General features: G+C 44.8%; 56 protein-coding genes and 1 tRNA gene (2 of these 57 only partly in view). 32 read left to right on the top strand and 25 right to left on the bottom strand.

Translation table 11 applies throughout. The features are described from left to right. On the top strand, nt 1-674 hold the final stretch of the coding sequence (glnS, locus tag R7035_RS13875) for a glutamine--tRNA ligase (RefSeq protein ID WP_005382124.1). 997 nt of this gene lie to the left of the window's left edge; only the last 674 of its 1,671 coding nucleotides appear in the window; the start codon falls outside the window, past its left edge; the stop codon is at nt 672-674. 222 nt (nt 675-896) lie between these two features. Here the strand turns inward: glnS and fcrX are convergent, their stop codons facing one another. Beyond that, nucleotides 897-1,346 (bottom strand): ferric iron uptake transcriptional regulator FcrX, encoded by a 450-nt coding sequence (gene fcrX / locus R7035_RS13870; RefSeq protein WP_005382141.1) that lies wholly within the window; start codon nt 1,344-1,346, stop codon nt 897-899. Nucleotides 1,347-1,546: 200 nt separating this feature from the next. On the opposite strand from fcrX, the gene R7035_RS13865 reads away from it, so the two are divergent. Continuing rightward, on the top strand, nt 1,547-2,050 hold the full coding sequence (locus tag R7035_RS13865; RefSeq protein ID WP_005382144.1) for a DUF4442 domain-containing protein: 504 nt from the start codon (nt 1,547-1,549) through the stop codon (nt 2,048-2,050). Nucleotides 2,051-2,102: 52 nt separating this feature from the next. Here the strand turns inward: R7035_RS13865 and fldA are convergent, their stop codons facing one another. The 3 genes from fldA to R7035_RS13850 form a co-directional block, all read right to left on the bottom strand. Further along, entirely contained in the window at nt 2,103-2,636 is a 534-nt protein-coding gene (gene fldA / locus R7035_RS13860; protein ID WP_005382146.1) for a flavodoxin FldA, read from the bottom strand. A gap of 48 nt (nt 2,637-2,684) precedes the next feature. Continuing rightward, a complete protein-coding gene (locus tag R7035_RS13855) occupies nt 2,685-2,906 on the bottom strand; it encodes a DUF2788 domain-containing protein (RefSeq protein WP_005393038.1) in 222 nt (73 codons plus the stop codon). 112 nt (nt 2,907-3,018) lie between these two features. Next, complete coding sequence (locus R7035_RS13850) at nt 3,019-3,786, bottom strand: alpha/beta fold hydrolase (protein WP_017819953.1); 768 nt, start codon at nt 3,784-3,786, stop codon at nt 3,019-3,021. Nucleotides 3,787-3,878: 92 nt separating this feature from the next. On the opposite strand from R7035_RS13850, the gene seqA reads away from it, so the two are divergent. Beyond that, complete coding sequence (seqA, locus tag R7035_RS13845) at nt 3,879-4,421, top strand: replication initiation negative regulator SeqA (RefSeq protein WP_005382149.1); 543 nt, start codon at nt 3,879-3,881, stop codon at nt 4,419-4,421. 92 nt (nt 4,422-4,513) lie between these two features. Then, nucleotides 4,514-6,160, top strand: coding sequence for a phosphoglucomutase (alpha-D-glucose-1,6-bisphosphate-dependent) (gene pgm, locus R7035_RS13840; RefSeq protein WP_025766986.1), 1,647 nt, complete (start codon nt 4,514-4,516; stop codon nt 6,158-6,160). Nucleotides 6,161-6,221: 61 nt separating this feature from the next. Here the strand turns inward: pgm and R7035_RS13835 are convergent, their stop codons facing one another. Then, the gene (locus R7035_RS13835) at nt 6,222-6,995 is read right to left on the bottom strand and encodes a DUF1853 family protein (protein WP_186584424.1); all 774 of its coding nucleotides are present in this window, start codon (nt 6,993-6,995) and stop codon (nt 6,222-6,224) included. 232 nt (nt 6,996-7,227) lie between these two features. Here R7035_RS13835 and R7035_RS13830 point away from each other — a divergent pair, with 232 nt between their 5' ends. After that, entirely contained in the window at nt 7,228-7,986 is a 759-nt protein-coding gene (locus R7035_RS13830; protein ID WP_005382162.1) for a Nif3-like dinuclear metal center hexameric protein, read from the top strand. 92 nt (nt 7,987-8,078) lie between these two features. Here the strand turns inward: R7035_RS13830 and R7035_RS13825 are convergent, their stop codons facing one another. Next, nucleotides 8,079-9,368 carry a citrate synthase gene (locus R7035_RS13825; protein WP_005382163.1) on the bottom strand — a complete coding sequence of 430 codons (1,290 nt, stop codon included), beginning with the start codon at nt 9,366-9,368 and terminating at the stop codon, nt 8,079-8,081. A 396-nt stretch (nt 9,369-9,764) separates the two neighbouring features. On the opposite strand from R7035_RS13825, the gene sdhC reads away from it, so the two are divergent. The 8 genes from sdhC (at nt 9,765) to sucD (ending at nt 19,474) form a co-directional block, all read left to right on the top strand. Continuing rightward, the gene (gene sdhC / locus R7035_RS13820; RefSeq protein ID WP_017634811.1) at nt 9,765-10,157 is read left to right on the top strand and encodes a succinate dehydrogenase cytochrome b556 subunit; all 393 of its coding nucleotides are present in this window, start codon (nt 9,765-9,767) and stop codon (nt 10,155-10,157) included. Beyond that, complete coding sequence (gene sdhD, locus R7035_RS13815; protein ID WP_005382169.1) at nt 10,151-10,495, top strand: succinate dehydrogenase, hydrophobic membrane anchor protein; 345 nt, start codon at nt 10,151-10,153, stop codon at nt 10,493-10,495. The genes sdhC and sdhD overlap by 7 nt, the downstream gene beginning before the upstream one ends. After that, entirely contained in the window at nt 10,496-12,262 is a 1,767-nt protein-coding gene (sdhA, locus tag R7035_RS13810; protein WP_005382172.1) for a succinate dehydrogenase flavoprotein subunit, read from the top strand. It begins immediately after the preceding gene. A gap of 15 nt (nt 12,263-12,277) precedes the next feature. Beyond that, the gene (locus R7035_RS13805) at nt 12,278-12,988 is read left to right on the top strand and encodes a succinate dehydrogenase iron-sulfur subunit (RefSeq protein WP_005382174.1); all 711 of its coding nucleotides are present in this window, start codon (nt 12,278-12,280) and stop codon (nt 12,986-12,988) included. A 171-nt stretch (nt 12,989-13,159) separates the two neighbouring features. Further along, the gene (sucA, locus tag R7035_RS13800; protein WP_262651959.1) at nt 13,160-15,985 is read left to right on the top strand and encodes a 2-oxoglutarate dehydrogenase E1 component; all 2,826 of its coding nucleotides are present in this window, start codon (nt 13,160-13,162) and stop codon (nt 15,983-15,985) included. Nucleotides 15,986-16,013: 28 nt separating this feature from the next. Beyond that, complete coding sequence (gene odhB / locus R7035_RS13795; protein ID WP_186584422.1) at nt 16,014-17,222, top strand: 2-oxoglutarate dehydrogenase complex dihydrolipoyllysine-residue succinyltransferase; 1,209 nt, start codon at nt 16,014-16,016, stop codon at nt 17,220-17,222. A 213-nt stretch (nt 17,223-17,435) separates the two neighbouring features. After that, nucleotides 17,436-18,602, top strand: coding sequence for an ADP-forming succinate--CoA ligase subunit beta (gene sucC / locus R7035_RS13790; RefSeq protein ID WP_005382179.1), 1,167 nt, complete (start codon nt 17,436-17,438; stop codon nt 18,600-18,602). Beyond that, entirely contained in the window at nt 18,602-19,474 is an 873-nt protein-coding gene (gene sucD, locus R7035_RS13785) for a succinate--CoA ligase subunit alpha (RefSeq protein ID WP_005382181.1), read from the top strand. The genes sucC and sucD overlap by 1 nt, the downstream gene beginning before the upstream one ends. A gap of 119 nt (nt 19,475-19,593) precedes the next feature. Here sucD and znuB read toward each other — a convergent pair whose 3' ends face one another. Together znuB and znuC are read right to left on the bottom strand one after the other, a co-directional pair. Further along, nucleotides 19,594-20,379, bottom strand: a complete 786-nt coding sequence (gene znuB / locus R7035_RS13780) for a zinc ABC transporter permease subunit ZnuB (RefSeq protein WP_005382183.1) — start codon at nt 20,377-20,379, stop codon at nt 19,594-19,596. After that, entirely contained in the window at nt 20,372-21,160 is a 789-nt protein-coding gene (gene znuC, locus R7035_RS13775) for a zinc ABC transporter ATP-binding protein ZnuC (RefSeq protein ID WP_017634809.1), read from the bottom strand. The genes znuB and znuC overlap by 8 nt, the downstream gene beginning before the upstream one ends. A 78-nt stretch (nt 21,161-21,238) precedes the next feature. Here znuC and znuA point away from each other — a divergent pair, with 78 nt between their 5' ends. The 5 genes from znuA (at nt 21,239) to R7035_RS13750 (ending at nt 29,270) form a co-directional block, all read left to right on the top strand. Continuing rightward, entirely contained in the window at nt 21,239-22,126 is an 888-nt protein-coding gene (gene znuA / locus R7035_RS13770) for a zinc ABC transporter substrate-binding protein ZnuA (RefSeq protein ID WP_262651958.1), read from the top strand. A gap of 202 nt (nt 22,127-22,328) precedes the next feature. After that, on the top strand, nt 22,329-25,706 hold the full coding sequence (locus tag R7035_RS13765; RefSeq protein ID WP_318146165.1) for a helix-turn-helix domain-containing protein: 3,378 nt from the start codon (nt 22,329-22,331) through the stop codon (nt 25,704-25,706). 833 nt (nt 25,707-26,539) lie between these two features. Then, nucleotides 26,540-26,767 (top strand): ferrous iron transport protein A, encoded by a 228-nt coding sequence (locus R7035_RS13760; protein ID WP_005382190.1) that lies wholly within the window; start codon nt 26,540-26,542, stop codon nt 26,765-26,767. Next, nucleotides 26,767-29,043, top strand: coding sequence for a Fe(2+) transporter permease subunit FeoB (gene feoB / locus R7035_RS13755; RefSeq protein ID WP_262651956.1), 2,277 nt, complete (start codon nt 26,767-26,769; stop codon nt 29,041-29,043). Before R7035_RS13760 ends, feoB begins: the two co-directional genes overlap by 1 nt. Continuing rightward, nucleotides 29,040-29,270, top strand: a complete 231-nt coding sequence (locus tag R7035_RS13750; protein ID WP_005426709.1) for a FeoC-like transcriptional regulator — start codon at nt 29,040-29,042, stop codon at nt 29,268-29,270. Before feoB ends, R7035_RS13750 begins: the two co-directional genes overlap by 4 nt. Before the next feature lie 108 nt (nt 29,271-29,378). Here the strand turns inward: R7035_RS13750 and R7035_RS13745 are convergent, their stop codons facing one another. The 3 genes from R7035_RS13745 to argS all read right to left on the bottom strand — a co-directional run bounded on the left by R7035_RS13745 (nt 29,379) and on the right by argS (nt 32,317). After that, nucleotides 29,379-29,900, bottom strand: a complete 522-nt coding sequence (locus tag R7035_RS13745; RefSeq protein ID WP_042523163.1) for a YqhA family protein — start codon at nt 29,898-29,900, stop codon at nt 29,379-29,381. Between the two features lie 150 nt (nt 29,901-30,050). After that, nucleotides 30,051-30,479 carry an HIT family protein gene (locus tag R7035_RS13740; RefSeq protein ID WP_005382194.1) on the bottom strand — a complete coding sequence of 143 codons (429 nt, stop codon included), beginning with the start codon at nt 30,477-30,479 and terminating at the stop codon, nt 30,051-30,053. Nucleotides 30,480-30,583: 104 nt separating this feature from the next. Then, entirely contained in the window at nt 30,584-32,317 is a 1,734-nt protein-coding gene (gene argS, locus R7035_RS13735) for an arginine--tRNA ligase (RefSeq protein ID WP_005388349.1), read from the bottom strand. A gap of 220 nt (nt 32,318-32,537) precedes the next feature. On the opposite strand from argS, the gene R7035_RS13730 reads away from it, so the two are divergent. Next, nucleotides 32,538-33,134 carry a VOC family protein gene (locus tag R7035_RS13730; RefSeq protein WP_250654264.1) on the top strand — a complete coding sequence of 199 codons (597 nt, stop codon included), beginning with the start codon at nt 32,538-32,540 and terminating at the stop codon, nt 33,132-33,134. Between the two features lie 72 nt (nt 33,135-33,206). Here the strand turns inward: R7035_RS13730 and R7035_RS13725 are convergent, their stop codons facing one another. The 4 genes from R7035_RS13725 to purU form a co-directional block, all read right to left on the bottom strand. Next, nucleotides 33,207-33,575, bottom strand: coding sequence for a hypothetical protein (locus R7035_RS13725; protein ID WP_017819944.1), 369 nt, complete (start codon nt 33,573-33,575; stop codon nt 33,207-33,209). 4 nt (nt 33,576-33,579) lie between these two features. After that, nucleotides 33,580-33,714 carry a GlyGly-CTERM sorting domain-containing protein gene (locus R7035_RS13720; RefSeq protein WP_262651954.1) on the bottom strand — a complete coding sequence of 45 codons (135 nt, stop codon included), beginning with the start codon at nt 33,712-33,714 and terminating at the stop codon, nt 33,580-33,582. Beyond that, the gene (locus tag R7035_RS13715) at nt 33,695-35,218 is read right to left on the bottom strand and encodes a S1 family peptidase (RefSeq protein ID WP_262651953.1); all 1,524 of its coding nucleotides are present in this window, start codon (nt 35,216-35,218) and stop codon (nt 33,695-33,697) included. The genes R7035_RS13720 and R7035_RS13715 overlap by 20 nt, the downstream gene beginning before the upstream one ends. Nucleotides 35,219-35,424: 206 nt before the next feature. After that, nucleotides 35,425-36,258: a formyltetrahydrofolate deformylase gene (gene purU / locus R7035_RS13710; protein ID WP_005382206.1), complete on the bottom strand. Its 834-nt coding sequence runs from the start codon at nt 36,256-36,258 to the stop codon at nt 35,425-35,427. 218 nt (nt 36,259-36,476) lie between these two features. Between purU and R7035_RS13705 the strand changes: the two genes are divergently transcribed. From R7035_RS13705 to rnd, 7 genes are all read left to right on the top strand, one after another. Then, nucleotides 36,477-38,417: an ATP-dependent DNA helicase gene (locus tag R7035_RS13705; RefSeq protein ID WP_005382210.1), complete on the top strand. Its 1,941-nt coding sequence runs from the start codon at nt 36,477-36,479 to the stop codon at nt 38,415-38,417. A 29-nt stretch (nt 38,418-38,446) separates the two neighbouring features. Then, nucleotides 38,447-39,148, top strand: a complete 702-nt coding sequence (tsaB, locus tag R7035_RS13700) for a tRNA (adenosine(37)-N6)-threonylcarbamoyltransferase complex dimerization subunit type 1 TsaB (protein WP_033906910.1) — start codon at nt 38,447-38,449, stop codon at nt 39,146-39,148. Nucleotides 39,149-39,208: 60 nt separating this feature from the next. Next, entirely contained in the window at nt 39,209-39,514 is a 306-nt protein-coding gene (locus R7035_RS13695) for a hypothetical protein (protein ID WP_047102883.1), read from the top strand. Between the two features lie 41 nt (nt 39,515-39,555). After that, a complete protein-coding gene (locus tag R7035_RS13690; RefSeq protein ID WP_262651952.1) occupies nt 39,556-40,113 on the top strand; it encodes a Slp family lipoprotein in 558 nt (185 codons plus the stop codon). A gap of 6 nt (nt 40,114-40,119) precedes the next feature. Continuing rightward, nucleotides 40,120-40,974 carry an alpha/beta fold hydrolase gene (locus tag R7035_RS13685; protein ID WP_005382215.1) on the top strand — a complete coding sequence of 285 codons (855 nt, stop codon included), beginning with the start codon at nt 40,120-40,122 and terminating at the stop codon, nt 40,972-40,974. A gap of 106 nt (nt 40,975-41,080) precedes the next feature. Next, nucleotides 41,081-42,772, top strand: a complete 1,692-nt coding sequence (fadD, locus tag R7035_RS13680) for a long-chain-fatty-acid--CoA ligase FadD (protein ID WP_005382216.1) — start codon at nt 41,081-41,083, stop codon at nt 42,770-42,772. A gap of 78 nt (nt 42,773-42,850) precedes the next feature. Next, nucleotides 42,851-43,969: a ribonuclease D gene (gene rnd, locus R7035_RS13675; RefSeq protein ID WP_318146164.1), complete on the top strand. Its 1,119-nt coding sequence runs from the start codon at nt 42,851-42,853 to the stop codon at nt 43,967-43,969. Between the two features lie 77 nt (nt 43,970-44,046). On the opposite strand, the gene minE is transcribed toward rnd, so the two are convergent. Genes minE through minC form a run of 3 tightly spaced genes read right to left on the bottom strand, consistent with a single transcriptional unit; the run spans nt 44,047 to nt 45,805 of the window. Further along, on the bottom strand, nt 44,047-44,310 hold the full coding sequence (minE, locus tag R7035_RS13670) for a cell division topological specificity factor MinE (protein WP_005388332.1): 264 nt from the start codon (nt 44,308-44,310) through the stop codon (nt 44,047-44,049). 2 nt (nt 44,311-44,312) lie between these two features. Continuing rightward, entirely contained in the window at nt 44,313-45,125 is an 813-nt protein-coding gene (gene minD / locus R7035_RS13665; RefSeq protein ID WP_005388331.1) for a septum site-determining protein MinD, read from the bottom strand. A 17-nt stretch (nt 45,126-45,142) separates the two neighbouring features. Continuing rightward, nucleotides 45,143-45,805 carry a septum site-determining protein MinC gene (minC, locus tag R7035_RS13660; RefSeq protein WP_005382304.1) on the bottom strand — a complete coding sequence of 221 codons (663 nt, stop codon included), beginning with the start codon at nt 45,803-45,805 and terminating at the stop codon, nt 45,143-45,145. Nucleotides 45,806-46,002: 197 nt separating this feature from the next. Between minC and R7035_RS13655 the strand changes: the two genes are divergently transcribed. The 4 genes from R7035_RS13655 (at nt 46,003) to R7035_RS13640 (ending at nt 49,794) form a co-directional block, all read left to right on the top strand. Continuing rightward, a complete protein-coding gene (locus R7035_RS13655) occupies nt 46,003-46,284 on the top strand; it encodes a YcgL domain-containing protein (protein ID WP_005382303.1) in 282 nt (93 codons plus the stop codon). A 48-nt stretch (nt 46,285-46,332) separates the two neighbouring features. Further along, nucleotides 46,333-47,304, top strand: coding sequence for a lytic transglycosylase domain-containing protein (locus tag R7035_RS13650; RefSeq protein WP_005388330.1), 972 nt, complete (start codon nt 46,333-46,335; stop codon nt 47,302-47,304). A gap of 88 nt (nt 47,305-47,392) precedes the next feature. Beyond that, nucleotides 47,393-48,337 carry a LysR family transcriptional regulator gene (locus tag R7035_RS13645; RefSeq protein ID WP_017634801.1) on the top strand — a complete coding sequence of 315 codons (945 nt, stop codon included), beginning with the start codon at nt 47,393-47,395 and terminating at the stop codon, nt 48,335-48,337. Nucleotides 48,338-48,594: 257 nt separating this feature from the next. Beyond that, nucleotides 48,595-49,794 (top strand): NupC/NupG family nucleoside CNT transporter, encoded by a 1,200-nt coding sequence (locus R7035_RS13640; RefSeq protein ID WP_005382298.1) that lies wholly within the window; start codon nt 48,595-48,597, stop codon nt 49,792-49,794. A 67-nt stretch (nt 49,795-49,861) separates the two neighbouring features. On the opposite strand, the gene folD is transcribed toward R7035_RS13640, so the two are convergent. Then, the gene (folD, locus tag R7035_RS13635) at nt 49,862-50,722 is read right to left on the bottom strand and encodes a bifunctional methylenetetrahydrofolate dehydrogenase/methenyltetrahydrofolate cyclohydrolase FolD (RefSeq protein WP_005382297.1); all 861 of its coding nucleotides are present in this window, start codon (nt 50,720-50,722) and stop codon (nt 49,862-49,864) included. A 203-nt stretch (nt 50,723-50,925) separates the two neighbouring features. Here folD and R7035_RS13630 point away from each other — a divergent pair. Both R7035_RS13630 and R7035_RS13625 read left to right on the top strand, forming a co-directional pair. Continuing rightward, nucleotides 50,926-51,002: transfer RNA gene (locus R7035_RS13630), tRNA-Arg, on the top strand. A gap of 163 nt (nt 51,003-51,165) precedes the next feature. Beyond that, nucleotides 51,166-52,857, top strand: a complete 1,692-nt coding sequence (locus R7035_RS13625; protein ID WP_132936501.1) for a class I SAM-dependent methyltransferase — start codon at nt 51,166-51,168, stop codon at nt 52,855-52,857. A 94-nt stretch (nt 52,858-52,951) separates the two neighbouring features. Here the strand turns inward: R7035_RS13625 and R7035_RS13620 are convergent, their stop codons facing one another. The 6 genes in view from R7035_RS13620 to R7035_RS13595 are tightly spaced (at most 20 nt apart) and all read right to left on the bottom strand, a layout consistent with a single transcriptional unit that may run on beyond the window. Next, nucleotides 52,952-54,175, bottom strand: coding sequence for a beta-ketoacyl-ACP synthase (locus R7035_RS13620; protein WP_042523982.1), 1,224 nt, complete (start codon nt 54,173-54,175; stop codon nt 52,952-52,954). Continuing rightward, nucleotides 54,172-54,897, bottom strand: a complete 726-nt coding sequence (fabG, locus tag R7035_RS13615; RefSeq protein WP_005388326.1) for a 3-oxoacyl-ACP reductase FabG — start codon at nt 54,895-54,897, stop codon at nt 54,172-54,174. The genes R7035_RS13620 and fabG overlap by 4 nt, the downstream gene beginning before the upstream one ends. Then, nucleotides 54,894-55,358: a hotdog family protein gene (locus R7035_RS13610; RefSeq protein WP_017634799.1), complete on the bottom strand. Its 465-nt coding sequence runs from the start codon at nt 55,356-55,358 to the stop codon at nt 54,894-54,896. Before R7035_RS13610 ends, fabG begins: the two co-directional genes overlap by 4 nt. Continuing rightward, on the bottom strand, nt 55,351-56,538 hold the full coding sequence (locus R7035_RS13605) for a beta-ketoacyl-[acyl-carrier-protein] synthase family protein (protein ID WP_054578011.1): 1,188 nt from the start codon (nt 56,536-56,538) through the stop codon (nt 55,351-55,353). The genes R7035_RS13610 and R7035_RS13605 overlap by 8 nt, the downstream gene beginning before the upstream one ends. A gap of 20 nt (nt 56,539-56,558) precedes the next feature. After that, nucleotides 56,559-57,170: a DUF3261 domain-containing protein gene (locus R7035_RS13600; protein WP_054578010.1), complete on the bottom strand. Its 612-nt coding sequence runs from the start codon at nt 57,168-57,170 to the stop codon at nt 56,559-56,561. Further along, nucleotides 57,167-57,671, bottom strand: the end of a protein-coding gene (locus R7035_RS13595; RefSeq protein ID WP_064376296.1) for an MMPL family transporter. 1,838 nt of this gene lie beyond the right edge of the window; 505 of the gene's 2,343 nt are visible here — the last part of the coding sequence; its start codon lies off the right edge, out of view; its stop codon occupies nt 57,167-57,169. Before R7035_RS13595 ends, R7035_RS13600 begins: the two co-directional genes overlap by 4 nt.

Raw genomic sequence — 57,671 nt, 5'->3', positions numbered from 1 at the left:
GTGATGACCTAAACGAGAACGCTCCGCGTGCAATGGCTGTACTGGATCCTGTTAAAGTTGTTATCGAAAACTTTGAAGCAGGCGCAGTAGAAAACTTGACAGTTGCCAACCACCCAAATAAACCTGAAATGGGCGTGCGTGAAGTGCCATTCACGCGTGAATTGTGGATTGAGCGTGAAGACTTCCGTGAAGAAGCGAACAAAAAGTACAAGCGTTTAGTGCTAGGTAAAGAAGTTCGTTTACGTGGTGCTTACGTGATCAAAGCTGAGCGCGTTGAAAAAGATGCCGAAGGCAACATCACAACGATCTTCTGTTCTTACGATGCAGATACGCTAGGTAAAAACCCAGCAGATGGTCGTAAAGTGAAAGGCGTTATTCATTGGGTGTCAGCTGATAAAGCTCTTCCTGCGGAAATTCGTCTGTACGATCGTTTATTTACGGTGCCAAACCCAGGCGCAGCGGAAGATTTTGCTTCTACTATCAACCCTGAATCATTAGTTGTGATCAATGGCTTCGTCGAGCCTAGCCTAGCTTCTGCAGAAGCAGAAAAAGGTTACCAGTTTGAACGTATGGGTTACTTCTGTGCAGACTCGAAAGACTCTTCAGCAGATAATCTAGTATTCAACCGCACGGTTGGTCTACGTGATACCTGGGCAAAAATTGAGAATCAATAATCTCAATTAATGCTGAGAACGATGAAAAAATGCCAGCAAACGCTGGCATTTTTTATACCTAATCCCACAGAGTGCTATATAGATGTGCAAAACTGTGGAGAAAAAAGATGGGTGTTTAGTAGCTTTTGTTCTGTAACCAAAGTACTGACGTCTAAGGTTCTGACTTCTAGAAACAAAAAACGCCAGCATGTGCTGACGTTTACTTTTTAAATTAACAAACCCTTATTTTTTCGGTTTGTGTGCATCTGGATTGTCTTTACAACCACCATCGCTACACTTGCCGTACAAGTATAAGCTGTGGTTTGTTAGTGTGACATTGTACTTAGCTGCAATCTCTTTTTGACGTTCTTCAATAAGATCGTCAGAAAATTCAATTACCTCACCACAGTCTAGGCACACTAGGTGGTCGTGGTGATGTTGAGTCGATAATTCGAAGACTGACTTTCCACCTTCAAAGTGGTGGCGAGTTACAATACCAGCATCGTCGAACTGGTTTAGAACTCGGTAAACAGTTGCTAGGCCAATTTCTTCACCTAGATCAATCAACTTTTTGTACAAATCTTCAGCACTGATGTGCTGGCAGTCTGGCTGCTGAAGTACTTCTAGAATTTTTAGCCTCGGAAGGGTTACTTTTAAACCCGCATCCTTCAGCGCCTGATTATTATCTGACATATACTTTCCCGTTGGATCATCTGCAGCGATTTAACAGAATTCAATCTTCCTACCATTATAGGATAAGCGTTCGGAACATTAAACCACGAACTTCAAAGGGTTAATAGAATCTTTTTGTAAATTAGAAACAGGTCCATTATATTACAGCTCTGACCAGTTACAATTGTGTAACATTAAGCTTGGAGAGGGCAGGGATAGCGATGAATAGGCGACTAGCGAAGATATACAAACCAGGAATTGTAAAGTTCGCACTCAATATTTGGCCTCCTTTTTGGGGGGCGGGTATTAAAATCTTACATATTTCTCAAGACTTCCGTACTGTAAAGGTACGTTTAAAGCTTCGCTGGTGGAATAAAAATGCCAATCGCACCCAATATGGCGGCAGTATTTTCTCTTTAACTGATCCTATTTACTCGTTGATGCTGATGGGGATTCTACGAGAGGAATATTATGTGTGGGATAAAGAGGCAAGCATTAACTTTATTAAGCCGGGGCAAAGTGATTTGTTTGCAGAATTTGAGGTCACTGAAGGGATGCTGGAAAACATTTATCAAATGACACGGAATGGAGAAAAGTGTTTTCCTGAGTTTATTACTCATGTAAAAGATAAACAGGGGAATGTGGTTTCAGAGGTTCAACGCAAGCTTTATGTAAGAAAGAAACCTCAGTATCGCGAAGAGGAAGTACTTACCGATGCTGTGTGACAATACATACAAAAAGACCTCCAAGTGGAGGTCTTTGCATCATTCAATTTGATTAGCCTTCTAGCTCAGCTAAACACATCTCTTCATAGATCTGTTTAACCCAGCTTTCAACACGCTCGTCAGTCAATTCTGGTTGGCGGTCTTCATCAATACATAGACCTACGAATTGGCTTTCGTCACCTTCAACAAGTGCTTTAGACGCTTCAAATTCGTAGCCTTCTGTCGAGGTATGGCCAAGAATTGTGCCGCCTTTAGACTCAACGATATCACGGACTGTGCCCATCGCGTCACAGAAGTATTCTGCGTAGTCTTCTTGGTCGCCACAGCCAAAGATAGCCACTAGCTTAGTAGAGAAGTCGATTTGCTCAAGTTCAGGGAAGAAGTCATCCCAATCACATTGTGCTTCGCCGTAGTACCAAGTTGGGATACCTAGAAGAAGAAGATCGAAGTTATCAATGTCTTCTTTGCTGCTTTTCGCGATGTCTTGAACGTGAACTAGATGTTTACCTAGTTGCTTTTGAATCATCTTTGCAACGGCTTCAGTATTACCTGTGTCGCTACCGAAGAAGATACCTACACTTGCCATAGAGTCTATACCTTTACATTGTTTGTTATTGGCGATGCTACTAAGGGTTTAACCTAACCCTGAGCCTTCCCAAGTTAGCTGAATTACACCTTTTGCAATAAAGCCAGCACAGCCTAGGAAAAGGACTAACCACACAATACGACGACCAAAAACAGGTACATTGCCTTGCTTTAGCACATCTTTTATCGCCATCCCGATGAAAAAAAAGATAGCAGCAAAAAGAAGATCGAGCCCAATAGACTCGAGCATATCCATATAGTCGTAAAGCATTTTAGCCCTTCATGCCGAAAAATCTTGGGCGCACTATACCACTGTTAAACGGTAAAGTTAATGCACTACAAGAAGGGTTATTTCAATAATCTAGTGTTGCTTTTCGAATTTGTTAACTCGAAATGTATTTTCGAATGACTCTCATTACTTCTGTCGGTTTCTCGGCGTGTAACCAGTGACCAGTGCCAGCGATAATGTGTGCTTTAGCATGGTTAAATTGTCGCTTCACTGCCGGCTGATGTTCTGGCATTAAGTAGTCAGAGTCGCCGCCTTTGATAAATAAAGTTGGGATATCTGTTGGTGTGATTTCTTGCCAGCCAATAATTTGGTCATAATTCTCAAAAAGGCTCGGTACGTTAAACCGCCAATCCATCTTATCGCCATTTTTGTACAGTGATTTAGAGAGAAATTGTCTTACACCATCGAGTTCAATATGTTGAGCTAGGATATCCATGGCTTGCTGTCGATTTGCTGGTTTTTCATTAATAACAGCATGTAAGCCGTTAAAAACATTATCGTGACGGTTCGTAGTGTAGGCTACAGGCGCCATGTCGAGAACGACTAACTGCTTGACTACATTTGGAGCAATGTCCACAAGAGCCATCGCGACTTTTCCGCCCATGGAGTGACCAATAACAATAGATGGCTCAACGTTTAAGTGCTGAAGGAGCTGAGCCACATCTTTTGCCATATCGGTATAGTTATGGACTTCGGAGTGGAAAGAGAGGCCGTGATTTCTCAGATCAATACTGATCACCGTGTGATCTTTAATAAGATCGCGGGCGAGTAGACCCAGATTACTTAAACTACCAAACAATCCGTGAATCAAAACAACTGTTTGGCCTTGGCCTTCCTGCTTATAGTTGAGTAATGCTGACATTTTATCTTATTCGTGATGGGTTTAACGTGGAGTATCCGCGTGGATCTCGTTATAATCCCCCAGAGTTTAAACATTGAGAATGTGAAAAGCGAATGAAAACAATTGAGGTTGATGAGGATCTATACCGTTATATAGCTAGTCAAACTAAGCATATCGGTGAAAGCGCCTCGGATATTTTGCGACGCCTTTTAAACCTTGATGGTCAGTTGCAGGAAGCTAAAGCCGCGCCTGTAGTAGAGAAGCCACAAGGGATTGTAGTAAGTAAAGATGCGGGTAAAACGGAATCTGTTGATGTAGTGAAAGAAATGCGTTCGCTGCTTATTTCTGATGAGTTTGCCGGTCTAAAAAAAGCGATTGATCGCTTTATGTTGGTATTATCGACCTTACATAAATTGAATCCAGAAGGTTTCGCCCAGGCTACGAATGTAAAAGGACGCAAACGCGTGTACTTTGCAGATAATGAAGAAACCTTGCTAGCAAACGGTAATACGACCAAGCCAAAAGCCATTCCTGGCACACCGTTTTGGGTTATCACGAATAACAATACAAGTCGTAAAAGACAGATGGTTGAACAAGTGATGGCACACATGGGGTTCCAACCTGACTTAATAGAAAAAGTAACAGGTTCAATCTAAGAAACCTGATAGAAGCCTCATAATGCGTCGCAGTGAGCGGATATTATGAGGCTTTTTTAATTTTATTTGTATTTAAAGAAAGGATGTCAAACATGGCTATGCACCCTCGTGCTGGGCAAAAAGCGCAGCAGGAAGATCTTCACAATATCCCAGCACTCGTTGCTAACTACTTCTTACTTCAACCAGACGCGGCAAACGCAGAACACAAAGTTCAATTTGGTACTTCTGGCCACCGCGGTACTGCAGACAAGCACACTTTTAACGAAAACCACATTTTAGCGATCGCTCAAGCGGTAGCAGAAGTTCGTGCTGAGCAAGGCACAACTGGCCCGTTGTTTGTGGGTAAAGACACGCATGCGCTATCTGAGCCTGCTTTTTCAAGTGTGATTGAAGTATTGATTGCAAATGGTGTGAAAGTGATTGTCCAGCAAGACAACGGTTACACGCCAACACCGGGTATTTCACACGCGATTCTGACTTACAACATCAAACACGATGAAAAAGCAGACGGTATCGTTATTACCCCATCACATAACCCACCACAAGACGGCGGTATCAAATACAATCCGACACATGGTGGTCCTGCAGAAGCTGAGTTGACTCAAGCTATCGAAGATCGTGCGAACGAATTGATTGCTGAAGGTTTACAAGGTGTGAAACGCCTACCACTAGCAGAAGCAAAAGCATCGGATCTGTTTGTAGAGATGGACTTGGTGAAGCCATACATTGATGACCTGGTGAACGTTATCGATATGGAAGCAATCCAAAAAGCGAACCTGAAGATTGGTGTAGATCCATTGGGTGGCAGCGGTATCGATTACTGGCGTCAAATTGGTCAGGCATACAACCTAGACCTAACGCTAGTAAGTGAATCGATCGATCCTTCTTTCCAATTCATGTCGCTAGATAAAGACGGCGTTGTGCGTATGGACTGTTCTTCTCCTTACGCAATGGCGGGTCTATTGGCACTGAAAGACGAATACGATTTAGCATTTGGTAACGATCCTGACTACGACCGTCACGGTATCGTTACGCCAAAAGGTTTGATGAACCCGAACCACTTCTTAGCCGTTTGTATTGACTACTTGTACCGTCATCGTGACGCGTGGGGTAAAGACGTCGCTGTTGGTAAAACACTAGTTTCAAGTGCGCTGATTGACCGTGTTGTTGCGGATCTAGGTCGTGAGCTATGTGAAGTGCCTGTTGGTTTCAAATGGTTTGTAGACGGTCTGTACACTGGTAAGTTTGGTTTCGGCGGCGAAGAAAGTGCTGGTGCGTCTTTCCTTCGTAAAGATGGCACGCCTTGGTCAACAGACAAAGATGGCATCTTGCTATGCCTTCTAGCAGCAGAGATCACTGCGGTAACGGGTAAGAACCCTCAAGATTACTATGAAGAGCTAGCGGCGAAGCACGGTGAGTCGAAGTACAACCGTATTCAAGCTGTAGCAAATGGCCCACAAAAAGACGTATTGAAGAAGTTGTCACCAGAAATGGTTGCGGCTGAAACTCTAGCAGGTGATGCGATCACTGCTCGTCTAACGCATGCACCAGGCAATGGTGCTGCGATTGGTGGCCTTAAAGTAACGACAGCTAACGGTTGGTTCGCTGCTCGTCCATCAGGTACAGAAGATATCTACAAGATTTACTGTGAAAGCTTCAAAGGTGAAGAACATCTGAAACAAATCGAAGCTGAAGCACAAGAGATCGTTAATCAAGTGTTTGCAGCCGCTGGTTTGTAAAACATCCAATGGTCAATGTATCTAGCAAAGGGTTGATGTGAAAACATCAACCCTTTCATGTTTAAGTGCCCCGAACCGCTTTATCTCCGGGCCATGAATCTGGTACCACAAACCAGAATTGACCGTCTTCCGTTTGTGCGTGTATGAATCGATCTAAAGGCTTTTCAATAGGTTGAGAGAAATCATCTGTACCGGTCGCCCAGCATGGTTTATGTAAATGATAAAGGGGTTTACCAATTAAATCCCATTGACGTTGATAGCACCAGTAACCACTAATCTGACTTGGATTTAATTCATAACCCAAGCACTCCTTAGGAGTTGGCTCTGGAGTAAACGGATTAATATAGAGTCGTCCTTGCATCATTAGGCGCTCTTCTGGAGAGTCGTTTAAAGGAATTATTTTTTGAAATTCCGGGCGATCGCTCATTTTCAGCTGATGCGTGAGCATTCTATCCAATTTTGCATGTAACTGGTCGTGAGCATTCGGGCCATACCAAATGCCGTTGTAAAGAAGATAAAACTTAATCGCCACTTCCCAATGTTCTATCTGATTTGATTCTGTATTCCTCAATACCAAATCGACAGCACCAATGGTCTTACCTTCCGCGTCGTTTAACTGAATTTCTTCGGCAATAATCTGATATCGTCCTGAATTAGAAAGAGCCGCAGTGCATAGGTGCTGATATAAAAAACCCAGTCTCGGATTACCATTGTATTGTTCTGAGCTATTCAAAGGTTTGACCGAGACATCTTCTAAGGTTGCAAACGGAGGGCGTAACTTGAAAAGCGGAGGTGAAGTGGCGATCCATTGGTAAAAGCGTTGCAGTTGGTTCATCCGTATCCCTAAATCTATGGTGAGGCGACAAGCTTTGTTATTGTAACTAAATTTGCTTTTGAGGGTAGGGTGGCTAGCATCGATATTAGGGTTCGAGATACACTTTAAAGACCTAAATGATATCAAGGTGCCAGATGTCAAAAACGTTGCTGTATCAACTAGGTTGCACTCTTTCGTCTGATTCCATCGAGAGGTTATTTAGGTTTACATGCGCTAGAAATTGGAAGTAATAATGAATAACTTAAAGCTAGAACAGATTCTTAATGACAAACTGTCACCGCAGTTAATTAAAGATTACGCACCAAATGGGTTACAGGTAGAAGGGAAATCAGCGGTAAAGCGTGTTATCACTGGCGTAACCGCCTCTCAAGCCTTAATCGATAAAGCGATTGAGCTTAATGCAGACGCATTGCTTGTTCATCATGGCTATTTTTGGAAAGGTGAGCCTGAGCCAATTCGTGGCATGAAAGGTAAACGAATTCGTAGCCTGATCAAAAATGATATCAACTTATATGGTTATCACCTTCCTCTAGATATTCATCCAGAGCTAGGCAACAACGCTGAATTAGCTCGCTTACTTGAAATCGAAGTAGAAGGTGGGCTTGAAGGGCACCCTCAGTCAGTTGCTATGTTTGGGCGCTTGAAAAAGCCGATGTCTGGTGTTGAATTTGCGAGTAAGATCAACCAAGTTCTTGAAAGAGAGCCTCTGCATATCGCTCCAGAGAATACTGATAAGATGATTGAGACAGTCGGCTGGTGTACTGGTGGAGGGCAGGATTTCATTGAACTTGCTGTACAGCACGGGCTGGATGCATTTATCTCTGGAGAAATTTCAGAGCGCACCACTTATACTGCTCGTGAAATGGACATTCATTACTTTGCTGCAGGTCATCATGCTACTGAGCGTTATGGTGTTCAGGCCTTAGGCAAATGGCTAGCGGATGAATATGGCCTACATGTGGAGTTTATCGATATTGATAATCCGGTTTAGCGTTCTCCATTAATAACGTTAAACGCAAAAAAGAAAAAAGGGTTGAGACGAAAATCTCAACCCTTTTGTTTGTCTATCTTCGTACTAAAAGATCATTCACGTTCGTGAAGTGGAGAAAACTCACGTTGTGTTTCGCCAGTGTATAGCTGACGAGGACGACCGATGCGGTTCAGTGGATCGCTGTGCATTTCGTTCCAGTGAGCAATCCAGCCGATGGTACGAGAAATCGCGAAGATAACCGTAAACATAGAAACTGGAATACCAATCGCTTTAAGAATGATACCTGAGTAGAAGTCTACGTTCGGGTACAGCTTCTTAGACACGAAGTACTCATCAGAAAGTGCAATGCGCTCAAGTTCCATTGCAACGTCTAGCAGAGGGTCTTGAATGTTTAGCTCTTTGAGAACTTCATGACACGTTTCGCGCATTACTGTCGCACGTGGGTCGTAGTTCTTGTAAACGCGGTGACCAAAGCCCATTAAGCGGAATGGGTCATCTTTGTCTTTCGCGCGGTCTACATATTCAGGGATGTTATCGACGCTGCCAATCTCTTCTAGCATTCTCAAGCAGGCTTCGTTTGCACCACCGTGAGCAGGCCCCCAAAGGGATGCAATACCAGCGGCAATACATGCAAATGGGTTCGCACCAGAAGAGCCAGCTAGGCGTACAGTTGATGTCGACGCATTCTGTTCGTGATCCGCGTGTAGAGTGAAAATCTTATCCATCGCACGGGCAACCACAGGATTTACTTCATATTCTTCGCAAGGGTTTGCGAACATCATATGCAAGAAGTTCTCAGCGTAGCTAAGGTCGTTACGAGGGTAAATAAATGGCTGACCGATAGAGTATTTGTAACACATCGCCGCCAGTGTTGGCATTTTTGACAGCAGACGGTACGCTGCAATTTCGCGGTGTTCGTCGTTGTTAATGTCAAGAGAGTCGTGATAGAAGGCTGCAAGTGCTCCAACTACACCACACATTACCGCCATTGGATGAGCATCGCGTCGGAAGCCATGGAAAAAGCTTGCGATTTGCTCGTGTACCATTGTGTGACGAGTAACGGTCGTTTTGAATTGCTCGTATTGTTCTCGGGTAGGGGCTTCACCATAAAGAAGGATGTAACATACTTCTAAGTAATCTGCGTTATTGGCTAATTGATCAATCGGGAAACCGCGGTGCAAAAGAATACCTTTGCCGCCATCGATGTACGTGATTGATGATTCACAAGATGCAGTGGCAAGAAAACCTGGGTCAAAAGTAAAGTAACCATTGGCTCCCAGCTTACGAACGTCAATTACAGGTGTACCTAGCGTACCGTCCATAATTGGCAGTTCGATTGGCGCTTGACCTTCAACATGAAGGGTCGCTTTCTTATCCGCCATAACAATCTCCTTTGTTTATTATTTAATCCGTCCAGGATGTTTATGTGCCATTTTTGTACTGTTGTTAAAGCTTAAAGTCAATTTTTCTCCATCTTTGTGTGCACTTGTTATGATTTTTCTCATGAAAATCGTTAAAAATCTGTTCTATGTAGCATAATTTGTTACACCAATTGTATTAGAATGTTGCTCGCCGTATATTGGCAAAGAAAATTTTAGTTAAATCCTTATAAATTCGGGGCTAGAAACAAAGAGTGAGGTTTGTTGCTGGATTCCGTCTGTTAACAAATTGTTTACAATTATCTGGGTGGTTACTCGCGATATTTGTTAAATAGATGTTAACTTTTGTACGTTTGGAAGCTGAAATTGGTTATAACAATAAATGCTCAATGGAGCTGAGTGAGCAAGCCCGTGAAAGAAAGAAAGTCAAGACCTGTTAATTTAGATTTACAGACCATCCACTTTCCTATCACAGCAATCGCATCCATCCTACACCGTGTGTCTGGGGTAATTACGTTTGTTGCGGTGGGTATATTACTGTGGTTACTATCCATTTCTCTGTCATCCCCAATGGGTTTTATGGAAGCCGCTGACATCGTCGATAGCTTCTTCGTAAAATTCATCCTGTGGGGAATTCTTACTGCACTTGCCTACCACATCGCAGGTGGTATCCGTCACTTATTGATGGATCTAGGTCACTTTGAAGAACTAGATTCAGGCACGATGAGCGCTAAAGTCGCGTTTGGTGCAACAGCAGTATTATCATTATTGGCGGGGATCTTGGTATGGTAAAACACGTATCTTCATTTGGTCGTAATGGTGTACACGATTTCCTACTAATTCGTGCAACTGCAATCATTATGACGCTATACACGATTTATCTGATTAGCTTCTGTGCATTTTCAGATATCTCTTACGCATCTTGGACCCAATTCTTTGGTGGTACCTTCACTAAAGTATTCACCATGTTGGCACTTGTCTCGATCCTGATTCACGCTTGGGTTGGTTTGTGGCAAGTATTAACTGATTACATTAAGTGCGCGAAACTACGTGGCGCACTACAACTTGGTGTTATTGCCGTGCTATTCGGCTATGTCTTCTCTGGTCTATTTATTCTGTGGGGTGCGTAAGTGTCTATTCCAGTTCGTGAGTTTGATGCCGTAGTAATCGGCGCTGGTGGTGCAGGTATGCGCGCTGCACTACAAATTTCAGAGCAAGGCCTATCATGTGCTTTGTTGTCAAAAGTATTTCCAACACGTTCTCATACTGTGTCTGCACAGGGCGGCATTACCGTTGCTCTGGGTAACTCGCACAAAGACGATTGGCAATGGCACATGTACGATACCGTTAAAGGTTCCGACTACATCGGTGACCAGAACGCGATTGAATACATGTGTAAAAATGGTCCTGAGTCAGTTATCGAGCTTGAAAAAATGGGTCTTCCATTCTCTCGTTTCGATAACGGTACCATCTACCAACGTCCATTCGGTGGTCAATCTAAAGAGTTTGGTGGTGAGCAGGCTGCTCGTACAGCCGCTGCTGCAGACCGTACTGGTCACGCACTTCTTCACACGCTTTACCAGCAAAACGTAAAACACAAAACAACCATCTTCTCGGAGTGGTACGCTTTGGATCTTGTGAAAAACCAAGACGGCGCAATCATGGGTTGTACTGCGATTTGTATGGAAACGGGTGAAATCTGTTACTTCAAATCAAAAGCAACCATTCTAGCTACAGGTGGTGCAGGTCGTATTTACGCATCGACCACTAACGCGCACATCAACACGGGTGATGGCGTTGGTATGGCACTTCGCGCAGGCGTTCCAATGCAAGACATGGAAATGTGGCAGTTCCACCCAACAGGTATTGCTGGCGCGGGTGTTCTAGTGACGGAAGGTTGTCGTGGTGAAGGTGGTTACCTTCTAAATAAAGATGGTGAACGCTTCATGGAGCGCTACGCACCAAACGCGAAAGACCTTGCTGGTCGTGACGTGGTTGCTCGTTCAATGATGATTGAAATTCGTGAAGGCCGCGGCTGTGATGGTCCTTGGGGGCCACATATCAAGTTGAAACTTGATCACCTTGGTAAAGAAGTACTTGAATCACGTCTACCAGGTATCTGTGAACTGTCTCGTACATTTGCACACGTTGACCCAGTGAAAGAGCCAATTCCAGTAATTCCAACTTGTCACTACATGATGGGTGGTGTACCTACTCAAGTCTCTGGCCAAGCAATTAAGCAGAAGGCCGACGGTAGCGAGATGGAAGTACAAGGCCTTTACGCATGTGGTGAGATTGCTTCTGTATCGGTACACGGTGCTAACCGTCTGGGCGGCAACTCATTACTAGACTTGGTCGTCTTTGGTCGTGCTACTGGCTTGCACCTTGGCGAAACGCTAGCAGCGCAAGCGGAAGCTCGTCCTGCAACAGAATCTGATATTGAAGCGTCTCTAGCGCGTACTATGCGTTGGGAAAACAGCACTGGTGGTGAAGATCCAGTTCAGATTCGTAAAGACCTACAAGCATGCATGCAAAACAGCTTCTCGGTATTCCGTGAAGGCGATGCGATGGCAACCGGTCTAGAAGAGTTGAAAGTGATTCGCGAACGTTTGAAAGACGCGCATCTAGCGGACAAGTCTTCAGAGTTCAACACGCAGCGTATCGAGTGTCTAGAACTTGATAACCTGATGGAAACCGCGTTTTCAACTGCCGTTGCAGCGAACTACCGTACAGAGAGTCGTGGCGCACATGCTCGTTTCGATTTCCCTGAGCGTGATGATGAGAACTGGCTATGCCACTCTATCTACAATCCGGAAACAGAAGCGATGACTAAGCGTGATGTGAACATGACGCCAACGCATCGTGAAGCTTTCCCGCCGAAAGTACGTACATACTAAAGGGAGGATACGACTATGAAATTAAACTTCTCTTTATACCGTTACAATCCGGATGTGGATACTAAGCCTTACATGAAAGAGTATACCCTTGAGGTAGACGAAGGCTCAGACATGATGGTGCTTGATGCATTGATTCTGCTAAAAGAGCAAGATCCAAGCATCGCGTTCCGTCGCTCATGCCGTGAAGGGGTATGTGGTTCTGATGGTTTGAATATGAATGGTAAAAACGGCCTAGCGTGTATCACACCGTTATCTGCTCTACAAGGCGATAAGATAGTTATTCGTCCACTACCAGGGTTACCTGTCGTGCGCGATCTTATCGTTGACATGACGCAGTTCTATGATAACTATGCGAAAGTTAAACCATTCTTGATTGATGATGGTGCATTACCACCATCACGTGAGAATCTACAATCGCCTGATGACCGTGCGCATTTAGATGGATTGTACGAATGTATCATGTGTGCATGTTGTACAACGTCTTGCCCATCATTCTGGTGGAACCCTGATAAATTCATCGGCCCAGCTGGTCTTCTTGCAGCGTACCGTTGGCTAATTGATAGCCGCGATACGGCAACAGATGAACGTTTGTCTGATCTTGATGATGCATTTAGCGTTTTTCGTTGCCATGGCATCATGAATTGTGTAAGTGTTTGTCCTAAGGGATTAAATCCGACGAAAGCCATCGGTCACATTAAGTCGATGTTGGTTAATCGTTCGGTTTAATTTACTCGCTCTTAGGAATGTCGCAGTGTTGCGGATCACCCGATATGACCGCTTCACTGCTTCAGTAATATTCGAGTAAAGAATACAAAAATTGCCGACCGTATTTTTAGTCGGCTCTTATAGCTCGGCAAAGACCGAAGCAAACGTGAAAACTACTGGTTAAGGGAAAATATGCACAACGGCGTGATGAAGGCATGGCTCGAGTCTTCACACTTGGCTGGCGCCAATGCAACGTATGTAGAGGACCTCTACGAACTGTATCTAAGTGATCCCGATCTGGTAAGTGAGGAGTGGAAACGTGTTTTTGAAGGCTTGCCTAAGCCATCAGAAGAAGTGGCAGAACAACCACATTCACGTGTCCGTGACTACTTCCGACGACTCGCTAGAGAAACAAAGCATTACAATGTCCAAGTTAGTGACCCAGATGTCGATGCAAAACAAGTAAAAGTTCTACAGCTAATCAACGCATACCGTTTCCGCGGGCATGAAGCTGCAGAATTAGACCCACTAGGTCTATGGCAACGCCCAACAGTGGCGGAGTTAGACCCTGCTTTTCATAATCTTACCGAAGATGACTTCGAAGAAACTTTCAACGTAGGTTCTTTTGCTGTTGGGCAAGAAACCATGAAGTTGAAAGATATCTATGAAGCCCTCAACAAAACTTATTGCGGTTCCATCGGTGCTGAATACATGCACATGACTGACACAGAGCAAAAGCGTTGGATTCAGCAACGCCTTGAGTCTGTCGTAGGCCAGCCATCATTCAACAAAGATGAGAAGCGCACATTCCTAGAAGAGCTAACAGCCGCTGAAGGTTTGGAGCGTTACCTCGGGGCGAAATTCCCAGGTGCAAAACGTTTCTCTTTAGAAGGTGGTGATGCGCTGATTCCGATGACGAAAGAGTTGATCCGTCATGCGGGTACAAGTGGAATGCGTGAAGTGGTTATCGGTATGGCTCACCGCGGTCGTTTGAACATGCTGGTGAACGTACTTGGTAAGAAACCTCAAGACCTGTTTGATGAGTTCGCAGGTAAACACGACGAAACTTGGGGTACGGGTGATGTGAAATATCACCAAGGTTTCTCTGCTGATTTTGCGACTCCAGGCGGTGATGTTCACTTAGCACTTGCATTTAACCCGTCGCACCTAGAAATCGTAAACCCGGTAGTCATGGGCTCAGTTCGAGCACGTCAAGACCGCTTGGGTGATAATCAAGGTAGCAAAGTGCTTCCTATCACCATCCATGGTGATTCAGCAATCGCTGGTCAGGGTGTGGTTGCCGAAACGTTCAATATGTCTCTTGCTCGTGGGTTCCAAGTTGGTGGTACGGTACGCATCGTCATCAACAACCAAGTAGGCTTTACGACGTCTAATCCTCGTGACACGCGTTCTACGATGTACTGTACCGATATCGCGAAGATGGTGCAGGCGCCAATTTTCCATGTAAATGCAGATGACCCAGAAGCAGTTGCTTTTGTTACTCGCATTGCATTGGATTACCGTAACGAGTTCAAGCGTGATGTCGTGATCGATCTTGTATGTTACCGTCGCCACGGTCACAATGAGGCGGATGAGCCAAATGCGACTCAGCCTTTGATGTACCAGAAAATCAAAAAGCATCCTACACCACGCAAATTGTATGCAGATGTTCTGATCGATAAAAATGAATCAGATATCGAGACAGCGACTCAGTTAGTCAATGAGTATCGCGATGCATTAGATCGCGGTGAAGTGGTTGTTAAAGAATGGCGTCCAATGGCGTTGCACTCTGTAGACTGGTCCCCTTACTTAGGGCACGAATGGGATATGGAGTGGGATTCAAAATACGACAAGACACGCCTTATTGAGCTAGGCAATCGTCTGTGTCAGTACCCAGAAAGCCATAAACTGCAAAGCCGTGTTAATAAGCTATACAACGATCGTCTAGCAATGATGACCGGTGAAAAAGCTATTGACTGGGGTATGGCTGAAACATTGGCGTATGCTACATTGGTTGACGATGGCAAGCGTATTCGTCTTTCTGGTCAGGACTCGGGTCGTGGTACTTTCTTCCACCGTCACTCGGTTCTTCATAACCAAACCGATGCAAGCACTTACATTCCATTAGCGAATATTCATGACAACCAAGGGCCATTCCAAGTCTTTGACTCAGTATTGTCAGAAGAAGCTGTGTTGGCGTTTGAATACGGTTACGCAACAGCCGAACCAGGTGGTTTAACTATCTGGGAAGCACAGTTTGGTGATTTTGCCAACGGTGCACAAGTTGTTATCGACCAGTTTATCTCGTCAGGCGAGCAAAAGTGGGCGCGTTTGTGCGGTCTTACTATGCTTCTACCTCATGGTTATGAAGGTCAAGGTCCTGAGCACTCATCTGCACGTTTAGAGCGTTACCTTCAGCTTTGTGCTGAGCAAAATATGCAGGTTGTGGTTCCTTCAACACCGGCTCAGGTGTACCACATGATTCGTCGTCAGGTTGTACGCCCAATGCGTCGACCTCTCATTGTTATGTCACCGAAATCTTTGCTGCGCCACCCTCTATGTACTTCAACGATTGAAGACTTGGCGGATGGTACATTCCAATCTGCAATTCCAGAAGTAGATGATTTAGAACCAAGCAAAGTGAAACGTGTCGTGTTCTGTGCTGGTAAGGTTTACTTTGACCTACTAGAGCAGCGCCGTAACAACGAGCAAGACGATGTTGCTATCGTGCGTATTGAACAGCTTTACCCATTCCCAATGGAAGAAGTACAAGCAGCAATTGCTCAATACACTAACGTTGAAGACTTCGTGTGGTGTCAGGAAGAACCTCAGAACCAAGGTGCTTGGTACTGTAGCCAACATAACTTCCGTGCCGCTATTCCTGCAGGTTCAAATCTTAAATACGCAGGTCGCCCAGCTTCTGCTTCGCCAGCAGTTGGCTACATGTCGGTGCACTTGAAACAACAAAAAGCGTTGGTTGAAGACGCTCTGAACGTGAACTCAAAAACTTCGAATTAAGAACTAGAAGTTAAAGGAAGAAACAGATATGACAATTGAAATTCTGGTTCCAGATTTACCTGAATCAGTTGCTGATGCAACCGTAGCGACATGGCACAAACAACCAGGCGACGCAGTAGAGCGTGACGAGGTTTTGGTTGACATCGAAACAGACAAAGTTGTGCTAGAAGTTCCAGCTCCGGAAGCTGGCGTTTTAGAAGCTATTGTTGAAGCAGAAGGTGCGACAGTACTTTCTAAACAAATCATTGCTAAATTGAAGCCAGGCGCAGTTGCAGGTGAACCAACTGCAGACAAAACAGAAGGTACTGAAGCATCTCCTGATAAGCGTCACAAAGCTGCGCTTAGCGAAGAAAGTAATGACGCATTAAGCCCAGCAGTGCGCCGTTTGTTGGCTGAACATGGCTTAGAAGCAAGCCAAGTGAAAGGCACTGGTGTTGGTGGTCGTATTACGCGTGAAGATATTGAAGCGCATCTTGCGAACGCTAAATCTGCGTCAAAAGAAGACTCGCCAGCAGTGGTTGACGTGCCGACAGCGGCTCGCAGTCAGAAGCGTGTTCCAATGACTCGCCTTCGTAAGACAGTCGCTAACCGTCTGCTAGAAGCGAAGAACAACACGGCAATGCTAACGACGTTTAACGAAGTGAACATGAAACCAATCATGGACCTTCGTAAGCAGTACAAAGATCAGTTCGAAGAGCGTCACGGTATTCGTTTGGGCTTCATGTCTTTCTACGTGAAAGCAGTAACAGAAGCGCTTAAGCGTTACCCAGAAGTAAATGCTTCGATTGATGGCGATGACATTGTTTACCACAACTACTTCGACATTAGCATGGCGGTATCAACGCCACGTGGTCTAGTTACACCTGTCCTAAAAGACTGTGACAAGCTTGGTTTCGCTGATGTTGAAAAAGGCATCAAAGAGCTGGCTATTAAAGGTCGTGATGGCAAGCTAACGGTAGACGAGCTAATGGGCGGTAACTTCACTATCACAAACGGTGGTGTGTTTGGTTCACTTATGTCTACACCAATTATCAACCCACCTCAATCAGCGATTCTTGGTATGCATAAGATCCAAGAGCGTCCGATGGCAGTGGATGGCAAAGTTGAAATCTTGCCGATGATGTACCTAGCGTTATCTTACGATCACCGCCTAATTGACGGTCGTGAATCAGTTGGTTTCCTAGTAACGATTAAAGAGTTACTAGAGGACCCAGCACGTCTCCTATTAGACGTTTAATATCGCTAAAACGTCTAGTTATCGTAGGTAGCTAGACGTTAAAAATTTCAATGGCTAGACTAGCTCAACGTTTGGCCTTCATTTGAATCCTTCAGTATGAGAACTCATGATGAAGGATTGATTTGAGAAGACCCTACAGACGTACAAGCAGCCAAGACTGCAGCGTTATGGAAATAATAAATCCCTTAAGGGAAAAACAAACGGAATATCGAAATGAATTTGCATGAATACCAAGCCAAACAGCTGTTTGCAGAATTCGGTTTGCCTGTGCCAGAAGGCTACGCGTGTGATACACCACAAGAAGCTTTTGAAGCCGCAGGCCGTATTAGTACAGCCAAGAAAGTAGTTAAATGTCAGGTTCACGCTGGTGGCCGTGGTAAAGCGGGTGGCGTAGAGCTACACGATACAAAAGAAGGCGTTAAAGAGTTTGCACAGAAGTGGTTAGGTAAAAACCTAGTGACTTACCAAACTGACGCTAACGGTCAGCCAGTAACAAAAATCCTTGTTGAAGAAGCTTCAAATATTGCGAACGAACTATACCTAGGTGCGGTAGTTGACCGTGCTAGCCGTAAGATTGTTTTCATGGCTTCTACCGAAGGTGGTGTGGAAATTGAAAAAGTTGCGGAAGAAACGCCGGAACTCATCCACAAAGCAGCAATTGACCCACTAGTAGGTCCACAAGCTTACCAAGGTCGTGAGCTAGCGTTCAAACTTGGTCTTGAAGGCGACCAAATCAAACAATTCGTTAAGATCTTTATGGGTCTTGGCACTATGTTCTCTCAGTACGATCTTGCTCTGCTAGAGATCAACCCACTTGTGATTACTGGCGAAGGCAACTTGCTATGTCTTGACGGTAAGATCAACATCGACTCAAACGCACTGTATCGTCAGCCTAAGCTTCGTGAAATGCACGATCCTTCACAAGAAGATGAGCGTGAAGCACACGCAGCTCAGTGGGAGCTGAACTACGTAGCACTAGACGGTAACGTTGGCTGTATGGTTAACGGTGCAGGCCTAGCAATGGGTACGATGGATATCGTAAACCTACACGGCGGCAAACCAGCTAACTTCTTAGATGTAGGTGGCGGCGCGACGAAAGAGCGTGTTGCTGAAGCATTCAAGATCATCCTATCTGACGACAATGTGAAAGCGGTACTTGTTAACATCTTCGGTGGTATTGTACGTTGTGACATGATCGCAGAAGGTATTATCGGTGCGGTTAAAGAGGTAGGTGTAAGCGTACCTGTTGTTGTTCGTCTTGAAGGTACTAACGCTGACCTAGGTCGCGAAGTTCTTGCTAATTCTGATGTTGATATCATTGCTGCTGAGTCGCTAACTGACGCTGCTCAGAAAGTTGTTGCTGCTGCGGAGGCTAAATAATGTCTGTATTAATTAACAAAGACACTAAAGTAATCTGTCAGGGTTTCACTGGTGGTCAAGGTACTTTCCACTCAGAGCAAGCTATCGCATACGGTACGCAAATGGTTGGTGGTGTGTCTCCAGGTAAAGGCGGCCAAACTCACCTAGGTCTACCTGTATTCAACACAGTACGCGAAGCAGTAGAAGCGACTGGCGCAACAGCGACAGTCATCTACGTACCAGCACCTTTCTGTAAAGATGCAATCCTAGAAGCGATTGACGCGGGTATCGAGCTAATCGTAACGATTACTGAAGGTATCCCTACTACAGATATGATCGACGTAAAAGTGAAGCTAGAAGAAACTGGCGTTCGCATGATCGGTCCTAACTGTCCGGGTGTTATCACTCCTGATGAGTGTAAGATCGGTATCATGCCTGGTCACATTCACAAGAAAGGTAAAGTAGGTATCGTATCTCGTAGCGGTACTCTAACTTACGAAGCAGTCAAACAAACCACTGACGAAGGTTTCGGCCAGTCTACTTGTGTTGGTATCGGTGGTGACCCAATCCCGGGTTCAAACTTCATTGATATCCTAAAACTGTTCCAAGAAGACCCTGAGACAGAAGCGATCGTTATGATCGGTGAGATCGGTGGTACTGCAGAAGAAGAAGCAGCAGCATACATTAAAGAAAATGTAACGAAGCCAGTGGTTTCTTACATTGCTGGTGTAACTGCACCTCCTGGTAAGCGTATGGGCCATGCTGGTGCGATTATCTCTGGTGGTAAAGGTACTGCTGAAGACAAATTTGCTGCACTAGAAGCGGCTGGCGTTAAAACTGTGAAATCTCTAGCAGAGATTGGCCAAGGTCTACGTGAAGTGACGGGTTGGTAATCGACCACACTACTTAATAAGTATTAAAAAGCCTGCGATTTCGCAGGCTTTTCTTTTTCCGTTTCCGTGGATTTATGTTTGTTGTTAGCAAGGTTTTTCGCGTTTAATACTCAATGCGATTATGCTTTGCTTTTAATTAGCTGGCTCAGCATAAATAAGGATGTTGCGCTGATCACTACGGAAGGGCCGGCCGGTGTATCGAAGTGCCATGATAGGCTAAGCCCCATCAGTACTGCCACAGAGCCAATAATGGATGCGAACAATGCCATTTGCTCTGGTGATGAAGAGACTTTACGTGCTGTTGCGGCTGGGATAATTAGGAGCGAAGTCATGATTAACGCGCCAACGAACTTCATACCTACTGCTATTACTACACCCACCATTAGCATTAACACCAATCTAACTAAGTCTGTATTCACGCCCTCAACAGCGGCAAGTTCTTCACTGACAGTGCTAGAAAGCAGTGGGCGCCAGAAGACGTACAAACACGCGCTTACCGCAACAACACCTGCGTAAATAAACATCAGATCTTGTGGAGAGACGGCAAGTAAGTCCCCAAATAGGTAGCTCATTAAATCGACGCGCACGTTTTCCAAAAAGCTAACCGATACTAAACCGATAGAGAGTGCACTGTGTGCCAAGATACCTAACAACGTGTCTGTAGCCACAAGTTGTTGCTTTTGCAGAGTGACAAGCAAAACGGCCAGAGCTAAACAGCAGACGAGTAGCGCAAGGTAGAGATTTACGTTGAGCAAGAAGCCCAGCGCTAGGCCCATTAACGATGCATGAGCTAGGGTATCTCCGAAGTAAGCCATTTTACGCCAAACGACAAATGACCCAAGTGGACCGGCAATGATCGCGATACCAATACCAGCAAGAATAGAAGGTAGGAGAAACTCAATCATGATGGTGATGTCCGTGTTTATGGTGGGAGCATGATATCGCATCACCGCTTACTGGCGTTCCGGATAAATCGTGATGATGATGCTCATGGTCGTGATGATAAAACGCGAGAGACTCTCTCGCTGCATTGCCAAATAGTGCGATGTAAGAAGGGTGCTGAGTAATAGTGGCAGGTGAACCTGAGCAGCAAACATGGTGATGCAGACAAATAACATCGTCCGTTTTCGCCATCACTAAATGTAAGTCATGCGATACCATAAATACGCCACAATCAAAGCGGTGACGAATGCTCTCAATTAAGTCATAGAGATCGATTTGACCTTGGATATCCACCCCCTGAGCTGGTTCGTCTAATACCAATAGCTGAGGACGTTGAAGCAGAGCGCGAGCCAGTAACACTCGTTGGTTTTCACCACCGGATAAGCGATGCATATTACTATTAAGTAAATGTTCAGCGCCAACAAGCCTTAATGCATCAATGCACTCCTGCTTACTGTATTTTCCTGCTAAATTTAGAAAGCGGGTTACATTCAATGGAAGGGAGTCATTGAGCTTCAACTTTTGAGGAACGTAACCAATTTTCAGTTTTCTTTGTCGGTTCAACTTGCCGCTAGTCGGCTTTTGAAGACCTAAGATAACTTTGACTAACGTTGATTTTCCCGCTCCATTGGGACCAATTAGGGTAGTTATTTTGCCCTTTTCTAATTCCATACTAATGTTATCGAGAACTCTGCGGCCATCGAACTCGACGCATAGCTGCTCAAGATGGACTAATGAAGACATGAATGAAACTCATTTGCAAATCAATAATGTTATAATGTAACATTATCTCACTTTCCACGCCATATCCCAAGTAAAACTATGAAAAGAGCATTAATTCTTGCTGCCTCAGCAATGTTAACACTGCCAGCACAGGCGGTAACGGTACTGACGAGTATCAAACCTATTCAGTTGTTAGTAACAGAGCTTACTCAAGGAGTAACTTCACCAGACGTGCTATTGCAGTCTAACACATCACCCCATGACTATGCTTTGCGTCCATCGGATGTTAAAAAGGTCGCTTCGGCTGATTTGGTTATCTGGTACGGACATGATCTTGAACCGTTTCTAGAGAAAGTTGTTTCGGATAGATCGAATACTTTGACTATTAGTCAAATTCCAAATCTAGAATTGCGTGAATTTGATAGTGAGCACAACCATGACCATGATGGGCACGATCATGGCTCACATGATCCGCACTTTTGGCTAGGTGTAAGCCAAGCACAACAAGTGGCCAAGGCTGTTGTGAATCAACTTGTATCACTTGATCCGGAAAATGCAGTTCAATATCAAGCGAACCTCAAAAAGTTTGAACTCGAGCTAAAAGACACTGACCAACAGATAAAGCAGAAGCTGGCACCAGTAAAAAACAAAGGTTACTTTGTATTCCATGATGCTTACGGTTATTTCGAAGATCGTTATGAACTAAATCAAATGGGGCATTTTACTGTGAGCCCAGAACGCAAGCCAGGAGCGAAGACCTTAATTCAAATTCGTCAAAAGCTAAGTGGTGGAGATGTGGCTTGTGTATTTTCTGAACCTCAGTTTACCCCGGCTGTCGTTCAGAGCGTAATGAGAGGCAGTGATGTCGCTAAAGGCGAGCTTGACCCGTTAGGGAGTACAATTGAAGCAAAACCTGGCAGTTACTTTACTTTTCTCAACAATATGGCGAATAGTTTTGAGCAATGCTTGAACAAAAAGTCAGATTAAGTGCTGTCGTAATGTAGGAGTAGTCTTTTTAACGTGATCCAGTAGTAAGAATTACAACCTTTGGTAAGGCGAGCCTTTTCTCAGAAAGTAATTGAGATATCATTACCAATAATTATCAGCTCAAAATAACCGTATCAATCCATGTTTTACAAACGATGAACGGTCACTTTCAGAGCACAAATTGATACAAAAGGTTTTCGTCTTGCTACGCCAATTAGCCCTTGCTCTGTTGGGCTTTGTCTTATCCTACCAAGCATTTGCGCTTCATAATGCAAATGCAATCTTTTACCCTTTGCCAACTCAGGCAAAGGGTACTTTTATCGCGGCTAAAAAGTTGTTCTTGGGTGAAAAGGGCGGTTTGTGGATTCATGACGTACACGGGAGAGTCCTGTTTTACGATGGTCAAACTATATTGCCTAAATCAGGTAGCTTCCTACAAACGTCGGCCAAGCAGTTGGCCTATCATAAAGGTGCTTTTTGGACCTTTATTGAAAATGAGGTCTATCGAACTTATCCAAATCAGGAGCGACGTTTAGTCTTTAGTTTAAATCCAGGCTCACAAATAAGAAAAATAGGGTCTTCAAAGAACTATATTTGGGTGAGTGATGGCGCGCATTTCTATACCTACAATATCGACACTAGCGAGTTAAACTCTTTCTCTCTATTGCAGCTCTATCAACATAGTAATAATAGCTACGTTTACATTAATGATGCGGTGCTAGTTGAAACGAAGTGGGCACTAGCAACGACTTCCGGCTTCTATCTTTCTGAAGGTGATAAGTTTGACCATGTCGCTGCCTCAGGTCAAAACTACATTGAGAAAGTCTATTATTCACACACGCGAAGAGAAATTTTGATAGGTACATTGCGTGGCGCTTTAATTTTCAACATTTACCAGCCTGATAAAGAAGTGATTAGAATTGGCGGCTCACATGTTTTGACATTCGCAGAGACAAATCAAGAGTATTGGGTGGGGACAGAGCATGGCCTTTATTTGTACTCATTTTTTTCAGGTGAGGTCACCGAAGTCGCGCCTGCAAGTTTTCTTGAGTTAGAGTTAGATAACACGAAGATTTATTCGTTGTTGAGCGACAATATGGGAGGGATGTGGATTGCGACTAACCAAGGTATTCGTTATTACTCGCTATTTAGTAAAAAATTTGAACGAGTGACCTTTAGTAGTTATGACTCACACACCCTGTCAGGACGAATTCGGCAAACTATTGAAGGTCCTGATGGTGCGCTTTGGTTTGCTGATGACCGAAAGATTTATCGTTCAGGAAAGAGTGGGATTAACCAAGTCTTAGAGTTGGAGTCGCAGATCAATGAATTTGCGTTTCAAAACGGTCTGCTTTGGCTTGCGACCTCAAAAGGGCTGGAAATATTTGAGCTAAATGGTCTCAACAAGATTACATATCCTTATTTACAGGTTATGGCCGGACATGCCGTAGAGCATGTGACCGTTGATGGTGATGACCGTCTTTGGGTATCAAGCGGATACCATCTTTACAATGTTGATACTGCTGCACGAAGCGTACGAAACTTTGGAAGTGAGTGGCTAGTAAGTCAGTATTTGCCTGCTAAGGTTACGCGCCTATATGATACTGAAGATGCCCTATTAATAGGCACCGATCATGGCGTATACCAATACAGTAATGACAACATCCAGTTTATCCGTTTTTCAGAAAAGTTTGGTGAATCATTAGACATGACCACGGCGGTTGATGGCAGCCAGTGGTTTGCTTCATCTTATGGTGTGTTTAAAACTGATACACGAAGCGATGAAAAACGTGTTGTTGAAATGAGTGAGCCCAACGCCAGACCTGCTTGCTTGATCAGAGACAGGCAAGGTGTATGGTTAGCTTCCTCTGTCGGTTTAAGCTATTACCACCTTTCGGGTGAGTTAGTGAAACATTACTCATCGTCATCAGGCTTAATGAACAATGAGTTCCTCCCTGGTATTTGTAGCGTTATACAGCAGACAGAAATTGGTGAGCGAGAGCTTGTTCTGGGGTCGAAGTACGGACTCGTAAAAGCAGAAGCATCCAAGCTGCTTGTATCTAATCCCCCAGAGTCTAAGTTTATTGTTAGCCAAGTTGTGCTTGAAAATGAAGTTCTGCAAGTTGGTAGTGCCGATCTGAATGGGCTCACACTGCCATATGGATCTTCGCTGAGTTTTTTATTCGGTGTGATGCCAAAACCAGACAGTCAAAACTTGTACTATCGATTGAACAACGATGACCCATGGCAAACGTTAGAGGGGGGCCAACTGACACTCGAGCACCTTAGTTCCGGTGAATATCACTTGCAGGTCAGTAATGAGTCTCAAGTTGCCGCTGGAGTCGTTGGTTTAGAATCTCACTTTATCGTCCTTCATCCTTGGTATCTATCGCGATTTGCTATTTTAGGCTTTGTCGTAGTTAGTATTGCGGTCGTTGCAGTACTCGTATTCTGGCGCTCGCGCTACGTTGTACAGGCTAACCGTGATCTAGCAGCTCAAGTGACCCTCAAAACGAATCAGTTAAGACATCAAAGTAGAGTGTTGCTTACGAGCAACCAGCAATTACGTAAACAGATTCAAGTTAGAAACCTACTCGTAGACCATGTAGCTCTATCCATAAAATCAAGCGTCGACTTTATTGTGGCGAAACTACCTATGCCTCTGGATACTGCGACAGAGGATCATTTGGCTAAAACGAATTGGCAGTTAAATGAACTCAAAAGTGTTCCAAGTGATGTAAGTGGTGGGAGCCAGAACTACAACTTGAGTCAGATAACTCAGTCAGTGGTTGATGTATGGCAAGATGACTTTGCAAAAGCGGGTATTTTGGTAGAGCTAGAATATGAGAGCAAGCAGAGCCGGGTTGCTCTGGAAAGCTTTAATCTTGATGTTATTTTCAATAGCATTTTTGCCAATATCATCAAGCGCTCTTTCCGAGGTCAAACGGTTAGAATTATGCTAGAAGAGGGGCATGATATTGTGTCATTGAGCTTTCTTGATTACGGGACGCAATTACCTAATAAAGTCGCGACTGGGTTTCCATCTAACTTAAATCACTCTGAGTTGAGTATTGACCACCTTGCCCAATTAGTGACAACGAGTGGTGGTTATTTGGCTGTCTTCTCTTCTGATGCTCAAAACAAAGTCGAGATTACATGGCCATCTGCGAAGGAAAGTAGTTATCTGGATGAACCGCAGCAAGAACTCAATCCTGTAACTATTGCAGAAGATCAAGTCACACCAGAGAAAGAGTGGTTGCAAAAAGTCTATCAATTAGTGGCAGAGCATTACCATGATCCTGAATTTGGCACTGCGTCAGCCGCTAAAATGCTGTATATGTCTGAACGCTCTTTGCAGAGACGTTTTAAATCTGCCTCGTCAAGAACGTTAAAAGACTATGTCACAGAGGTTCGTTTAGAAACGGCGTGTGAACAGTTATTGGCGGGTGAGAAAATCAGTGAAGTCGCCTTTAACTGTGGCTTTAATGATCCATCTTACTTTAGCCAAAAGTTTAAGCTACATTTTGGTTTGCCCCCGTCCAAGTTTGCTTTGACTCAAGAAAGCCAAGAAATTAACTAGAAAACCTTCATTACACGCTCCCTAGTTAATAGTTAAGATGCTGGGGAGCTGCATGCAGTGCTCTATTATTGCTGCAGTTGCTAACGCAGTGAGTTTCATTGTTTTTTCATCACATCTAGCCTACAAATCCATTCTCAACACGTAAGCACGATCACGTTCTATCTGTTAGTCGCGATGTTCATAGCAATAAGCATAAATGGCTTCAAGAGAATGATTTATTGATAGTTGCAACAAATAAATGACAGTTGTATTGCTGTATCAAAAGAGCGTTGTTCATTTGGGTGAATGATGGCATGCGACATTCGTGAAAACGAAAACTGTGTTGAAAAGATGGATAAGGTAAAGAAGTTTTGAAAGAGGTGAAAAAAAATATCGTGGTATAGCCGGGGGGACTATACCACGGGTGTCAAGGACACCTTCGCTTGCTGCCGGAGTGACATGTTGCCATGCCACCTCTGGAATTTATCAGAGAGGTTGCCCTCTCGATGGAGTAACTATACGAGAGGTTACTTATTTTTCTTATAAAAATAACGCCATGTTTATATGAGAAAAGCGACAACGTTTTGTTTTTTAATTAACCCACTGTTTTAATTTGCATTTTTTGTTTTCTATCTTGGTTTGTGACATTTTTGTTTCGTTAGGTGTCATTTTTAATTGTTAATTTTGACGTAAATAACGAGAGGAAATTTACGAAGTTAACGTTTGAAAGCGTGAAAACATTTACGGAATCTTTGATTTCACACAAGGATTGAAGGGGTATAGGGGAGTAATATTGGCAACCTAAACTTATTAAATAATAATATTTCTCATTAGCAATACTCTTAAGGGCCACTATGAAGTTATCAGAGATTAATCCTGGCGATACGGTGACGATTCGGTTGTTAGATGGTCTTTCATCAGATATCAGAAAGAAACTCATGGTAATGGGGCTGCTTCCCAATACAGAAGTCAAAGTGATTCGACGTGCGCCAATGGGCGATCCTTTACAAGTCGAAGTCCGTGGTGTGTCTGTCGCATTGCGAGAAACAATTGCTCAGAAAATTGAAGTGGAGCGAGTGTAATGCAATATCAAGTGCTAACCGTAGGTAACCCTAATAGTGGTAAAACGACGCTATTTAATGGTTTAACTGGCGCAAAACAGCAAGTTGGTAACTGGGCAGGCGTCACGGTTGAAAAGAAAACGGGACAATTCAAGCATGCTGGGGATGAGTTTTTGCTCACTGACCTTCCGGGTATTTACTCATTAGACAGTGGTAATGATAGTAATAGTATTGATGAATCCATCGCATCGCGTGCGGTTCTAGCTCATCCTGCTGATCTCATTATTAACGTGGTGGATGCTACAAGTTTAGAGCGCAGCTTATATATGACGCTGCAACTTCGCGAACTTGGTCGCCCTATGATTGTTGTCCTCAACAAGATGGATGCGCTAAAGCGTGAACGTCAGATGATTAACGTTGCAGAGCTTGAGAAAACGTTAGGTTGTCCGGTTGTCAGTTTATCTGCAACCAATAAAACTCAAGTGGCAGAGTTTAAAGAAAAGCTTCATAAATCCATCGTTCAAGGAGTGCCACTTAAAGAATTGTCTTTGCATTACGGTGAGAAGATGGAGTCGGCAATTCAAACGGTTTCCGCACTTTTTAACGACCAAAACGTCGCTCATCGTGCACTAGCGATTCGTGCGCTTGAAAAAGACACAATGGTGCTCAATAGTCTTTCTGATATTGATAGAAGCAAAGTCTTGGAAGTCATTACGACGTTAGATTTGGATATCGATTTGCATGTCGCGGATACTAAGTACACGCATCTGCATGAACAGTGTAAAAAAGTTCGCCGAAGCGAAGGCAAGTTAAGTCGTAGTGTGACTGAAAGACTCGACCAGTTTATTTTGAACAAGTGGATTGGAATTCCTTTCTTCTTTGTTGTTATGTACCTGATGTTTATGTTCTCGATTAACATCGGTAGTGCATTTATCGACTTTTTTGACATTGGTGTGGGCGCATTGTTGGTTGATGGTGGACATCACTTGTTAGATGGTCACCTACCTGTTTGGCTGGTTACGGTGATTGCTGATGGTTTAGGCGGCGGTATTCAAACGGTTGCTACCTTCATTCCGGTTATCGCGTGTTTGTACCTGTTCCTAGCGGTACTTGAGAGCTCAGGTTACATGGCTCGTGCTGCGTTCGTGCTCGATAAAGTCATGCAGAAAATCGGCCTACCGGGCAAAGCATTTGTACCGTTGGTTCTTGGTTTTGGCTGTAACGTACCATCAATCATGGCGACTCGTACTCTAGACCAAGAACGTGAGCGTAAACTGGCTGCATCTATGGCGCCATTTATGTCATGTGGTGCTCGTCTGCCTGTATACGCGCTATTCGCTGCGGCATTCTTCCCAGGTTCTGGCCAGAACATTGTATTCGCACTTTACCTACTTGGTATTGTGGCAGCGATCTTCACAGGTCTTTTCCTTAAGCACACGCTTTACCCAGGTAGCAGCGATAGCCTAGTGATGGAAATGCCAGATTACGAGCTTCCGACGCTACAAAACGTGGTGATCAAAACTTGGCAAAAGCTAAAGCGCTTTGTACTTGGTGCAGGTAAAACCATCGTTATCGTTGTTGCTATTCTGAGTTTCTTCAACTCATTGGGTACTGATGGCAGTTTTGGTAATGAAGACAGCGAAAACTCGGTGCTTTCTAAAGCTGCGCAAGTTGTAACTCCAGTATTCGCGCCAATCGGTGTTCAAGAAGATAACTGGCCAGCGACGGTTGGTATCATTACCGGTATCTTCGCAAAAGAGGCGGTAGTTGGTACGCTTAACAGTCTATACACCACGCCAAGTGACGGTGAAGACGCAGAATTTGATCTAATGGGCAGCCTAGAAGAGGCAGTAATGAGTATCCCTGAAAACTTAGCCGGTTTGAGCTACTCAGATCCACTAGGCATTGAAGTGGGTGACTTAACTGACTCAAATGCCGTTGCAGAAGAGCAAGAAGTCGATGCTTCTATCTTCGGTAACATTAAATCGCAGTTTGCTTCTGGCAATGCCGCATTTGCTTACCTAATCTTTATCCTACTGTACACTCCTTGTGTGGCGGCGATGGGTGCTTACGTACGTGAGTTTGGTCATAAGTTCGCACGCTTTATCGCGGTTTGGACAATGGGCTTGGCTTACCTATGTGCGACGTTCTACAACCAATTGACGCATTTCGCAGATAGCCCAGTAACAAGTGGTATTTGGATGGCTGTGATCGTAGCTATCTTCTTTGGCACATACCGTGTGTTCAAACAAGTTGGTAAGAAACAAAACGGTGCATTAGAGGCGCAAATAGCATGATTTTAAAAGAGCTTTATCAATACATTGCAGACAAAGGAACCGTCTCCCAGTCAGATCTGGCTAAACAGTTTGGGATGAGTGAAGATGGTGCTGACGCGATGTTAAGTGTGTGGATTAAGAAGGGCAAAATTAGCCGCCTAGTTGACACCAATAAAGCTCATGACGTGACTCGAGTTCGCTACTCAGTGACTAAACAAGATGGTTTGTCTCTGACAGTCACCATGTAGCGACTATCAAAATTAGTCACCTAAAAATTATCACGTAAAAACGACAAAGCCGCATCAGCAATGATGCGGCTTTTATTTTGCTGGTTATTGTTTGTGAATACAGCGAAATTAATGTTCTTCAGAGTGTTTAGTCGCGCCTAACCCTAGGAACTTTAAACCAAGACTTAAAACTAAAATCGAAATAGGTAATGTTAAGATCGTCCAATCTAAGCTGTCGAAGTTAATCAGCACGAGCTCTAAGAACTTCACAAACAAGATCACGATGATGACTTCAGCCAAAATGTTTTTTAGATGGCCGATGTTTGGGGTTCTGATCCAATGCAAAACCGACTGCTCTTGTGTTTTCGCTTTAGCTTTGTTGGAAATAAATAGTGTGTAGATGCCGTGAGCAAAGATGAACAAAACTAGTGCGACAAGAAACGTATCCAGTGACTTGATCAAATAAGCGATCGCGATGTCTGCTTTATCTAAATGTGCGAGTGCTTCTGGAGGTGTTTGATTGAGAATGAAGACCGCAAATGCCGAATAGGTTTTTGCTGCACCCATAAGAAAAAGCAAGAATGAAGCAGCCATAGAACAGATAATGGCGATCCAGCTGACGTATCGGAATGTGTTGAAGACTTGTTTCATGATGACCCTCTCTAACTGAGCTGGTAGTCTAAACAAGTTTTATTTTAGTGATAATCCCGGAAAAATGAGAAAGATTGTTACAAATACGTATTAATCTTTCTCTGTCTATTTCAGCCGTATTCAAAGGCGAATTATTTTCGCTAGCAGTGCTTATGCTTTTTGGAAAATAGAGCTCAGTGACAGCACATTTTTAATGCGACCAAGCAATTCGTTTTGCTCTTCTTCTGTACGGAATTCACCTTTGGTGTTCCCCCAAACCGGTCCCGGCCATGCTACGTCATCTTTGAAGCGAGCAATATGGTGAATGTGCAGCTGTGGCACCATATTACCTAGTGCGCCAAGGTTTAGCTTGTCTGGACGGAATGTTGCTTCCAGTGCTTGGCTTACCGCTTGAGACTCTAGCAAAAACTGTTGCTGTTCTTGCATTGGCAAGTGGTGAAGCTCTTTTAGGTTTGCACGTTTAGGTACCAAAATAACCCATGGCACGGCATTGTCTTTATGCAGAAGTGCCACACACAGTGGGAAGTGACCGATAACGGTAGTGTCTTTTGCCAATTGAGGGTGCAGTTCAAAACTCATTATATTATCCGATTTGAATTGAATGACATCAGTATACGCCAGATAAAACAAAAGGTTGACGCTTTCACGCCAACCTTTCTAAATCGTCTCGATTCTAGAATCGCTTACATACGCTCTAGAGTATCGATACCTAGTAGAGACAGACCTTGCTTGATGGTCTTCGCTGTTAGCGCTGCTAGTTTCAGACGGCTTTGTTTCACAGCTTCGTCTTCAGCAACTAGGATAGGGCACGCTTCGTAGAAACTAGAGAACTGACCTGCTAGTTCGAATAGGTAGCTACACATGATGTGCGGTTGGCCTTCGCGAGCGACAGATTGAACCGCTTCTTCGAACTGCATAAGTTTAGCAATAAGTGCTTTCTCTTTCTCATCAGTGATTTTGATGTCACCTTGGAGAGCGTCCATAGCAACACCAGCTTTAGCGAAAATAGAAGCTACGCGAGTGTATGCATATTGCATGTATGGTGCTGTGTTACCTTCAAACGCTAACATGTTGTCCCAATCGAACACGTAGTCAGTCGTACGGTGTTTAGATAAGTCAGAGTATTTAACCGCTGCCATTGCAACTGTTTTAGAGATCTTCTCTTTTTCTTCCGCATCTAGTTCAGGGTTTTTAGATTCGATCAGTTGTGCTGCACGAACTTCTGCTTCATCTAGAAGGTCGGCAAGACGAACGGTACCACCCGCACGAGTCTTGAATGGCTTACCATCTTTACCAAGCATCATGCCGAACGCGTGGTGCTCAAGAGATACTGACTCAGGTACGTAGCCTGCTTTACGAACAATTGTCCAAGCTTGCATTAGGTGCTGGTGTTGACGTGAGTCGATGAAGTAAAGCACACGGTCTGCGCTTAGCTCTTCATAACGATATTTTGCACATGCGATGTCTGTTGTTGTGTATAGGAAACCGCCATCGCGTTTTTGAACGATAACGCCCATTGGTTCGCCATCTTTGTTCTTGTATTCATCTAGGAATACAACTTGCGCGCCATCATCTTCAACGGCAAGACCTTGTTCTTTTAGGTCTGCAACGATCTTAGGAAGCATGTCGTTGTACATGCTCTCGCCCATTACGTCGTCACGAGTCAGTGACACGTTTAGACGGTCGTAGTTGCGCTGGTTTTGGATCATGGTTACATCAACGAGTTTTTTCCACATTTCTGCACAGTACTCGTCACCGCTTTGCAGTTTCACAACGTAGTTTCGCGCCTTTACTGCGAAGTCTTCATCTTCATCGTACAGCTTTTTCGATTCGCGGTAGAAGCCTTCAAGGTCCGCAAGTTCCATAGAAACTTCGCCAGACTCTTGTTGTACACGTTCAAGGTTTGCGATAAGCATACCGAACTGAGTACCCCAGTCGCCGATGTGGTTCGCACGGATCACTTTGTGACCTAGGAACTCAAGAGTACGTACTACCGCATCACCGATGATGGTTGAACGTAGGTGACCAACGTGCATTTCTTTAGCAACGTTTGGTGCAGAGTAGTCAGCAACGATAGTTTGAGCTTCGTCTGCCGCAACGCCAAGACGTGAATCAGCCAGTGCTGCTTCCGCTTGTTTTGCTAGGAACTCTTCGCTTAGGAAAATGTTGATGAAACCAGGACCAGCGATTTCTGTCTTGCTCGCAATACCATCTAGGTCTAGAACATCCAGTACTTTCTGTGCAAATTCTCGTGGGTTAGTACCCAGTTTTTTAGCAACGCCCATTACGCCGTTTGCTTGGTAGTCACCAAATTGTGGCTTTGCTGATTGGCGTACTGCCGCAGGACTGCCTGCAGGTGCGCCAGCGGCTTCTAGAGCCTGAGATACTTTGTCATTAATAAGTGCTTGGATATTCACACGCGTTTCCTTCAATTCAAGGACGAAGAACTCGGCGAAATAAGTGCCGAGTTCTGTTGGAGTTCACAAAAATGGGGCTAATGATAACAACTTTATTGCTTTTCATACAGAGAGGAATTGGGGAAATTTATACTTTTTCGATTGAATGGAAATGTGGCTTAGTTTGCGTTTACTATTGCGCTCAGAGTAATGAGATAAATCGCCCCATAAGAGAGCCACAATGACGACTCAACTAGTTGAAAAACGCCTAGCGCCTAAATTGATGATCCAAGATCTGGATGAATTTATGGCGAAGATTGAAGAGCTTGCATCCCTGTTAAAACTGGATCTGAGCTTTGCTCAAGCTGACCATATTGCGCTGCGAATTAATGATACTGAAACAGCAAAAGCCGCGCATGAAGCATGGAATCAATACGGTAAGGTGATTTCACAAGCGAAAATCAACGGTCGTCCAATCATCGTTATCGAATTCGACAAAGCGTTGGAAAGCCGTGGTTGGAAGATTGAGTGTCTGGAACTGCCATACCCTGCGGAAGGCAAAATCTACCCAAATGAAAGCTGGGAACATGTGGAGTTTGTGATTCCGTCTCATGCCGAAACTGCAGACGAGTTTCTTGCTGATTTGAAACACACTTACCCAGCGTTTGGCGCGCGTTTTAATGAGTTGGAAGAGCTAGGTGTGAAGATCAAACTGTCGAGCCCGAAAGGGGATGGCGAACGCTTGAATAACCCAACAGTGGCGTTTAAGTACCAAGGCATTTGTATCAAACTGCACCCGCATTCACTTAAGCGTATTGTGGAGTCTGAGCAGGCGTAAAACGCTAGGGTGAGAATTGCTGAGTTGCGATAGGCAAAAAGGGAGCCGAGGCTCCCTTTCGTAAGCGAATCACTATTTAGCCAGTGACTTGCTTTTTGGGTTGGTAATGGAAAGTTTTTTGCCTTTCAACTCTTCATCTAAAGGCAGTGTAAAAGTTTTGGCAAACGGCATTCGTTTACAATGATCCGCCTTGTCTCTAACGATAGTAATAAGAGCTTCTGTCTGTGAGCTTTGCTCTATTTTTAGGCTAAAGTCCTCGTTTTCACTGCAGCCGTTAGACTCTGTGATAAATGAAATTTGACTCTCACTTGTCCTATAAGTCTCTACCATCATTGCTTGGTGCTCAGACGTCTGGTTTGTTTGCAGTCCTGCGTTTGCTGAACATGCAGTTAAACTGATAGTGCCCAAACCAAGTAGGAATATCTTGAGTCTATGTTTCATCTCGTTACCTTTTTTTGCGTCGTACGAATGAACCTGCAGCCATTAACACCAGTAGGCCAATAGATAAACTGCCGCCTGAACTAGACTTTTTATTAACGTCGTTACCAGCATCGCCCGTATTATCTGTGCTGACTGACATAATCTGTGCTGACTGACATATTTATGTTGCGAACAAATGCTTGCGCGCTGTAAATGCCACTTGAAAACGGGTGTTGGACGTATTCAAACGTTATCGTATTAGATGCTTTGTAAAGATCGATCTGGATCTCTTTATAATCGAGGAGTTGGTTGGTGCTATCGTAAATTTCACCATTAACTAAGATGAACAAGTAATCAAAACCATCGGACATTACTTTGAGATCCATGGTAAGTTTGCCCTTCGGAAGATCGGTCAAAACCAGCTCAGATACACCAGGATAAGCTCCCATATCCGCTGATTGCAGTTCACCATTTTCAGCCGTCCAAGCGTTTTGACCAGTATAAACATTTGCGTCTGCTAGCGGAATGGCATTACGCACTGATCTGCTTGCTTTATCTACACCTGAATACTCGAAAGTTGTTGTGAGTCTGGACAGTTTCGGATGATCGGTAAAGAGCTCTATCGTTGTTTCTGATCCCGAATAGCTAGGTTGGTAGCCGACGGTAATTTGACAGCTTTGCGAAGGCTTTAAGGTACCAGTACAAGTGCTTTTCTCGATGGTACTTCCGTATGATATTGTGCTTTGGTAGATGTTGAATGGGATAGTATCGTCATTACGAATAGTAAAGGTCTCTTGCTGCGCTTTTCGCTCAACGAAACGAAGATCTCGGTACTTAGTGAAGCTGATAGTATTGCGATGGCTATCTATCCATCCATTGTGTTGAAAATGAGCGACGTTGGCGTAAACACCATAAGCGTTTGGTTGAGCACATCCATCCCCCCAGCTGACCACGCCTAGCAATTTGTTGATACCGTTATCATCAACGATGAGTGGACCGCCGCTATCTCCTTGGCAGCTATCTTTACCTCCCCAATAGTATCCGGCGCAAATACCGTCATCTGATACATTAGAGTAGTTTCCTGGTAGGTTTTGGCAGGTAGCTCGATCTACGTATTCCAAATCTACTTGTTGTAAAACGGTTGGGTATATTCGGTCTGTCGTGGACGTATTTCCCCATCCAGCCACGTGCAACTTGTCTCCTACGCGTACGCTATCTAAAAGTTCTGGCGTTGCCAGGTCAATAGTTGCGCTATCGATATTGCGTTCTAATTCAATAAGAGCGATGTCATTGTTCGTTGTTATGTTGTTATATTCATCATGTGAATAGATATTTTTAATGGCGATGCGCTGTGCTTGAGACTCTCTGTTTTTGTCATAAAGACCAAGAACGATATCCAGATCGTCCGCATTAAGACCTTCCACACAGTGCGCAGCAGTTAATACGTATTTTCCACCTAGGAAACTGCCACCACAAAAGTGACCAATAGATGTAGGTTGTCCTTTACGTACCAGTGAAGCAATAAATTTCCAGTCGGAAGTGTTGGCAGGTTCGCCGCCGATAATGCGAGTGGATACATCATTCTGAACAGGCTCAAGAGTATCTGCGATTGTGGTTGCTGGTAAAGTCAGCCCAATCAGAAAAGCCACTAACGTTTTTTTCATTTTAATTCCGTAATATTAACGTGGTTTATTATAAGGAGGGCAAATGATAAACGGAATCATTCTCTCAGTAAATAGTTGTGGAGAAATGAAAAATTATAACGTATCGGTTTAACTTTGATGGTTAGAATTGGAGGGGGGATCTTCTGAAAAGATGAAACCCGCCAAGTTGGACGGGTTTCACTATCGTTGTAACTAGTACGGAGGGATTACAGGATCACTGTCTTATTCCCATAAACAAAGACGTGGTCATTGATCACTTTATTCAAAGCCTTACTCAATACGTTCTTCTCTACATCGCGTCCCGCTTGCGCCATATCTTGGGCATTGAATGTATGGTCGACAGGAATTACGTCTTGCTTGATGATCGGCCCTTCATCTAAATCATTAGTCACGAAGTGTGCTGTTGCACCGATGATTTTCACACCGCGATCGTAAGCTTGTTGATATGGCTTCGCGCCAATAAAAGCAGGTAAGAAGCTGTGATGAATATTAATGATTTTGTGGTGATATTTCTCAACAAACGTCGGCGTTAATACGCGCATGTATTTAGCTAGCACCAAAAAGTCAGCATCGTATTGATCGATCACTTCTAGCATCTTCTGCTCGTGTTCTTCACGGCTAAGGTTTTCATGGGTCACGTGGTGGTAAGGAATGTCGAAGCGCTCAGTGAGAGTTTGCAGTTTGTCGTAATTCCCCACCACAGCGGCGATCTCAACATCTAGGCTTCCATCGTAGGTTTTCATCAGAATATCGCCTAAACAATGCGCTTCTTTTGTGACGAGAATGACGATGCGCTTACGGCGAGAGCCAACCAATTTACGCTTAGCACCTTGCGGGAGAGCTTGGTCCAAGTCGGCAAGAAACGTTTGATCGTTGAAGTATCCCTCTAGCTCCGTTCTCATGAAAAAGTGGCCACTGGTATTATCAACAAATTCGTTATTGTGAACGATGTTGAGTTGGTGCTTGTAACAGATATTAGTAATTTTCGAGATGAGACCCGGGGCGTCAGAACAGTGGGTCAACAGTGTTTTCTTTTCCATAAATCAGGTACTTCCATGCATTAATATTTTAGCGTACGAATTTGTTATTATTCCCTGGCGGGTGTAACTGTACTGCCATGTTTCACCATAAATAATCTATTCTTACTTTGGTTTCAACAAAATATCCGCGTGTCGCCGCAAGCTGGTCAGATTGTGGGCTGATGTCACTCCTATTCCTCTGATATACTCTCGATAATTTTTCAAACTCAATACCAAGCATGATCGCAAAAACTTTTTCCTCTGATGGCGCGTTAGGTAAGGCCATTCCTGGCTTTCAAGCTCGTCAGCCACAAATCGATATGGCGGAAGCCGTCAGCAGTGCGATCAAAGATCAAACCCAGTTGGTGGTGGAGGCAGGAACCGGAACCGGTAAGACCTTCGCATACCTAGTCCCTGCGCTGTTGAGCGGTAAAAAAGTGATCATCAGTACAGGCTCGAAAAACTTGCAAGAGCAGTTGTACCATCGTGACTTACCGCTCATGGTCAATGCGCTTGGTTTTTATGGCCAAGTGGCGTTATTAAAAGGGCGCTCTAATTATCTGTGTTTGGATCGTTTGAGCCGCCAAATGGTCGAAAGCCACACTAATGAATCTGACCCGACGTTATTAACTCAACTGGTTAAAGTGCGTGCTTGGTCATCAGAAACCAAAACAGGTGACCTTGGGGATTGTGATGATCTGCCAGAAGACAGCATGATCATTCCGACCATCACCTCAACCAATGATAACTGTTTAGGTAAAGAATGTCCGAGCTACACTGATTGCTTTGTATTGAAAGCGCGTAAGCGAGCCATGGATTCCGACATTGTTGTAGTGAACCATCACTTGTTTCTTGCTGATTTAGCGATTAAAGAAACAGGATTTGGTGAACTGATTCCAGAAGCCGATGTGTTTATTTTTGATGAAGCTCATCAGTTGCCAGATATTGCGAGCGAATATTTCGGCCAGTCAGTTTCAAGCCGCCAAATTCACGATCTTGCCAAAGACATTGAAATAGCCTATCGCACCGAAGCCAAAGATATGCGTCAATTGCAAAAAGTGGGCGACAAACTCATGCAAAGCGCAATGGACATGCGGATTGTATTGGGTGAGCCAGGCTTTCGTGGCAACTGGCGTGAGGCGTTGCAATCAGGTTCTATTAAGCGAGAATTATTGCGCTTAACTGACAGCCTCGAATTGGCGATTGATGTACTCAAAATAGCCTTAGGGCGCAGTCAATTACTGGATACCGCCTTTGAACGAGCCAATTTGATCAAAGGCCGCATCGACCGCGTCTGTGATGTCGATATTACCGGTTACTCATACTGGTACGATACCTCGCCTCGTCATTTCGCTCTGCACATTACGCCTCTTTCTGTCGCGGACAAGTTCCATGAGCAAATAGAGATTAAACAAGGCGCGTGGATTTTCACGTCAGCAACCCTAGCCGTATCGGGCGACTTCAAGCACTTTACTGAGCGCCTTGGCCTCAAGCCTACAAAGCAATTTTCTCTGCCGTCCCCCTTTGATTATCAAAAACAAGCGCGCCTTTGTGTGCCAAGGTATTTGCCAGAGCCAAACAGTAACGGCTTAGCGGATAAGTTAGTCCGAATGCTTGCTCCGGTGATTGAAGAAAATGATGGTCGCTGCTTCTTTTTATGTACCTCGCACAGCATGATGCGTGAACTAGGTGAGAAGTTCCGAGAAGTACTTGAGCTGCCTGTGTTAATGCAAGGGGAGATGAGTAAGCAGAAAACCTTGGCGGAGTTTATGGAACTGGGTAACGCTTTACTCGTGGCGACGGGCGCTTTCTGGGAAGGGATTGATGTTAGAGGTGATGCGCTGAGCTGTGTTATTATCGACAAATTACCGTTTACCGCCCCTGACGATCCGTTACTCAAAGCCCGTATCGAGGATTGTCGATTACGTGGCGGTGAACCATTTGCTGAAGTACAAATCCCGGATGCAGTGATTACGTTAAAGCAGGGAGTAGGGCGATTAATTCGAGATCAGAAGGATCACGGTGCGTTGATCATTTGTGATAATCGCCTCGTCACGCGAGACTATGGTGGTATTTTCCTCGGAAGCCTACCACCTATCCCAAGGACGCGAGACTTAGATGGAATCAAAGCATTCCTGAAAGCAGAACAATCTGTCACAGACGCAAGTGCTGAGGCATAACCCAATAAATGAAAGTTGTAGAGAGTTAAATGAGCGCAAAAATTCTTGCTATCGATACAGCGACTGAAAACTGTTCAGTTGCGTTGTTGGCTAATGATCAAGTGATTTCACGTAGCGCGGTTGCACCACGCGATCACACCAAAAAAGTACTGCCAATGGTTGATGAAGTACTCAAAGAAGCTGGCCTGACTCTACAAGAGCTGGATGCGTTAGCGTTTGGACGTGGTCCAGGTAGCTTTACTGGCGTTCGTATCGGTATTGGTATCGCACAAGGTTTGGCGTTCGGTGCTGACTTACCTATGATCGGCGTTTCAACGCTAGCTGCAATGGCTCAAGGTAGCTATCGCTTACATGGTGTGACCGATGTCGCTGTGGCCATTGATGCACGTATGGGTGAAGTTTACTGGGCACGTTACACTCGCCAAGCAAACGGTGAGTGGGCAGAGATGGATGCAGAGTGCGTAATTCCACCAGCACGTCTCGTTGAAGAAGCACAAGCAGACGACAAAACGTGGACGACAGCAGGTACTGGTTGGGATGCTTACCAAGAAGTATTAGCAGACCTACCGTTTAATTTGACGCATGGTGACGTTCTGTACCCTGATTCACAAGACATTGTGATTCTTGCTGAACAAGAATTTAAAAAGGGTAACACCGTGCCGGTCGAAGATTCGAGCCCTGTTTATTTACGTGATAATGTGACATGGAAAAAACTTCCTGGTCGCGAATAGTCCGTTTTTCATTAACCTGACAAAAAGCAGGGCGTTTGCCCTGTATTTTTATGGAGTGCTATGGCGTCGATTAATGGCTTGCCTCCTTCTTTGATTCCCGGTGCAAATCGCACTAATAAAGCCAGTCAAAAGAAGCAGGTAAATAAATCACAAACAAAGCAGCCTGTAGGTCAGCCTTCAAAGGTTGCTAACGCCGTGGCGCACTCCATAAAACACGTGGATGAGTCCCAAATTCACCGAGCTCAAGTGCAATATGACCTTCCTGAAGGGGGCGCACGTAAAGCAATGGAACAGTACATGGATGTCATGAATCGAGCTAAAAAAGAGGAACTGGCTCAATTACTTGGTGTCGATATTTACGTGTGAGATCTCCCCAGCTTGGGGTTACAAATATTGAAAGGTGGTTTATGAAGGTTTTTGGACGGTTCTTTCTCGCATTATTTGCTACGGTTGGTTTGTCTGCGTGTAGCTCGTTGCCAGAGGAGCTAAATGCAAGCACAGAATTGGTCGTTACAGACTATAAAGCTTTTGCTGAGTCTCAGGGGCAAGTGAGTGAAGATGTTCGCCTTGGTGGAATCATCGCTAAAGTGGATAACTTTAAAGATAAAACGCGTCTAGAGATTGTAAACCTTCCTATCAGTAAGTCTGGTAAACCTGATATTGATGAAGAGCCTACGGGGCGTTTTGTCGCCTATTTTGATGGCTATTTAGAGCCTGTCGCCTTTAGTGAAGGCCGTTTGGTGACGTTTGTAGGCAAAGGAGTAGGGGAAGAAGAAGGAAAGATCGGTGAGCACGGTTACATCTTCCCGGTAATAAAGGGGGAAGGGTACCGTTTATGGAAAATTGAAGAACGTGTACGCATGTATGACTCGCCAACCTACTTTTACCCATGTTACTCGATTAACTGCCGCATGTGGCGTAATGATTTCCCACAAGACGGTAAAGTGATAAAACAGGTCAAATAATCTGCGATGCATGAGCGTCAATTCGAGCTTCCTGCCGGCAAAATGGCAGCCCTTGAGATAGGGAACGAGAAAACGGCTGACTTGTCAGTCGTTTTTCTTCATGGGTGGTTAGATAATGCGGGCAGCTTTAAAGCGCTCATGGAGCAGTTGAATCAACTTAATCCTCACTTACACCTCCTCGCCATCGATCATTTTGGTCACGGTTTATCGAGTCATAAATCTCACGATAATTATTACCCCTTTCACGACTATATTGCCGATTTGTATCAGTTTTTGGACGAATTATCACCAAACAGACTGATATTAGTAGGGCATTCACTTGGTGCTTTAATCGCAAGTTGCTATAGTGCAGCGTTTCCAGAGCAGGTCGAAGCTCTTGTGCAAATTGAGGGAGCAGGACCTCTTCATGAGGATCCTACTAACAGTTTGCCTCGTCTTCGCGATGGCGTTTTAAGTCGAATAAGACAGCAAAACAAGCCAGAGCGAGCCATTGCCTCCTTCGATCTGGCGTTAAAATTACGCATGCAAGCCAACCAATTAACCGCTGAGCAGCTTCTACCGATAGTAGAGCGTGGAACAGAGCAGCGAGGAGATAAATGGTATTGGCGGCATGACGCCAAGTTAAAATGTGCGTCGCTTTACCGAATGGCGCAAGCGCATGCTAACTCGATTACCAGCCAAATACGTTGTCCTCATTTGATTGTATTAGGCGATCAAGGATTTCAGAATTTACCATCTAACCAAGCTGATTGGGGAGAGAACCCACCGCAAGTGGTTTCTGTCAAGGGTGGTCATCACTGTCATTTAGAGCAAATACTCGAGGTCGCAACGCGAATTCTTGGTGTAGTTAACAAAATTTAAACAAGTGTTTGAGAGTTGCGTGCTCAAGCACGTTCGCTGTGCTGTAATAGCTTTCAAAATAAAAAGGACGCTATTTTTTAGCCAGTTATAAACGAGGAGTAACATCGTGGATAAACCATGGCTTTCACGTTATCCAAGTGACGTACCTGAAACCATTAATCCAGAGCAATATGAGTCTTTGGTAGAAATGTTTGAACAGTCTGTACAAAAATATGCAGACCAACCAGCATTCATGAACATGGGCTCGGTTATGACCTTCCGTAAATTGGAAGAGCGTAGTCGCGCATTCGCAGCGTATCTGCAAAACGAGTTAAAACTGCAAAAGGGTGACCGCGTCGCTCTGATGATGCCAAACCTACTGCAATACCCAGTGGCGTTGTTTGGTATTTTGCGTGCAGGTTGTATCGCCGTAAACGTTAACCCACTTTACACTCCTCGTGAACTTGAACACCAATTGAATGACTCAGGTGCGACGACGATTGTGATTGTGTCTAACTTTGCGAACACGCTAGAACAAATCGTCGATAAAACACCAGTCAAACACGTAGTGTTAACCAGTCTTGGTCAAATGCTGCCACGAGCGAAAGGTACGATTGTCGATTTTGTCGTGAAGTACGTTAAGGGCATGGTGCCTAAGTACGATTTACCTGGTGCAATCTCAATGCGTCAGGCTCTACGTAAAGGTCGTCGTCTACAATACGTTAAACCGTTTATGTCTGGGGATGACATTGCATTCCTGCAATATACGGGGGGGACGACAGGTGTCGCGAAAGGCGCGATTCTGACTCACCGCAACATGATTGCGAACGTTCTACAGGCAAAAGGCGCGTACGGACCGGTTTTATCTCCGGGGCGTGAATTAGTCGTGACAGCATTACCGCTGTATCACGTATTTGCTCTTACCGTAAACTGTCTGCTGTTTGTTGAAATGGGTGGTCGTAACTTACTTATTACCAACCCTAGAGATATTCCAGGGTTCGTGAAAGAGCTACAAAAGCATCCGTTTACTGCGATTACGGGCGTGAATACCTTATTTAATGCATTGGTCAATAATGAAGATTTCCATGAGTTGGATTTCAGTAATCTACGTTTAGCCGTTGGCGGCGGCATGGCAGTGCAGCGCTCAGTGGCAGAAAGATGGCAAAAGACCACGGGTTGCTATTTGCTCGAAGGTTACGGTCTAACAGAGTGTTCTCCGTTGGTGGCGGCATATCCGCATGATCTTGTTGAATACAATGGCTCTATTGGTCTGCCGGTACCATCAACAGAAGTTCGTATCGTGGACGAAGAAGGTAACGCTCTTGCGAATACTGAAACTGGTGAACTTCAAGTTCGTGGTCCTCAGGTTATGCAAGGTTACTGGCAACGACCTGAAGCAACGAAAGATACGATTAACGAAGACGGCTGGCTATCAACCGGCGACATCGTTAAGTTCGATGACGAAGGCTTCCTGCATATCGTTGACCGTAAGAAAGACATGATCTTAGTATCAGGCTTTAATGTTTACCCGAACGAAATCGAAGACGTTGTAGCACTTCACGGCAAAGTACTTGAAGTTGCTGCTATTGGTCAGCCGCATGAAGTGTCTGGTGAATTAGTGAAGATTTATGTCGTGAAACGCGATCCGAGCTTGACCAAAGACGAAGTGATCGCGCATTGTCGAGAACACTTAACTGGCTACAAAGTTCCGAAGTTGGTTGAGTTCCGCGAAGACTTACCTAAAACCAATGTCGGTAAGATCTTGCGTCGTGTTTTACGCGAAGAGAATGACGCTGAACTTGCGAAGAAAAGCGCATAAGCCGATTTCGTCGAGTCGAGAGATTTAAAAAATGATAGAATGCCAGCGTTTTGCTGGCATTTTTATAGCGAGAAGTATGTGAACTATCAAATTATTACTAAAAACAAAGACCTAGAAGAGGTTTGCACTCATGCCCGAGAGGCAGACGTAGTGATGCTGGATACCGAATTCGTTCGTATTCGCACTTTCTACCCGCAGTTAGGTCTGATTCAGCTTTTCGATGGTAATCGCCTCTCGCTGATTGATCCGACTGAATTAACGGATATGACGCCGTTTGTAGCGCTATTAAAAGATACTTCTGTGCTAAAAGTGCTGCACGCATGTGGTGAAGATTTAGAAGTTTTCCAAAACGCTTTTGGTTGTACACCATTCCCTATGGTGGATACGCAGCTGATGGCCGCTTTTCTCGGTCACGGCCTATCGACAGGCTTCGCATCGCTGGTGGAAGAATATTTAAGCGTAGAGCTCGACAAAAGTGAATCACGTACCGACTGGATGGCTCGTCCACTGACACAAAAGCAATTAGATTATGCTGCCGCAGATGTTCATTACTTGTTACCGTTATACGAAAAGCTGTTCGATAAGGTGACGCAAGCAGGTTGGTGGGAAGCTTTACAGCAAGAAAGTGATTTACTCGTTTCGAAACGTATTCGCGTAACCAATGAAGAGAATGCCTACCTTGATATTAAGGGCGCTTGGCAATTAAAACCTTCTGAGCTGGCGATTTTAAAGCCATTGGCGACGTGGCGTTATCGTGAAGCAATCAAACGAGATTTAGCGCTGAACTTTATCTTCAAAGAAGGTGATCTATTAACGGTCGCTCGTCTTGGTTTAACGAACTTTAAGAAGATGGAAGCAGAAGATATTGATATCCGAGCGATTAACCGCCATGGCGCGAAGATTGCCGCGATTGTTAAACAAGCGAAGCAAACACCTTCTGAAGAGTATCCTGCGAAAATTGAGCGTTTAATGGACTATCCGGGTTACAAGCAGGTCTTCAAAAATATGAAAGACTTGGTGAAATCGGCTTCGCAGAAGTCAGGTTTAGCCACGGAGTTCCTTGCCTCTAAAAAGCAGATCAATCAGTTGATCAGTTGGGTTTGGAAAAAAGATCGTGACCCAGAAGTATTGCCTGATTTGATGCAAGGGTGGCGTTTGGATTTACTCGGCGACAAGATGAACAAAGCATTAAAGTAATGAAAGATGAAAAAGGTTGGCCTCGATGCCAACCTTTTTCGTTCTAATTAGAGCATTCGTCTTGCGAGAGAAACTGATTACTTTTCTTCGTCTGGTAGCTTCACATTCAGCTCAAGAACTGAGATATCGTCGTCTTTGTGCTCAAATGTTAAGTCAACCATATTTGGATCAATTGCCACGTACTTGCTGATCACCTTCAAGATGTCTTCTTTTAATTGAGGCAAGTAAGACGGCGCAGGATCATTTTGGCTGCGGCGCTCTGCGACAATGATTTGCAAACGCTCTTTAGCTAGATTCGCAGAAGTTTTCTTCTGTGGACGGAAAAATTCTAATAATGACATGTCTAGCCTCCAAAGAGTCGTTTAAAGAGTCCTTTCTTCTCCTCAGTAAGGAAACGAAATTCAACCTGATTGCCTAATAAGCGATCAACGGTGTCAGAATAAGCCATACCCGCATCGGTGTTATCGTCAAAAGTGACTGGCACACCTTTGTTTGACGCGTTAAGCACGGCTTGGCTTTCTGGAATCACGCCCAGTAGTGGAATATGTAAGATCTCCTCTACGTCTTCAACGCTTAGCATTTCGCCTTGAGTGACGCGAGATGGGTTGTAGCGAGTCAGTAACAGATGCTGTTTTACTGGCTCTAGCCCTTGTTCTGCACGCAGTGACTTAGAATCTAAAATACCGAGAATGCGGTCAGAGTCACGTACAGAAGAGACTTCTGGGTTCGTTGTGACAATGGCTTCATCGGCATAGTACAAGGCCATTAACGCGCCTTGCTCGATACCTGCTGGTGAATCACAAATAATGAAATCAAAGCCCATTTCATCAAGTTCGCCGAATACGCGCTGAACACCATCTTTTGTCAGTGCGTCTTTATCACGAGTTTGAGAAGCAGGAAGAATAAATAGGTTGTCCGTGCGCTTATCTTTGATCAGCGCTTGGTTTAATGTCGCTTCACCGTTAATGACGTTTACAAAGTCATACACGACGCGGCGCTCACAGCCCATGATTAGATCGAGGTTACGCAAACCGATGTCAAAATCGATCACCGCGGTCTTTTTCCCCTTAAGAGCTAGACCAGAGGCGATGGCTGCGCTTGAAGTGGTTTTACCAACGCCACCTTTACCAGACGTTACTACAATAATGCGTGCCATTTTTTTTCCTTTTTAGATTAAATCGCGAGAACTTCTAAATGTAATGATTCATCGGCTTTACTGATCATTACTTTCTTTTGCCAGTACTCGCTTTCAATTTGATCGCTTAACCAGTAGTCACCCGCAATGGATACCAGTTCTGCTTGTAAATCGTGGCAAATAATACGCGCTTCCTGCTGACCACTTGCTCCTGCAATCGCACGACCTCGAAGTGTGCCATGGATATGAATAGAGCCGTCAGCAATGACTTCAGCACCTGCACTTACGTGCGCTAGCACCACCAAATCACCATCTTTTGCGTAGATCTGTTGTCCTGAGCGGACAGGCGTACGAACTACTTTCGTTGGTGCCATTTTGGCAGGTGCTTGGCTTGGCGATTTGCTCGCCGACATAATGGCGAAGCCAGCTTCGGAAGCAAGGTTTTGTACACGCTTGTCTTTACAGCCCGTTACACCGACCGGAATAAAACCGGCATCTGAGATGCCTTGTTTAAGCTTAGGGAAATCAATGTCGCCTTGTACTTTTGCTATATTGATTACCAAAGGCGCGGATGCAAAAAAAGAAGGTGCTTGAGAAACTTTTTCTTGCAAAAATTCGACAGTCTTTGCGATCTCATTGTCAGAAAGGTGTAAAACTGACAATGTAAAACTGCTACCTTTAAGGTCTGGTGAATGGGTCATCGTGGACTTCTTGCCTTTATTGAAAGAGCGTTGCCTTAAACTAGGTATGTCATGTTATATTTCATCCTTTGACGCAGCAAGTTCTCTCGTGGGCAAATAGGTGAATTAATCTCAAATTTGCTATTAAGTTTGCGAGAATTTGACGTTTACAACCTAATCCGCACTCAACGCGGCTAAATCAGCATAAAAGGCGTGTCATGCTTTGTTCTATTTATAAAAGCTCGAAAAAAGAAGGTACTTATCTCTATATTCCGAAAAAGGATGATTTTTCACAGGTTCCTGACACCTTAATGCAGATGTTCGGTAAGCCTATCGCTGTCATGACGATTAAACTTGATGGCCGTAAATTGGCACAAGTTGATATCGAAAAAGTGAAGGCTTCATTACAAAATGATGGCTTCTTTCTTCAGGTTCCACCGCCGCCGGAGAACCTATTAGAAAAGTACAAAGAACAAAAAGCCCAGCAGAAAGGCGAATAACGTCATCGTTTTTCATCTGGGATTTCTGCCTTGCTCAAGGAGGGCAATATGAAAAAAATACTGGCTACCATGCTTAGCGTTGGTATGTGTACCTCGGCTTTTGCAAGTAGCGAGGGTTTTGATGAATACTTGAATAAGCTGCGTGCTGAAGCTCGTGATAAAGGTATCTCAGAGCAGGTCATTAGTGCTGCTTTTGCTAATGTTGAGTACAAGCCCCGAGCAGTAAAAGCGGACCGAAACCAACCAGAAAAGAAACTGACATTGGATGAGTACATTCCTCGCGCGGTGCCTGAATGGAAGGTGAAGCAAGCCAGACAACTCTACAAAGAGCATTACACCGAGCTAAAGCGTATAGGCGATGAGTACGGTGTCCACCCGCGCTTTATTGTGGCACTTTGGGGAGTTGAAAGTAACTTCGGTAAGTTTACCGGCAACTTTAAAGTGATTGATGCACTATCCACAATGGCATTTGAAGGCCGTCGTGAAGAGTTTTTCCGTAAAGAGACTATGTCGGCACTTCAGATCCTCGATCAAGGCCATATTGAGCTAGAGAACTTTAAAGGCTCATGGGCTGGTGCGATGGGTCAATGCCAGTTTATGCCAAGCTCTTTCCTTCGTTTTGCTGCTGACGGCAACGGTGATGGTAAAAAAGACATATGGCAATCTGAAGCGGACGTGTTTGCATCAACCGCTAACTATTTGAGCAAGTCTGGTTGGGATGATAAATATACTTGGGGTCGCCAAGTTAAGGTTCCTAAAAATATTGATCGCAGTCTAGAAGGGCGCACGGCTGAAAAAGGCAAATACCTTCAAGAGTGGAGCCAATTAGGTATCACAAAATATGACGGTAGCCCGTTGCCAAAACTGGATGAAGACATCAAAGCATGGTTGATCATGCCGGACGACGAGAATGGTCGTACGTATCTGGTTTACAATAACTACAACGTATTGATGAAGTGGAACCGCTCTTACTACTTCGCACTTGCTGTGAGTCACTTGGCTGATCGCATTAAATACTGATCTGCCATCAAACAATTTGGCATCCAGTCTTCAATACAAGGGCTCTTCGGAGCCCTTTGTTTTTTCTATAACCAAATCGAGGTAAAGCGTGTTATCTGAACGTGCCGCACAAATGGTGATTTTCTCCGCTCTTCTTAAACACAAAAGCTTCACAGCTGCTGCAAAGAGCTTAGGCGTGTCGGTGTCTCATGTGAGTAAACAGTTGAGTCAGTTAGAAGCGTCTCTTGGTATCAAGCTTGTTCAACGCACTACGCGAAGCTTTACGCCGACTGAGGCAGGGAAAACCTTTTTTCATCACTGTGAGCAAGTGGTACAAGCGGTGAGCAGCGCCACATTAGAGATGGAAACCCAGCGGGATGAAGTGGCAGGTTTGGTACGTCTTGGGTTGTCGCAATCATTTGGTACCTTACACATCATCCCAGCGATTCAAGAGTTACGCGAACTGTATCCTCAACTTCAAGTGGAAGTACATCTGTTTGACTATAAGGTCGATATGTTAGCCGAAGGGCTCGATTTATGGGTAACCAACAATGAGCATTTGCCTGAAGGTTACATTGCGCAGCGTTTGACGGATTGCCAGTTTGTTGTTGCGGCATCGCCAGATTACTTATTGAAACATGACACGCCAACAGAACCTGATGACCTATCTGCTCACAACTGCCTCATATACAGAAGCTGGGAGCGTGACTATACGGGGTGGGCGTTTACCAAAGATCAGCAAGAATTGAATGTAAAAGTTTCGGGTAACTATTCAGTGGATCTGGCAGAAGCCGTCCGGGATGCTGCTATTGCAGGTTGGGGTATTGCCTACCTTGCCACTTACTTGCTGGGTGATGAGTTCAGAACGGGTAAGTTAATACAGCTGTTACCTGACTGGAAAGCCAGCCAGTCGATGCCGTTTTATGCGGTATACCCAAGCCGCCAACATATGCCAAAAAAAATATCCGCAGTGATTAACTTTATCAAACAGAAGATCGGCAACCCTTGTCATTGGGACCAACGTTTAGCACCTTACATCTCTATTCCTAAATAACAGGATCAATGACGTTGTAGAACGACACATAAGGTGATTCACTTCACAAAAATTTTTCCTGAACCAGAAACATATTTTCCATATGGAAATAATTAAAATAAGCAAACGTTTATCTTTAATAAATTCAATTGGTTATTTTGTTGGTCAGTTATTGGTCGCTTAAACTTTTCACACTGTTAACATCCTCAACTTGCAGCATTTTGAGTCCGCTATACAATCCGGTGCCTTCCATATCCCCCTTCTGTCGGATTCATTTTATGAACTCAATTATTGGTATCGTAGCCATACTATTCCTAGCATGGCTACTTTCTACAAATAGAAAAAATATAAAGCTGAGAACAGTGTCGTTTGCGTTTGCTTTGCAGGTACTGTTTGCGTTGTTGGTTTTATATGTACCAGCAGGACGAGATGCGCTGAATTCAGTGAGCAGTGTTGTGTCGAATTTGATCAACTATGGTCAAGAGGGCATTGCGTTTTTATTCGGTAATTTGGCGACAGGGGGCTTCACCTTTGCGATCAATGTTCTGGGTATCATCGTTTTCTTCTCCTCTCTTATCTCAGGTCTTTATCACATTGGTGTGATGCCAAAAATCATTAACTTTATCGGTGGTGGTATTCAAAAGCTGCTAGGTATCGGTCGTGCTGAGTCTTTGTCTGCTACGGCGAATATCTTTGTTGGCACCATTGAAGCACCATTAATGGTAAAGCCTTACCTAAAACACATGACTGACTCGCAGTTCTTTGCAGTTATGACAGGTGGTTTAGCGTCAGTTGCTGGCGGAACGTTGGTTGGTTACGCATCACTGGGTGTCGATCTCAACTATCTTATTGCTGCTGCATTTATGTCAGCACCTGCCGGCTTGTTGATGGCAAAAATTTTAATGCCAGAAGATACGGATAAAGCAGCAGATATCGACATTAGCCAAGTTGAAATTCCACGTGCAACCAACGTAGTAGAAGCATTAGCCGATGGTGCCATGGCGGGTGTACGCATTGCTGTATCGGTCGGTGGTACGTTACTGGCGTTTATTAGTGTCATTGCAATGCTAAACGGCATGTTAGGCTGGATAGGTGATCTGATTGGGACACCATTAAGTTTTGAGCTCATCCTAGGTTTTGTGTTTGCGCCAGTCGCTTGGTTGTTGGGTATACCATGGCAAGAAGCAACCACAGCAGGCTCGCTGATTGGTAACAAGATTGTGGTGAATGAGTTCGTCGCTTTCATCCAGCTTGCAGAAGTGAAGTCTCAACTTAGTGAACACTCACAAGCAATCGTGACGTTTGCTTTGTGTGGCTTTGCAAATATCTCAAGCATGGCGATGCTGATTGGTGGGTTGGGCTCTTTGGTACCAGAAAAGCGTGCATTTGTTTCTAAGCATGGTTTCCGTGCGATTATCGCTGGTGTCATGGCGAACTTAATGAGCGCTTCTATTGCGGGCGTGATTTTAAGTCTGTAATTGAAATAGATATCAACAATTAGCAAAAAGGCTCCTTGCGGAGCCTTTTTCGTATCTGAAATTTACGTTATTTGTCTGTGTGGAACTGTTCGCAAGCGAGCATCGTGTTCTCAATTAAACTTGCGACGGTCATTGGGCCAACGCCACCAGGAACAGGAGTAATAAAGCTCGCACTTTCACGTGCTTTGTCGTATTCCACGTCGCCAACTAGTTTGCCTGAATCAAGACGGTTAATACCGACATCGACCACCACTGCGCCTTTTTTAATCCACTCACCAGGGATGAAGTTAGGCTTACCAACCGCAACCACGACAACGTCAGCTTGACGCACATGACTCTCTAGGTCTTTGGTAAAACGGTGACATGTTGTTGTTGTGCAGCCCGCAAGCAGCAGCTCAAGTGTCATTGGACGACCAACAATGTTTGATGCGCCAACCACAACCGCATGTTTACCACGTAGCTCAATGTTGTAACGGTCGAGTAGGGTAATGATGCCCTTTGGCGTGCAAGAGCGAAGCTTTGGAATGCGTTGCGCAAGACGGCCAACGTTATAAGGGTGGAAGCCATCCACGTCCTTCTCTGGGTGAATGCGCTCTAAAACATGTGTTGTGTCTATGCCCGCAGGAAGGGGTAATTGCACTAGAATGCCGTCAATTTCATCATCGTTGTTTAATTCATCAATCAGAGCTAGTAACTCTTCTTCTGAGCTAGACGCAGGAAGGTCAAAAGACTTAGAAACAAACCCAACTTCTTCACATGCACGGCGTTTGCTACCGACATAAACCTGAGAAGCAGGATCTTCACCAACTAGAACCACTGCTAAACCAGGAGCACGTAGCCCAGCTTCAACACGTGCTTTAACACGTGCAGCCACTTCGGATCGAACAGTTTGGGAAATGAGAGTTCCGTCTATATTTTGAGCAGTCATGACTTTCCTTATAAATTAAGAAGGCAGATTATCTGCGGCGCATTGTCGCAGAATTTCTTATTAACATCCATACGCAAACGTTTGCTTTGTGGTGTTTTTGAACATTAAGCGTTTTAATGGACTTTTTTTAGGCATTCAGATCAGAATGTTATGAAAACCCGTTGATTTACCCGTTTGAACTCGTATAATCCTGTCCCTGTAGCGCGCCCTTAGCTCAGCTGGATAGAGCACGTCCCTTCTAAGGATGTGGTCATTGGTTCGAATCCAATAGGGCGTGCCATTTATTCAAAAGCCTCGATAACTCTTTGAGTTGTCGGGGCTTTGTCGTTTTTAGGTTTTTGGCTGTAATTGCCACTCTATCTACAACTTTTGAATGGCATTCTAGCCATTGCAATTTCTAGCAATTAATATGGACGCATATTAATTACCTTTCGTTAACCTTTATGCCTGCCACTTCTAACTTTTATGACCGACACGCCGACTCTTTCGCGAAGCAATACACATCGATCCAGTTTGAGGATGTCCACGCGAGTTGGAGAGTCTTCTGGCCCCAGGCTGGAGATCGTGTGTTAGATGTTGGCGCGGGCTCTGGTCGAGACGCGAAATGGATGGCTGAGCATGGGTGTGAAGTTGTTGCGATCGAGCCTGCTCAAGCACTTCTAAGGCTTGGTAAGTCTTACTGTGGCGATTCCGTTACTTGGCTTGAAGATGCATTACCTAAGCTTGAGAAAACCATTAATCTTGGCTTTCGCTTCGATTTAATTCTTGTCAGTGCGGTATGGATGCATCTTGCGCCTACGCACCGTGAACGTGCATTTCGCAAACTTGCAAATTTGTTAGCGCCTAATGGTCGATTGGTGATTAGCCTTCGTCACGGTGACTTTTCTGACGGTCGTAAAGCTTATCCCGTATCGGTTGAAGAGCTCGAAAAGTTTGCAAAGAATAGCGCTTTAATGGTGAGAAACGTATCTCTCGATGACGATCAGTTAAAGCGAACGGGTGTATCTTGGCAAACTGTAGTGATGTCTTTGCCTGATGATGGTTCCGGTGATCTGAATAAGGTTCGCCACATTATCGTCAATGATTCCAAATCGGCTACCTATAAGCTCGCACTACTACGTACTTTACTACGTATTGCAGACGCTCATTCTGGTGCAGTGGTTGATCGCAGCGAAGGTAAAGTTGCAATCCCATTAGGATTAGTTGGCTTATATTGGATTCGTCAATTTAAGCGTTTAATCGATAAAGAGAACATCCAGCAAGGCTCGAACTCGTCTAAAGGGCTAGGTTTTATAAAGCCCGATGGCTGGGGCAGACTTTCCCATTTAAGTCCTGATGATCTTGCTATAGGCACGACATTTTTTGGTGAAGATGCAGTGGCGCTTGATAAAGCGATAAAAGACAGCTTAAAAACCATAAAAGATGGTCCCGTCACTTTTACCTATCAAGGTGATAAATCAAACCCTTACTTTGAAATGATTCGTTCAGCTAAGAAGCCAAAACGTTCAATTGTTGTGGATAGCGAGTTCCTCGAAGGTTATGGGCTGTTTGTGTTGGATGAAAGCCTTTGGGATTGTTTTCGATTGTATAACTCTTGGATTGAGCCGCTGGTGGTCAACCAATGGATTATGGAAATGCAACGATTTCGGTCTAATCAAGAGCGGGGTATTCCACTGCAAACGTATCATGATTGTTTGGTCTGGATTGATAAAGACCATGATACGCGAGTCGTGCGAAAGAGAATTGAACAGTTGAAGCTCAGCCATTGCGACATTGTCAGTGTATGGAGTGGAAGCAAATTACGAAATGAGTATCACGTTGATCACTGTTTGCCATTTGCTTATTGGCCCAACAATGATAAGTGGAACTTACTACCAACATCTAAGGTTGAAAACCTAAACAAGCGTGATCGTATTCCTGCTAGCTATCGATTAAACGCATCCAAGCCGCGAATTTTGGATTGGTGGCAGTTAGCTTGGGGAGAGACGGATAATTTGAGTCGGACGTTTTTTACCGAGGCTTCATTGTCGCTACCTAATGTGCCTGCATCTTGTCAAGATTTTGAGCATGTCTTTGAAGCGATGGGATTACAAATTCGTGGTGTTAAAAGTCGCCTTTGTATCGCGGAATGGTAATGTCTTGTTTGCCGTTACAGCGTGATATATGAACCTGATAGGCAACCAACAAAAAAGCGCTGGTTAACCAGCGCTTTTGCATTTACTAAGGGCATTACATCTTTTTAAAGATGATGGAGGTGTTGATGCCGCCAAAGGCGAAGTTGTTACTCATCAAATATTTCACGTCCAGCTCTCGGCCTTGTCCGGCGATGTAGTCTAAATCACCACATTGCTCGTCGAGGTTTTTTAGGTTGAGCGTTGGGTTGAACCAGCCTGTGTGCATCATTTCTAAACCTAGCCACGCTTCAATCGCGCCACAGGCGCCTAGTGTGTGGCCAAAGTAGCTCTTGAGTGAACTGATTGGCACTTTGCCCAGAGCATTCGCTGTTGCGTTGCTTTCCGCAATATCGCCGCGGTCGGTGGCAGTGCCGTGAGCAGATACATAGTCGATCTTCTCAGCAGGAATGCCCGCATTTTGCAAAGCCATTTCCATACAGATTTGCATGGTTTCCATCTGTGGTTGAGTGACGTGTGCGGCATCACAGTTGCTGGCAAAACCGATGATTTCTGCATAGATTTTCGCGCCACGAGCGACGGCGTGTTCGTACTCTTCCAGAACTAGCGTTCCCGCACCTTCACCAATCACCAAACCATCGCGATCGGAGTCATAAGGTCTTGGTGTGCTTTTCGGGTCTTCATTCTTCAGACTGGTGGCAAAAAGGGTATCGAAGACAGCGGATTCCGTTGGGCACAATTCTTCAGCGCCACCAGCAACCATTACCGTTTGGTAGCCATGTTTGATCGCTTCGTAGGCGTAGCCGATTGCTTGGCTGCCAGAGGTACATGCACTGCTGGTTGGGATCACTCGGCCTTTCAAACCGAAAAATAGACCAACGTTCACTGCTGTGGTATGCGGCATCATCTGCACGTAAGTCGTTGCGGTGATCGCTTTGGTGGTTTTCTCATTCAGCATGACACCAAATGCACCGATTGCGTCAGTACTGCCTGTTGATGAGCCGTATGCGATACCCGTTTGACCATTGGTGAGTACGTCGTTACCAATCAAACCTGCTTGGCTCAGTGCGTTTTCTGTTGCGACGGTCGCCAATTTGGAAACACGCCCCATGCCGCGTACTTGCTTGCGCTTGTAGTGCTTTGGCAGTTCAAAATCTAAAATTGGTGCCGCGAGCTTGGTGTTCAAACCATCATACTGTTCGTAAGAAGGCATGTATTGCGTCGCGTTCTGGCAGTCACGCAGTTTTGGTTCGACAGATTGCCAATCGTTACCAAACGCAGTCACGCCTGACATTCCGGTTACAACAACTCGATGGCTCATACTAGGCCTCCGTTTACCGAAATGACTTGGCGAGTTACATAGCCTGCGATGTCAGACATAAGGTAACTGACTAAACCAGCAACTTCTTCTGGCTCTCCCATGCGGCGCAAAGGAATTTGCGGCATCGCATGTTCTTTAACGTGTTCGTCTACCATGCCTGTGTCGATAAGCCCTGGAGCAACGCAGTTGACGGTGATTTTGCGTTTTGCCAGTTCAAGCGCGAGTGATTTTGTTGCACCAATTACGCCCGCTTTCGCTGCGCTGTAGTTAGTTTGACCACGATTCCCCATTAGGCCAGAGACTGATGCAAGCGTAACAATTCGGCCGCCTTTGCGCTTTTGCACCATTGGCATAACACAAGGGTGAAGAACGTTGTAGAAGCTGTCTAAGTTGGTATGAATCACACCATCCCATTCTTCTTCGGTCATCGCAGGGAAAGCGGTATCTTTTGTGATGCCAGCGTTGTTTACTACGCCATAGTAAGCGCCGTGTTCGGCGATATCGGCTTCTAGCTTCTCACGACAATCTGCACGGTCACTGATGTCGAATTGGATAAGACGACCGCTACCACCATGCTGTTCGATGGTGTTTAGGGTGTCTTGCGCGCCTTGTTGATCGCCCATGTAATGGACAATGACTTGGAAACCATCTTTGGCTAATTGAACGGCAATGGCTTTACCGATGCCTTTGCTGGCACCTGTAACGAGGACTTGTCGGGTCATTGTTGACTCCTGATTTTCATTTCTTGTAATTTTTCTTCTGATGGAACGTAAACGTTCAATTGGCAAGTCGCTACAACAGTTCCTTGTAGCTCAATACGGGCTGAAAAAACCGCCATACCGTTATCTTCCATAACTTTTTCAGCATACACATCGAGCACCTGTCCGCGAGAAAACGTATCGCATTCAGACGTGTATCGACGGCTACCAAGCAAAAAGCCAATCGGTGGCGCTTGTTCTTTCATTAATGCGTGGTAACCAGACCACGCCGCGACAGATTGCGCCATAAACTCAATGCCAACGTAAGCTGGCACAGTTTGAGAGGCCGAGTCGAAGAACGGGTTGTGTTCTGCGATATCAACCTGGCAGTGAATCGTATCTTGTTGAACATCCAAAGCACGATCGACCAAGATCATTGGTTTGTCGTGTGGCAAAAGTTGTTCGATGGGAGGAAGTTTAGTCATGAGCGTAACCAAAAATAAGACTAATATTATTGCCACCAAAAGCAAAAGAGTTGCTGAGAATCGCTTTGTTACCCAGTTTGGTTGGCGTCTCAACTAACGATATATGGATATCGTCTGCTTTGGTTTCGCAGTGTTGTATTGGCAAATCAAGGTTGTACTTGAGAATATGCCAAGCGATCGCGGCTTCCGTTGCACTTGCTGCGCCTAATGTGTGTCCGGTAAGTGGCTTTGTCGAGCTTACGGGAACGGAGTCACCAAAGCAGCGATGAATGGCTTTGCTTTCCATCGCATCGTTTAACGGCGTTGCTGTGCCATGCGCGTTGATGTAACCAATGTCTTGCGCTGTAAGTCCTGCATTGGCCAACGCTTTTTTCATCGCTTCTTCTGCGCCTAACCCTTCTGGATGTGGTGCGGAAATATGGTGTGCGTCTGAGCTGTCGCCAGCTCCGAGAAGAGCAACGGGCGCAGGTGTTTTGCTTAGCAACATTAATGCTGCGGTTTCACCGATATTGATGCCGTTGCGATGTTGGTCAAACGGCTTACAAAGGGTATCGGATAGAGCTTCTAAACCGTTAAAGCCGTTTAGTGTGAGGCGACAAATGGTATCCACACCACCCACAATAACTGCATCAACAATGCCAGAGCGAATCAGGCGTTGCGCGGTTAAAAAGACACGGCCACTAGAAGAACAGGCGGTTGAAACTGAGTAATGTGGGCCGCTCAAATCAAAGTAGGCGGCAATAAAATCGCTGCAGTTGCCAAGCTCTTGTTTGGTGTAATGGTAGTCGGCAGGAAAATTACCCTTTGCCAGCTTTTCACCAAATGCGATTTCGCCATCTGAAATGCCAGATGTGCTGGTGCCGATCACGACTGCGATACGGTCACGACCATATTTAGCAATGGCGTCACGCACGTCGCCTTCGATTTGCTGCAAAGCCGAAAGTGCGAGGCGGTTGTTTCTCGTATCAAACTGGCTGAGTGCGGGTGGTAATTGCGGTAACGTCTGTGCGATTCGACCGATTACTGTTTGGCGGCCTGAATTTAAAATATCTCGGTCAACCACCATGTTGGATGGCTTCGCTCCCGATAAACACTGGTGGATGAGCGCATCATCTTGTCCCATGGCAGAGTGAAAGCCACAGGCCTGAATATACAAAGGTTGAGAAGAGCGAATAGGCATATTGTTATTCTAAATTGTTCTTAATTAATCTGATGTTGCAGTGTTTGAATAGAAATTGAAAACTGATGTTTGAGGTGATGAAAATCAATCTTACCCTCTAACTTGTTAGAAGAGCTGTATTGAATCTCAATGATCTTTTCACCGTCGCTATCAAAGATGGCGCGAGAATTATTTTTATCAATAATTCGCCACCTTACCTCATTTAACGATCCTTCCCAAGCGGAACTCGGCCAGAGCGTGATCATCAGGTTAAATAATACCTGTTCTGGCTGCGGTAGCGAACCTTGTAAACCGTTGAGCACTTCGGTTTGAATTTGTTCTCCATCGTAAGACAGTGAGAGTACTCTTGTCCCCCAGGATGAAAAGCCTGCCAACACCACTTCGTTGTTGGTCACTTGCAGTTGTACCGGAAGTTGCTCAGATGTGGTTTTACCATCTATTGCCCAAGAAGCCGTAATTAACTGACTGGCAGACAACTGATAGCCCAAGCTTGCGGGAGTGGGCAAGCTAACTTGGGTGTGCTCGGCAATGTCGACCAGAGGCGTCGATTGGTGAGGGACCAAGCTGCATGCACTTAAAAACAGACTCAGTACGATTAACGTCGCGCAGCGAAAAGCATGGTTAAAAATCATGACGTCGTTTCCTCTGTTTTAATCGCAATCGGAGAGAGCAGCCAAGCAACAAAAATACCACTTAACACCGTAATGCCGAAACTGTGAATCGCGTGAGTTTGGCTGAGTGATAGCAACCCAAATGACAGCACAGTGGTTATTGCCGAAAGGGTGATCGCCAATAGTGTGCTCACGCTGCGGGCTTTCTCGGCAAAGAACAGAGTGTAATCGATCCCGATACCAAGAATGAGCACCAAGCCAAGCAAGTTGAATAGGTTTAATGTTGTTCCCATCGCGACTGCCGTTGCCAGACCGCAGGCGCAAGCAATCAATGATGGCAGTAAAACTCGCCAACTGTGTTGCAGACCGTACCGCTTGATTAATACCAGAAAGATCACAGCACTGGCGGCTGCCAATAGTTCCATGATTTTGATTCGGTATTCACCAAATAGGGCGGATATTTCCTCAGCTTTGTTTAGATAAACAACATCAGACTGCGATTTGGCAAATGCCTTAACAACG

The organism is Vibrio sp. 1731, from assembly GCF_033339955.1.
GTDB classification, from domain to species: Bacteria; Pseudomonadota; Gammaproteobacteria; order Enterobacterales; family Vibrionaceae; genus Vibrio; species Vibrio alginolyticus.
Note: the sequence above shows the minus strand (reverse complement) of the source record. Positions and strands in the feature narration are given on the sequence as shown.

Coding starts and splice junctions, on each gene's coding strand:
- fcrX (WP_005382141.1), bottom strand. CDS start 1,346: ATGTCAGATAATAATCAGGCGCTGAAGGATGCGGGTTTAAAAGTAACC.
- R7035_RS13865 (WP_005382144.1), top strand. CDS start 1,547: ATGAATAGGCGACTAGCGAAGATATACAAACCAGGAATTGTAAAGTTC.
- fldA (WP_005382146.1), bottom strand. CDS start 2,636: ATGGCAAGTGTAGGTATCTTCTTCGGTAGCGACACAGGTAATACTGAA.
- R7035_RS13855 (WP_005393038.1), bottom strand. CDS start 2,906: ATGCTTTACGACTATATGGATATGCTCGAGTCTATTGGGCTCGATCTT.
- R7035_RS13850 (WP_017819953.1), bottom strand. CDS start 3,786: ATGTCAGCATTACTCAACTATAAGCAGGAAGGCCAAGGCCAAACAGTT.
- seqA (WP_005382149.1), top strand. CDS start 3,879: ATGAAAACAATTGAGGTTGATGAGGATCTATACCGTTATATAGCTAGT.
- pgm (WP_025766986.1), top strand. CDS start 4,514: ATGGCTATGCACCCTCGTGCTGGGCAAAAAGCGCAGCAGGAAGATCTT.
- R7035_RS13835 (WP_186584424.1), bottom strand. CDS start 6,995: ATGAACCAACTGCAACGCTTTTACCAATGGATCGCCACTTCACCTCCG.
- R7035_RS13830 (WP_005382162.1), top strand. CDS start 7,228: ATGAATAACTTAAAGCTAGAACAGATTCTTAATGACAAACTGTCACCG.
- R7035_RS13825 (WP_005382163.1), bottom strand. CDS start 9,368: ATGGCGGATAAGAAAGCGACCCTTCATGTTGAAGGTCAAGCGCCAATC.
- sdhD (WP_005382169.1), top strand. CDS start 10,151: ATGGTAAAACACGTATCTTCATTTGGTCGTAATGGTGTACACGATTTC.
- R7035_RS13805 (WP_005382174.1), top strand. CDS start 12,278: ATGAAATTAAACTTCTCTTTATACCGTTACAATCCGGATGTGGATACT.
- sucA (WP_262651959.1), top strand. CDS start 13,160: ATGCACAACGGCGTGATGAAGGCATGGCTCGAGTCTTCACACTTGGCT.
- odhB (WP_186584422.1), top strand. CDS start 16,014: ATGACAATTGAAATTCTGGTTCCAGATTTACCTGAATCAGTTGCTGAT.
- sucC (WP_005382179.1), top strand. CDS start 17,436: ATGAATTTGCATGAATACCAAGCCAAACAGCTGTTTGCAGAATTCGGT.
- sucD (WP_005382181.1), top strand. CDS start 18,602: ATGTCTGTATTAATTAACAAAGACACTAAAGTAATCTGTCAGGGTTTC.
- znuB (WP_005382183.1), bottom strand. CDS start 20,379: ATGATTGAGTTTCTCCTACCTTCTATTCTTGCTGGTATTGGTATCGCG.
- znuC (WP_017634809.1), bottom strand. CDS start 21,160: ATGTCTTCATTAGTCCATCTTGAGCAGCTATGCGTCGAGTTCGATGGC.
- znuA (WP_262651958.1), top strand. CDS start 21,239: ATGAAAAGAGCATTAATTCTTGCTGCCTCAGCAATGTTAACACTGCCA.
- R7035_RS13760 (WP_005382190.1), top strand. CDS start 26,540: ATGAAGTTATCAGAGATTAATCCTGGCGATACGGTGACGATTCGGTTG.
- feoB (WP_262651956.1), top strand. CDS start 26,767: ATGCAATATCAAGTGCTAACCGTAGGTAACCCTAATAGTGGTAAAACG.
- R7035_RS13750 (WP_005426709.1), top strand. CDS start 29,040: ATGATTTTAAAAGAGCTTTATCAATACATTGCAGACAAAGGAACCGTC.
- R7035_RS13745 (WP_042523163.1), bottom strand. CDS start 29,900: ATGAAACAAGTCTTCAACACATTCCGATACGTCAGCTGGATCGCCATT.
- R7035_RS13740 (WP_005382194.1), bottom strand. CDS start 30,479: ATGAGTTTTGAACTGCACCCTCAATTGGCAAAAGACACTACCGTTATC.
- R7035_RS13730 (WP_250654264.1), top strand. CDS start 32,538: ATGACGACTCAACTAGTTGAAAAACGCCTAGCGCCTAAATTGATGATC.
- R7035_RS13725 (WP_017819944.1), bottom strand. CDS start 33,575: ATGAAACATAGACTCAAGATATTCCTACTTGGTTTGGGCACTATCAGT.
- R7035_RS13720 (WP_262651954.1), bottom strand. CDS start 33,714: ATGTCAGTCAGCACAGATAATACGGGCGATGCTGGTAACGACGTTAAT.
- R7035_RS13715 (WP_262651953.1), bottom strand. CDS start 35,218: ATGAAAAAAACGTTAGTGGCTTTTCTGATTGGGCTGACTTTACCAGCA.
- purU (WP_005382206.1), bottom strand. CDS start 36,258: ATGGAAAAGAAAACACTGTTGACCCACTGTTCTGACGCCCCGGGTCTC.
- R7035_RS13705 (WP_005382210.1), top strand. CDS start 36,477: ATGATCGCAAAAACTTTTTCCTCTGATGGCGCGTTAGGTAAGGCCATT.
- tsaB (WP_033906910.1), top strand. CDS start 38,447: ATGAGCGCAAAAATTCTTGCTATCGATACAGCGACTGAAAACTGTTCA.
- R7035_RS13695 (WP_047102883.1), top strand. CDS start 39,209: ATGGCGTCGATTAATGGCTTGCCTCCTTCTTTGATTCCCGGTGCAAAT.
- R7035_RS13690 (WP_262651952.1), top strand. CDS start 39,556: ATGAAGGTTTTTGGACGGTTCTTTCTCGCATTATTTGCTACGGTTGGT.
- R7035_RS13685 (WP_005382215.1), top strand. CDS start 40,120: ATGCATGAGCGTCAATTCGAGCTTCCTGCCGGCAAAATGGCAGCCCTT.
- minE (WP_005388332.1), bottom strand. CDS start 44,310: ATGTCATTATTAGAATTTTTCCGTCCACAGAAGAAAACTTCTGCGAAT.
- minD (WP_005388331.1), bottom strand. CDS start 45,125: ATGGCACGCATTATTGTAGTAACGTCTGGTAAAGGTGGCGTTGGTAAA.
- minC (WP_005382304.1), bottom strand. CDS start 45,805: ATGACCCATTCACCAGACCTTAAAGGTAGCAGTTTTACATTGTCAGTT.
- R7035_RS13655 (WP_005382303.1), top strand. CDS start 46,003: ATGCTTTGTTCTATTTATAAAAGCTCGAAAAAAGAAGGTACTTATCTC.
- R7035_RS13650 (WP_005388330.1), top strand. CDS start 46,333: ATGAAAAAAATACTGGCTACCATGCTTAGCGTTGGTATGTGTACCTCG.
- R7035_RS13640 (WP_005382298.1), top strand. CDS start 48,595: ATGAACTCAATTATTGGTATCGTAGCCATACTATTCCTAGCATGGCTA.
- folD (WP_005382297.1), bottom strand. CDS start 50,722: ATGACTGCTCAAAATATAGACGGAACTCTCATTTCCCAAACTGTTCGA.
- R7035_RS13625 (WP_132936501.1), top strand. CDS start 51,166: ATGCCTGCCACTTCTAACTTTTATGACCGACACGCCGACTCTTTCGCG.
- R7035_RS13620 (WP_042523982.1), bottom strand. CDS start 54,175: ATGAGCCATCGAGTTGTTGTAACCGGAATGTCAGGCGTGACTGCGTTT.
- fabG (WP_005388326.1), bottom strand. CDS start 54,897: ATGACCCGACAAGTCCTCGTTACAGGTGCCAGCAAAGGCATCGGTAAA.
- R7035_RS13610 (WP_017634799.1), bottom strand. CDS start 55,358: ATGACTAAACTTCCTCCCATCGAACAACTTTTGCCACACGACAAACCA.
- R7035_RS13605 (WP_054578011.1), bottom strand. CDS start 56,538: ATGCCTATTCGCTCTTCTCAACCTTTGTATATTCAGGCCTGTGGCTTT.
- R7035_RS13600 (WP_054578010.1), bottom strand. CDS start 57,170: ATGATTTTTAACCATGCTTTTCGCTGCGCGACGTTAATCGTACTGAGT.